The 57671-nt window shown below is 41.4% G+C and carries 50 protein-coding genes and 1 tRNA gene (2 of these 51 only partly in view); 16 read left to right on the top strand and 35 right to left on the bottom strand.

Annotated features, from left to right (window positions below; genetic code table 11):
- From flgE to CXF80_RS07865, 6 genes are all read right to left on the bottom strand, one after another.
- Positions 1 to 826, bottom strand: the 5' portion of a protein-coding gene (flgE, locus tag CXF80_RS07840) for a flagellar hook protein FlgE (RefSeq protein ID WP_101032353.1). It extends 551 nt beyond the left edge of the window; the window shows 826 of its 1377 coding nt (coding positions 1–826); its start codon is at positions 824 to 826; the stop codon falls past the left edge of the window.
- A 60-nt stretch (positions 827 to 886) separates the two neighbouring features.
- Positions 887 to 1672: a flagellar hook assembly protein FlgD gene (gene flgD, locus CXF80_RS07845; RefSeq protein ID WP_101032354.1), complete on the bottom strand. Its 786-nt coding sequence runs from the start codon at positions 1670 to 1672 to the stop codon at positions 887 to 889.
- 23 nt (positions 1673 to 1695) lie between these two features.
- Complete coding sequence (gene flgC, locus CXF80_RS07850) at positions 1696 to 2112, bottom strand: flagellar basal body rod protein FlgC (protein WP_101032355.1); 417 nt, start codon at positions 2110 to 2112, stop codon at positions 1696 to 1698.
- Between the two features lie 2 nt (positions 2113 to 2114).
- Positions 2115 to 2513, bottom strand: a complete 399-nt coding sequence (gene flgB, locus CXF80_RS07855) for a flagellar basal body rod protein FlgB (RefSeq protein WP_101032356.1) — start codon at positions 2511 to 2513, stop codon at positions 2115 to 2117.
- 136 nt (positions 2514 to 2649) lie between these two features.
- Positions 2650 to 3483 carry a CheR family methyltransferase gene (locus tag CXF80_RS07860; protein ID WP_101032357.1) on the bottom strand — a complete coding sequence of 278 codons (834 nt, stop codon included), beginning with the start codon at positions 3481 to 3483 and terminating at the stop codon, positions 2650 to 2652.
- 60 nt (positions 3484 to 3543) lie between these two features.
- Positions 3544 to 4464, bottom strand: a complete 921-nt coding sequence (locus tag CXF80_RS07865) for a chemotaxis protein CheV (RefSeq protein WP_101032358.1) — start codon at positions 4462 to 4464, stop codon at positions 3544 to 3546.
- 609 nt (positions 4465 to 5073) lie between these two features.
- On the opposite strand from CXF80_RS07865, the gene flgA reads away from it, so the two are divergent.
- From flgA to CXF80_RS07880, 3 genes are all read left to right on the top strand, one after another.
- The gene (gene flgA / locus CXF80_RS07870) at positions 5074 to 5781 is read left to right on the top strand and encodes a flagellar basal body P-ring formation chaperone FlgA (RefSeq protein ID WP_101032359.1); all 708 of its coding nucleotides are present in this window, start codon (positions 5074 to 5076) and stop codon (positions 5779 to 5781) included.
- A 74-nt stretch (positions 5782 to 5855) separates the two neighbouring features.
- Positions 5856 to 6185: a flagellar biosynthesis anti-sigma factor FlgM gene (flgM, locus tag CXF80_RS07875; protein WP_101032360.1), complete on the top strand. Its 330-nt coding sequence runs from the start codon at positions 5856 to 5858 to the stop codon at positions 6183 to 6185.
- Positions 6186 to 6286: 101 nt separating this feature from the next.
- Entirely contained in the window at positions 6287 to 6748 is a 462-nt protein-coding gene (locus CXF80_RS07880; RefSeq protein ID WP_101032361.1) for a flagella synthesis protein FlgN, read from the top strand.
- A 535-nt stretch (positions 6749 to 7283) separates the two neighbouring features.
- Here the strand turns inward: CXF80_RS07880 and CXF80_RS07885 are convergent.
- Both CXF80_RS07885 and CXF80_RS07890 read right to left on the bottom strand, forming a co-directional pair.
- The gene (locus CXF80_RS07885) at positions 7284 to 7841 is read right to left on the bottom strand and encodes a chalcone isomerase family protein (RefSeq protein WP_101032362.1); all 558 of its coding nucleotides are present in this window, start codon (positions 7839 to 7841) and stop codon (positions 7284 to 7286) included.
- Between the two features lie 138 nt (positions 7842 to 7979).
- Complete coding sequence (locus tag CXF80_RS07890) at positions 7980 to 8459, bottom strand: DUF2947 domain-containing protein (RefSeq protein WP_101032363.1); 480 nt, start codon at positions 8457 to 8459, stop codon at positions 7980 to 7982.
- A gap of 23 nt (positions 8460 to 8482) precedes the next feature.
- On the opposite strand from CXF80_RS07890, the gene CXF80_RS07895 reads away from it, so the two are divergent.
- Positions 8483 to 8689, top strand: coding sequence for a hypothetical protein (locus CXF80_RS07895; RefSeq protein ID WP_101032364.1), 207 nt, complete (start codon positions 8483 to 8485; stop codon positions 8687 to 8689).
- Positions 8690 to 9158: 469 nt separating this feature from the next.
- Here the strand turns inward: CXF80_RS07895 and CXF80_RS07900 are convergent, their stop codons facing one another.
- The 7 genes from CXF80_RS07900 to CXF80_RS07925 form a co-directional block, all read right to left on the bottom strand.
- Positions 9159 to 9698 carry a restriction endonuclease gene (locus CXF80_RS07900; protein ID WP_101032365.1) on the bottom strand — a complete coding sequence of 180 codons (540 nt, stop codon included), beginning with the start codon at positions 9696 to 9698 and terminating at the stop codon, positions 9159 to 9161.
- A gap of 326 nt (positions 9699 to 10024) precedes the next feature.
- The gene (locus tag CXF80_RS07905) at positions 10025 to 10666 is read right to left on the bottom strand and encodes a hypothetical protein (protein WP_101032366.1); all 642 of its coding nucleotides are present in this window, start codon (positions 10664 to 10666) and stop codon (positions 10025 to 10027) included.
- 24 nt (positions 10667 to 10690) lie between these two features.
- Entirely contained in the window at positions 10691 to 11308 is a 618-nt protein-coding gene (locus tag CXF80_RS07910; RefSeq protein WP_101032367.1) for a DUF6988 family protein, read from the bottom strand.
- Between the two features lie 2574 nt (positions 11309 to 13882).
- Positions 13883 to 15370 carry an SIR2 family NAD-dependent protein deacylase gene (locus tag CXF80_RS07915; RefSeq protein WP_101032368.1) on the bottom strand — a complete coding sequence of 496 codons (1488 nt, stop codon included), beginning with the start codon at positions 15368 to 15370 and terminating at the stop codon, positions 13883 to 13885.
- Between the two features lie 505 nt (positions 15371 to 15875).
- On the bottom strand, positions 15876 to 16127 hold the full coding sequence (locus tag CXF80_RS20080) for a hypothetical protein (RefSeq protein ID WP_157822197.1): 252 nt from the start codon (positions 16125 to 16127) through the stop codon (positions 15876 to 15878).
- Between the two features lie 218 nt (positions 16128 to 16345).
- Positions 16346 to 16421 (bottom strand) — tRNA-Arg (locus CXF80_RS07920).
- A 234-nt stretch (positions 16422 to 16655) separates the two neighbouring features.
- Positions 16656 to 17864 (bottom strand): flagellar assembly protein FlgT, encoded by a 1209-nt coding sequence (locus CXF80_RS07925; protein WP_101032369.1) that lies wholly within the window; start codon positions 17862 to 17864, stop codon positions 16656 to 16658.
- 270 nt (positions 17865 to 18134) lie between these two features.
- Here CXF80_RS07925 and CXF80_RS07930 point away from each other — a divergent pair, with 270 nt between their 5' ends.
- Entirely contained in the window at positions 18135 to 18845 is a 711-nt protein-coding gene (locus CXF80_RS07930; protein WP_101032370.1) for a FlgO family outer membrane protein, read from the top strand.
- Complete coding sequence (locus tag CXF80_RS07935; protein WP_101032371.1) at positions 18842 to 19288, top strand: LPP20 family lipoprotein; 447 nt, start codon at positions 18842 to 18844, stop codon at positions 19286 to 19288. Before CXF80_RS07930 ends, CXF80_RS07935 begins: the two co-directional genes overlap by 4 nt.
- A 271-nt stretch (positions 19289 to 19559) precedes the next feature.
- Here the strand turns inward: CXF80_RS07935 and CXF80_RS07940 are convergent, their stop codons facing one another.
- Together CXF80_RS07940 and CXF80_RS07945 are read right to left on the bottom strand one after the other, a co-directional pair.
- Positions 19560 to 20507 (bottom strand): hypothetical protein, encoded by a 948-nt coding sequence (locus tag CXF80_RS07940; RefSeq protein WP_101034714.1) that lies wholly within the window; start codon positions 20505 to 20507, stop codon positions 19560 to 19562.
- A gap of 106 nt (positions 20508 to 20613) precedes the next feature.
- Positions 20614 to 21264 carry a TetR/AcrR family transcriptional regulator gene (locus CXF80_RS07945; protein WP_101032372.1) on the bottom strand — a complete coding sequence of 217 codons (651 nt, stop codon included), beginning with the start codon at positions 21262 to 21264 and terminating at the stop codon, positions 20614 to 20616.
- A gap of 241 nt (positions 21265 to 21505) precedes the next feature.
- On the opposite strand from CXF80_RS07945, the gene CXF80_RS07950 reads away from it, so the two are divergent.
- From CXF80_RS07950 to CXF80_RS07960, 3 genes are all read left to right on the top strand, one after another.
- Positions 21506 to 22627: an efflux RND transporter periplasmic adaptor subunit gene (locus CXF80_RS07950; RefSeq protein ID WP_101032373.1), complete on the top strand. Its 1122-nt coding sequence runs from the start codon at positions 21506 to 21508 to the stop codon at positions 22625 to 22627.
- Positions 22624 to 25701, top strand: coding sequence for an efflux RND transporter permease subunit (locus tag CXF80_RS07955; protein ID WP_101032374.1), 3078 nt, complete (start codon positions 22624 to 22626; stop codon positions 25699 to 25701). The genes CXF80_RS07950 and CXF80_RS07955 overlap by 4 nt, the downstream gene beginning before the upstream one ends.
- Positions 25702 to 25843: 142 nt before the next feature.
- Positions 25844 to 27850: a methyl-accepting chemotaxis protein gene (locus CXF80_RS07960; protein ID WP_101032375.1), complete on the top strand. Its 2007-nt coding sequence runs from the start codon at positions 25844 to 25846 to the stop codon at positions 27848 to 27850.
- Positions 27851 to 28318: 468 nt separating this feature from the next.
- Here the strand turns inward: CXF80_RS07960 and cydX are convergent, their stop codons facing one another.
- From cydX to purL, 4 genes are all read right to left on the bottom strand, one after another.
- Complete coding sequence (gene cydX / locus CXF80_RS07970; RefSeq protein WP_101032376.1) at positions 28319 to 28429, bottom strand: cytochrome bd-I oxidase subunit CydX; 111 nt, start codon at positions 28427 to 28429, stop codon at positions 28319 to 28321.
- A 17-nt stretch (positions 28430 to 28446) separates the two neighbouring features.
- A complete protein-coding gene (cydB, locus tag CXF80_RS07975) occupies positions 28447 to 29586 on the bottom strand; it encodes a cytochrome d ubiquinol oxidase subunit II (RefSeq protein ID WP_101032377.1) in 1140 nt (379 codons plus the stop codon).
- Positions 29587 to 29601: 15 nt separating this feature from the next.
- On the bottom strand, positions 29602 to 31158 hold the full coding sequence (locus CXF80_RS07980) for a cytochrome ubiquinol oxidase subunit I (RefSeq protein WP_101032378.1): 1557 nt from the start codon (positions 31156 to 31158) through the stop codon (positions 29602 to 29604).
- 1502 nt (positions 31159 to 32660) lie between these two features.
- Positions 32661 to 36542, bottom strand: coding sequence for a phosphoribosylformylglycinamidine synthase (gene purL / locus CXF80_RS07985; RefSeq protein WP_101034715.1), 3882 nt, complete (start codon positions 36540 to 36542; stop codon positions 32661 to 32663).
- 358 nt (positions 36543 to 36900) lie between these two features.
- Here purL and mltF point away from each other — a divergent pair, with 358 nt between their 5' ends.
- Positions 36901 to 38331: a membrane-bound lytic murein transglycosylase MltF gene (gene mltF, locus CXF80_RS07990; RefSeq protein WP_101032379.1), complete on the top strand. Its 1431-nt coding sequence runs from the start codon at positions 36901 to 36903 to the stop codon at positions 38329 to 38331.
- Positions 38332 to 38636: 305 nt separating this feature from the next.
- Here mltF and tadA read toward each other — a convergent pair whose 3' ends face one another.
- The 3 genes from tadA to guaB all read right to left on the bottom strand — a co-directional run bounded on the left by tadA (position 38637) and on the right by guaB (position 42467).
- On the bottom strand, positions 38637 to 39146 hold the full coding sequence (gene tadA, locus CXF80_RS07995) for a tRNA adenosine(34) deaminase TadA (RefSeq protein ID WP_443019085.1): 510 nt from the start codon (positions 39144 to 39146) through the stop codon (positions 38637 to 38639).
- A 167-nt stretch (positions 39147 to 39313) separates the two neighbouring features.
- The gene (gene guaA / locus CXF80_RS08000; RefSeq protein WP_101032381.1) at positions 39314 to 40891 is read right to left on the bottom strand and encodes a glutamine-hydrolyzing GMP synthase; all 1578 of its coding nucleotides are present in this window, start codon (positions 40889 to 40891) and stop codon (positions 39314 to 39316) included.
- A 103-nt stretch (positions 40892 to 40994) separates the two neighbouring features.
- Positions 40995 to 42467 carry an IMP dehydrogenase gene (gene guaB, locus CXF80_RS08005; RefSeq protein WP_101032382.1) on the bottom strand — a complete coding sequence of 491 codons (1473 nt, stop codon included), beginning with the start codon at positions 42465 to 42467 and terminating at the stop codon, positions 40995 to 40997.
- Positions 42468 to 42585: 118 nt separating this feature from the next.
- Here guaB and xseA point away from each other — a divergent pair, with 118 nt between their 5' ends.
- Entirely contained in the window at positions 42586 to 43914 is a 1329-nt protein-coding gene (gene xseA / locus CXF80_RS08010) for an exodeoxyribonuclease VII large subunit (protein ID WP_101032383.1), read from the top strand.
- A gap of 217 nt (positions 43915 to 44131) precedes the next feature.
- Here xseA and CXF80_RS08015 read toward each other — a convergent pair whose 3' ends face one another.
- Positions 44132 to 44809 (bottom strand): OmpA family protein, encoded by a 678-nt coding sequence (locus tag CXF80_RS08015; protein WP_101032384.1) that lies wholly within the window; start codon positions 44807 to 44809, stop codon positions 44132 to 44134.
- 123 nt (positions 44810 to 44932) lie between these two features.
- On the bottom strand, positions 44933 to 45814 hold the full coding sequence (locus tag CXF80_RS08020; protein ID WP_101032385.1) for a choice-of-anchor H family protein: 882 nt from the start codon (positions 45812 to 45814) through the stop codon (positions 44933 to 44935).
- A 341-nt stretch (positions 45815 to 46155) separates the two neighbouring features.
- On the opposite strand from CXF80_RS08020, the gene CXF80_RS08025 reads away from it, so the two are divergent.
- From CXF80_RS08025 to CXF80_RS08040, 4 genes are all read left to right on the top strand, one after another.
- A complete protein-coding gene (locus tag CXF80_RS08025; protein WP_232772061.1) occupies positions 46156 to 46509 on the top strand; it encodes a PepSY domain-containing protein in 354 nt (117 codons plus the stop codon).
- Between the two features lie 3 nt (positions 46510 to 46512).
- Complete coding sequence (locus CXF80_RS08030; protein WP_101032386.1) at positions 46513 to 47196, top strand: response regulator transcription factor; 684 nt, start codon at positions 46513 to 46515, stop codon at positions 47194 to 47196.
- The gene (locus tag CXF80_RS08035) at positions 47189 to 48517 is read left to right on the top strand and encodes an ATP-binding protein (protein WP_101032387.1); all 1329 of its coding nucleotides are present in this window, start codon (positions 47189 to 47191) and stop codon (positions 48515 to 48517) included. The genes CXF80_RS08030 and CXF80_RS08035 overlap by 8 nt, the downstream gene beginning before the upstream one ends.
- A gap of 128 nt (positions 48518 to 48645) precedes the next feature.
- A complete protein-coding gene (locus CXF80_RS08040; RefSeq protein WP_232772062.1) occupies positions 48646 to 50151 on the top strand; it encodes a DUF3300 domain-containing protein in 1506 nt (501 codons plus the stop codon).
- A gap of 95 nt (positions 50152 to 50246) precedes the next feature.
- On the opposite strand, the gene CXF80_RS08045 is transcribed toward CXF80_RS08040, so the two are convergent.
- The 7 genes from CXF80_RS08045 to CXF80_RS08075 form a co-directional block, all read right to left on the bottom strand.
- Positions 50247 to 51629, bottom strand: coding sequence for a sensor histidine kinase (locus tag CXF80_RS08045; protein ID WP_443019012.1), 1383 nt, complete (start codon positions 51627 to 51629; stop codon positions 50247 to 50249).
- A gap of 93 nt (positions 51630 to 51722) precedes the next feature.
- Positions 51723 to 52382: a response regulator gene (locus CXF80_RS08050; RefSeq protein WP_101032389.1), complete on the bottom strand. Its 660-nt coding sequence runs from the start codon at positions 52380 to 52382 to the stop codon at positions 51723 to 51725.
- A 16-nt stretch (positions 52383 to 52398) separates the two neighbouring features.
- Entirely contained in the window at positions 52399 to 53274 is an 876-nt protein-coding gene (locus tag CXF80_RS08055; RefSeq protein ID WP_198554818.1) for an FAD:protein FMN transferase, read from the bottom strand.
- A 77-nt stretch (positions 53275 to 53351) separates the two neighbouring features.
- Positions 53352 to 54659 carry a DUF3570 domain-containing protein gene (locus tag CXF80_RS08060; RefSeq protein ID WP_101032390.1) on the bottom strand — a complete coding sequence of 436 codons (1308 nt, stop codon included), beginning with the start codon at positions 54657 to 54659 and terminating at the stop codon, positions 53352 to 53354.
- Complete coding sequence (locus tag CXF80_RS08065) at positions 54650 to 54889, bottom strand: DUF4266 domain-containing protein (protein WP_164839513.1); 240 nt, start codon at positions 54887 to 54889, stop codon at positions 54650 to 54652. The genes CXF80_RS08060 and CXF80_RS08065 overlap by 10 nt, the downstream gene beginning before the upstream one ends.
- Positions 54890 to 54893: 4 nt before the next feature.
- Positions 54894 to 55406, bottom strand: a complete 513-nt coding sequence (locus CXF80_RS08070) for a TlpA disulfide reductase family protein (RefSeq protein WP_232772063.1) — start codon at positions 55404 to 55406, stop codon at positions 54894 to 54896.
- Positions 55407 to 55620: 214 nt separating this feature from the next.
- The gene (locus CXF80_RS08075; RefSeq protein WP_101032392.1) at positions 55621 to 56187 is read right to left on the bottom strand and encodes a cytochrome b/b6 domain-containing protein; all 567 of its coding nucleotides are present in this window, start codon (positions 56185 to 56187) and stop codon (positions 55621 to 55623) included.
- A 137-nt stretch (positions 56188 to 56324) separates the two neighbouring features.
- On the opposite strand from CXF80_RS08075, the gene CXF80_RS08080 reads away from it, so the two are divergent.
- Positions 56325 to 56726: a hypothetical protein gene (locus CXF80_RS08080; protein WP_101032393.1), complete on the top strand. Its 402-nt coding sequence runs from the start codon at positions 56325 to 56327 to the stop codon at positions 56724 to 56726.
- A gap of 16 nt (positions 56727 to 56742) precedes the next feature.
- On the opposite strand, the gene CXF80_RS08085 is transcribed toward CXF80_RS08080, so the two are convergent.
- On the bottom strand, positions 56743 to 56952 hold the full coding sequence (locus CXF80_RS08085; RefSeq protein WP_101032394.1) for a DUF3565 domain-containing protein: 210 nt from the start codon (positions 56950 to 56952) through the stop codon (positions 56743 to 56745).
- Between the two features lie 175 nt (positions 56953 to 57127).
- Positions 57128 to 57671, bottom strand: the end of a protein-coding gene (der, locus tag CXF80_RS08090; RefSeq protein ID WP_101032395.1) for a ribosome biogenesis GTPase Der. The gene runs 923 nt beyond the window's last position; only the last 544 of its 1467 coding nucleotides appear in the window; its start codon lies beyond the right edge, outside the window — the gene reads right to left on this strand; its stop codon occupies positions 57128 to 57130.

Here is a 57671-nt window from a genome sequence, read left to right on the forward strand (position 1 = left end):
GCACTGCACCCGACCATGTTCCTCCTAATCCATCGGGATCAGCAGCTTCTGCCAATGCACTATTATCTTTGGTGCCATCATCATCAGTATCTGTTTCATAACTGCCAGCAACAGTCGTGTCAACAGGCTTTCCATCGACAGCATAAAAGGCCACCCAATTACTTTCGCCAGTATATGAACCCTGCTCAGGCTTAATAAAGTAACTGGTCATAATATGTGACTCACCTAGCGAATCATAAATCGTCACCGAGGTGGAATTATTAAAGGTGTCAGAATCTTTAGGATTAAACTTAGCGGGATCTAATGCATTCTCTCCCACATTAAGATTCATCTGTATTTCAACGTTTGACGATTTTACAGGGCTACCGGCTGTATCTGGGATCTCAATGGGTTTGGTGGTGGTTAAGCTCACCGACGTTGAATTACCATCTGCATCAACGGGAAAACCTTGTAAAAAGTTACCTGCTGAGTCAACCATGTAATTGCCTGAATCAACTTTAAATGCACCGGCACGGGTAAATGACTGATCTTTAGTCTCTAATTCTGACGAGGTAACAAAGAAACCCCCACCACTTATCGCCATATCTAGCGAGTTACTGGTGAATTGCAAGCTACCTTGATGAAACTGTTGCGCAACTTGAGAGGTGGTGGCACCGCCGCCCACTGCGGTTTTTCCGTTGGAAAAAATAGAATTAGCATACACGTCAGCAAACTCTGCTCGAGACTCTTTAAAGCCAATAGTATTCACGTTCGCGATGTTATTCGCGGTTGTATTTAAGTCTTTTTGCGCGGCAGCAATACCACTCAGTGCGATATTAAATGACATGTTTCACCTCTCACAATTAATTCATTTATGATGACAGCCAACTGTTTGTTGATGGCCGTATTATGTTTCAGATACTGCGAGTACGTCAGATAACTTAATTCCACCTACTCCACGCAAATTCAAAATAGCGCCTGTCGCCACAGTGCCCAATGACACACTGGTAACATGGGCATAAGTCGATACGGCTAAATCTTCCGACGTTCCATCCACTTTACCGCTAGCCTTAATGGCGTAATTACCGGCTTCTGCAGGTTGGCCATCTGAATCTAAACCATCCCACGTCACGTCAACATTGCCGCCTTTACTGCCATCAATATTAAAGCTCTTAATCAACTGACCCGACTCATCTTCAATTCTGACCGAAATAGATTCGATGCTTGATGGCGTACTGATCACCCCTTTAATTTCTGAGTTTTCAGTAGAAATAGCCCCGGTATCAGAAGGAATAAGCACTTTACGGCCCACTAAACCAGAAGCTTGCAATGCTTGGCTAGAACTCATCACAGTATTGAGGTTAAGAATTTCATCATTAAGATTTGAAATACCATCGACTGTGGAAAATGATGCCATTTGGGCAATCATTTGATCATTATCAACCGGTTTAAAGGGATCTTGCATCGACAACTGTTGACTGAGTAAAGCAAAGAAATCATCTTGCTTTAACATCTGATCTTTTGTTTCAGGTATCGCACTTTCTTCAGGTAAGCGAATTCCGTCAAGAAAAGGATTACCTGTGGTCGTGGTGGTCGTATTTGCCTGCACAGAATTTTTGGTTGTAGCACTTGTGTTTGAAGCACTACTGGACTGTTGCGGTAAAGACTGACTGTAAGAGTTAACGAGGCTCATTGTTACCTCCTTGAATAATCATACTATTTACCCATCCTTAACGTCTGTTGCAACATAGACTTAGTTGCATCAGCCACCTGAACGTTCATTTGATAAGAGCGTGATGCAGAAATCATATCGGCCATTTCTTCCATCACATTGACATTAGGTTTGTAAATAAAACCATCACCATCCGCCATTGGATGGTCTGGCGAGTATTCTTTTAATAATGGTTTGTTACTTTCGACAATGCCTTTAACGCTGACACCAGGCGAACTGTCTTGCTGGCTATTGGCTTTTAGCATTTCGGCCTCAAAAACAGGATGACGTGCACGATAGGTTTTATCGACACTGCTTGACACCGAATCAGCATTGGCAATATTACTGGCGGTAGTATTCAAACGCACTGACTGCGCTGACATACCCGAACCAGACACATTGAAAATATTAAATAAACTCATGATTAGTCACCTCTCAATGCTTTACGCATGCCATTAAATTTGCCCTCAAGAAAGCCTAATGACATTTGATATTCGAGCGAATTTTGCATAAATGCTGCTTGTTCTTTCTGGGTATCGACGGTATTACCATCGCCAGTATCGGCTTGATTTGGCATTCGATATTGAACATGTTGTTGACTTAACGCCGTTAAATCAAAATGTTTGTCTGTGGTTTGACTCATACTCAAGCCTTGTTGATGCGAGCTTGCCGATTTCATGGCGGAAGCAAAATTAACATCTTGAGCTTTATAATGAGGAGTATTGGCATTGGCGATATTACTTGAAATTACTTCTGCTCTTTGAGCTCGAATGCCCAAAGAATATTGGTGAACACCTAATGCATTATCGAAATTAATCGCCATAAAATTGCCTCCATCAGCTAACTGCTAGTAATAAAGCAAGGGTTATGCCAACAATTTAATTTTTAAACGAATAAAAGACAAAAACAAACATGCCGACGAATGCCGGCATGATAAATAGCTTAACTTGTTATTTTATCTATATTTTCTTTTGGTAATAAATACCAGGATTACAGCGAACCATATTAAACTCATCACTTAAGCCTGCTAGAGATTCTGACGCACCCAAGAATAAAATACCTTTAGGATTAAGTGCGGCAGCAAATTGCCGCAAAATTTTAGTCTTTGCCTCTGGCCCAAAATAAATCAATACATTACGGCAAAAAATAATATCGTACTTACCTAATAAGCTATAACTTTCAAGTAAATTATGTGCTCTAAAGTTAACTAAACGCTTAACATTATCTTTCACTGTCATGTTGCCCGACGGTAAAGCATCAAAAAACTGACGCTTACGCTCTTCAGACAAACCACGAGCCAGCGCTAAACCATCATATTCAGCATTCTTACAGCGCTCTAGCATTGATGGTGACAAGTCCGTTGCCTGAATCGTCGCGCCGCCCGGTAAAGCACCGGGTTTACGCTGTTGATATTCCAACACTGTCATCGACAAAGAGTAAGGTTCTTGCCCAGAAGAACATGCTGCTGACCATATTTTTAACGGTCTGCCAAGCTTACTGTATTCAGGCAGTAGAGTATTGTTCAGTAATTCAAACGGATAACGGTCTCGAAACCATAAGGTTTCATTGGTGGTCATTGCATCTATCACTTCAGCACGCAGCTGACGTTCTATCGGTTTCATCGACTTTTTAACCACCTCAGACAAAGAAGGTAAATTATGCTTCCCCATCAACGGCGCTAAACGACTGCGGACTAAATATTGTTTATTCTCACCTAACACAATACCGCTATGCTGCTCTAAAAACAGCCTAAATTGATTGTACTCTGCTTCAGCAAGTGATTTATCTGTCACATTAACTTCCTAATATGTGGCCAATGAGCTAAGCCTCTAATATTGTTCAATATTAGAGGCTTATAAACTCAAATGTTTGTTAACCGCTGAGGCTAATTCATCGGGGTTAAACTTAGCAATAAAATCGTTAGCACCTACTTTTTCTACCATTGCTTGGTTAAACACACCACTTAATGATGTGTGTAGAACTACTTTTATGTTCTTTAATTTTGGATCATCACGAATTTCAGCAGTTAAAGTATAACCGTCCATTTCTGGCATTTCGATATCTGAAATAATCAGCGGGATCTCAACTGAGACATCATCCATTTCAGCGGCAATATTTTTCAGCATGATCAACGCTTCTTTACCATCTTTAGCGGTATCGATTTGCAGATTTAACGACTCTAACGAACGAATAATTTGTTTGCGTGCCACCGTAGAATCATCAATAACCATAATATGATAATGCTGTTCTTTATCGATAGTTAACGTCTCGCTGACTTCTTTACTGATAGAGGTCTTAACAGGTGAAATTTCATCAAGAATTTTTTCAACATCCAAAATTTCAACCAGCTCACCTTCAATCTCAGTCACAGCCGTTAAATATGAAGAACGTCCTGAACCTTGGGGCGGCGGCAAAATAGATTCCCAATTCATATTGATGATACGCTCAACAGAACTGACCAAAAATCCTTGAACACTGCGGTTATATTCGGAAATGATAACAAAGCAATTTTCAGTTGATGTCAGTGGACGCCCACCGGTTGCAGCACTTAAATCGATAATAGAAATTGTTTCCCCACGAATATGCGCAACACCTTTAACATAGGGGTTTAACTTAGGTAGCCTTGTCAGTGGAGGACATTGTAATACCTCTTTTACTTTAAATACGTTAATACCAAAGCGTTGACGACCGTTCAGCTTAAACAGTAACAGCTCTAATCTGTTTTGTCCGACAAGCTGAGTGCGTTTATTTACTGATTCTAAAATGCTCGACATAACACAGCCTTGTAGTTAACTGTTACTCAAAAGGATAAAATTGTTGGTTAACATTATAGTGAACCTTGGTTTAATATAATACGCTTGCTAGCTATTTTAACCTCAACTCTGGATAAGAGAGGGGATAAATCGTTAAAAATGGGTTTATTTCAAGTCTGCAATATTAAACAGGCCATGTGCTTTGCTAATAAAGGTGCACTCACATGTTAACAATAGTGTTAGTTGCCGCGCCAATAGCGGGCCTATTGTGAGTCGATACAGGGTGAATAGCCGAACAAAGGGCCATTTGATAACCGTTACTGTCTCTAATTTACCCCCAATTTACCCCCAATTGAGGTTTTCATCAGACGAACGAGACACATTCTGGGCAAACCATCAGCAGCCTAGCAAATACTTATCAAATTATTGAATTAAAAGTGGGCATGCAACTTGCTTTAACTTTTACTAAGTTAACACTTACAGTGAACTGACACTTTTTTGACGAAAGGGAAATGTTATTATCATGCCCTCACCTCATTTTTAGCTTATTGCGTATGCAGAGATTACTCGCATATTTTTCGTTCTCCAAAGTATAGGTGCATTCTGGCAACACAAGCTAGGATCTTCATTATGAAAGTATTTTTTTTATGTTTTTTGTGCTCAATGACGCTTTCTTTGCCAGCATTTGCTAGCGAAGAAATACTAACACCTACTCTATCGACCATTTATACGTTAGCTAAAGAGGTAGTCGCAAAAAAAATTGATGCCGACGCCAATGCTAAGGTGCAAATTACCCCACAAAATCTTGAAGGTCGTCTTAGTCCACCGCGCTGCTATCCACCGATTAATGCCGAACTCGCCAGTGACAGAGACATTAGTCGAAATAACATGGTCAAACTAAGTTGTATCAGCCCAGACTATGACTATCCATGGCAAATGTATCTCTCTGTTCGAGTTGAAATACAATACCCTGTCGTGGTGGCTAACCAGCTACTGTCTCCAGACCAAATTATTGCTCCACATCACTTAAACATCATGTATGTTGACCAATATAGTTTAAGAGGCCACTTTTTTTCTGATACCCACACATTAATCGGTTCGCGAGTGAAACGTCGCGTGGCAAAAGACTCGCCGGTATTGAGTAATAACCTGTGTTTTGTGTGCAAAGGTGACTCGGTTTCCATCTACGCTAGAACCGCTAATGTTCAAATAAAAACCCTTGGTGAAGCACTGCGTGACGGCAATCTTGATGACGTCATCAGGGTAAAAAACAGTAACACGAGTAAACAATTTGATGCTGTGGTGGTTGGGGTTGGCGAAGTTGAAGTAAGAATGTAAACTAGGACTAAAGTTTTTTCCTACAGTGCCGATAATCTGTTTGAAGAACCTAATACATTACGCTGGAGCCTCCAATGGCAATTGACATTAAGCATAACACTGCGGCTAATACCCAAATGCGCACTGCACGTGACACGCAGTCTGCTAAGCAACCTAATACTGCTGTGGCTCAAAAATCCGCGGCACCGGTTAAAGCCGATTCCGTTAGCATCACCGCTCAAGCTCACCAGCTTCAGAGCGCGCAAGCAAAAATGGAAGCGACACCTGAAGTTGACCAAAAAAAGGTCGCAGAAATTAAGCTCGCTATCTCTGAAGGACGCTATAAAGTCGACCCAGAAAAGCTTGCTGCGAATATTGCCAGCTTTGAAGCAGAGCTAAGCAGTCTATCGTTTGACAAAGAGTAGCCGTTAAACGTTACTCTTTAATTTGTTTTAACGACACACACATAATAGGTGCTAACTTGCATCATAGATAAGTGTCAGTTAACAAAACCAATGAGTAATTTATGACAGAGCTAAATAAACAACCAAGCGAACAACCAAACGATGAGCTAAGTGCACTGTTAGATACCCAAAATCAGACCTTAGCACAGCTGAAACTGCTTATTGTTGAAGAAAAAGCCGCATTAACAAACCAAGATGCCGACAAACTACTGACGCTTTCCAAAGACAAAACCCAGTGCTTAATCAATATGAAAGCGACTGACGAAAAACTGGCTCAACACCCCCAGCACGCCCTGCTTACCACAGCTCCTGAACTGGTACAAAAAGTCGCCCAGGCCAAATCTATTCTCGCAGAATGCAAAGACATTAATAGCCAGAATGCCAGCTTAATTGAACACAATATCGCCAGCCTAAATCGATTTGCCCAAGCATTGCAAGCCAGCCGTAATGCATCAAGTTTAACCTACAATGACAAAGGCAAAACCTCCACCATTTCAACACTTGGTAATGATTTTACAGCCTAATAAAACCTAGAGAGCAACAGCCTAGAGCGCTGCGCTGCTAGGACGCTTCGCGGCTAGAGACTATAAAATCTGAGCAACAGCCTAGAGCGCTTCGCTGCTAGGACGCTTCGCGGCTAGAGGCTATAAAATCTGAGCGACAGCCTAGAGCACTACGCGGCTAGAGACTATAAAATCTGAGCCGCATCCGATAACAAGCGAATAAACGGAAAAAATAAAGCGGAAGGCATAGAGGCTATAAAATCTTAGCAGCGAAGCTGTTCTTAGCAGGACGTAGTCCGCCCTAGAACCTAGCAGGACGTAGTCCGCCCTAGAACCTAACAGGACGTAGTCCGCCCTAGAACCCAGCAGGACGTAGTCCGCCCTAGAACCTAGCAGGACGTAGTCCGCCCTAGAACCTAGCAGGACGTAGTCCGCCCTAGCAGCGAAGCGACCCTAGCAGGACGTAGTCCGCCCTAGAACCTAGCAGGACGTAGTCCGCTCTAGCAGCGAAGCGATACTAGCAGGACGTAGTCCGCCCTAGAACCTAGCAGATGAGTTACTGAGCTAGCATTGCTTGGCGTAAACTTTGTTGCGCAGACTCTTCACCTAACCAAATTTTAAGTAATACCTGACGAAAAGCCTCTCCAGCAATATCACCTTGAACTTGACCATTTTTAATGCTGCGCACGCCCTTGCCTTTTTGGGTCACAAAAGTAAATTGATCCCCTTCGACAACGTCGTAAGCAAATTGTTGAGTGAAATGTTCAATATCTTTGGCAATAAAATGGGTGTCATTGTCGGTAGCAGTCTCAAAACCTTTCGTAATGCCGTCACGCATTCTCTCTGAGGTGGCCATCGAAGAAGTAATTGTTAATTGGATTACAGCTATAGGCTGAGCGAGCACATCTTCAAGCGTATAAACTTTGGTAGGTAAGTACAAACTGCCTACATAAATATCCATAAAAAATTTACTGCGCACGCCCGCACCATTTAATATTAATGGTTGCTCTGCAACATTCATTTGCTCAGCAACATCAACATCGGCAATCATTCTTGCTTGCACCAACAACGGCAGCGTCAACACTAAACAGCCAATTAAAGCTAATAACTTCATCTAAACTCTCTAAAAAAACAGCAATATAAATAACCACTGTATAAACCATTACAACATAAACGACTGCAATATCAGTCATTCATCCCATTAATTTGCTAAATCATTAGCTTAAGTACGCTTAGATTAACGACTCATAAACTAACCACGAACGCCTAACTTATATTGGCCATTTTGTTGAAACATCAACGCTTGCTTGTGCTTTGGCGCCATTAAAATAGGACCATCATCAAAAAATAAAAAGCTCTTCCAATTACGCACAAACACACACCAGCGCGTTTCAATGATTTGGTACTTTTCATAGCAAAAATACACAACCGTATCATCAGGCCATTGAATATGTTTAGTAATAGCTTCAGGCATCGCAATATCATCAGAGTCCCACGCCGATTGCCAATGATCCGTTGCAGTCCAAGCATCTTGCTTTGCTGGCCAATCACCTTTCTCGAATAGTTCCGCACGACTGCTCTTATTGCTTATCCACTTATCCCACACTTCCATGGCACTTTTATCGGTCAATGGCTTAATCAAGGCCTTATCATCATCTGACACAGGCAAATCTTTATGGTTAAAAATCCACTTACGCTTATAAAGATCAAACGGAATATATGAATGTGACAAACAATTGCTCCTAGCAACTAAAAATGAAACGCAATTATAGCGCTAAAGCCGATCAGACTGCGATAGCAACAGACATAAATGATCTGCCAATAAATAAAAAAGTCATCAGAAATGCAATTGAAACATCATCGAAAAAAGTGCGCGAAGAAGTGCGCGAAGAAAGAATTCAAAAGAGCAGCCAAAGTAGCTTTTGGTATGACTTAGCCGAACGAGCAGAGCTCTGTTGCTAAACGTCACGGTACTGAACCTCAGACCGTGCTTTCAAAATAGTTATCGCCATTGACGATTTAAGACGCACCCTAGCAAGCTGGACCGTTATGGGTGGCGGCAACTTTTTAGTACTTTATCAAACAACCCCCCTGTGTCAGGAAAGTTGTTAGGTCATAGCTGACTGTCGCGAGACAGCGATTTAAACAAGAACCATCATCACAGCCAGTACCTATGCTCATTTAGACATTGAGCAAGTAAGAGCTGAATTAGGGATTACCACGGCACATTTATTAGGCACTTCAGCATGAGTCGAAAGTTGATGGGCTTGTAAGGGAGATAGAACAGCTCTCTGATGAGGAGAGAAGAGAGCTGTTTGGAATGCTTAGAATTAACGATAGAAGTTAGAAAAAAATTTCAGCTTCTTTCCAATGCTGTATGACACTTCAAGTATATAAGTTCAGGCTTATGTAGATTTAAATATCTGTATATCTAAGATCCAAGATCCAAGATCCAAGATACTAAGATATCACGATCGATGAGTTCACAATTTACACTCATAGCAAACTCTATGGCATTTTGAGTAAAATAATTGTTTGTAACTACCATTGAGTCCGTACAATTATAATAACCTTTAGCCGCACAAGCATCACTAATTGCTCTCCTAGAAATCTTCTGAGCATGTCTTTTTACTTGTATGGTATACCGTCTTCCGTTACGGCAAGCAATTATATCTGCTCCAAAATCACCGGAGCCTTTTGTAACTTCGACGCTTGTGTAATTTTTTTGACTTAAAAGCCATGCAACGTAATGTTCGAATTCTAGGCCATCCATACTGTCGATCTTTTCAAGCCTAATAGCTTTATTTATTTCTGTCGTATATCGATCTTTTTCTTGCTCCAAAAATATAGCGATATTGATAAGCCCAAGCACCATAGCCACTAAGACAAATGTTGGTGTGCTAGGTTGAGTTCCAATAAAAAAGTGAAGTCCAATGTATGAAACAAAAAGTTGAGCTATATAAGAAATCATTAAGTAGATACTCCATAATTTTGGACTAGAACAGGCTATGTACTCATAAGTATGTAGAACAAAAATAGAAGTGATCCTCTGATTTTTCAAGGTTACATTGAATGTCTGTTTGAGAGCCTGAGACGTTGACTACTCTCATGGTAATCCTCCCATTAACCTGTAAGGCCATAATCATGATTTTTATGGGAAAAACGGTATCAGCATCCCCACTGCTCGCTTGCTGGATCTGATCTTGAAGAGTCTAGGGTTGATAATTTCGTAAGGGAGATAGAACAGCTCTCTGAGGAAGAAAAGAGAGAGCTGTATGAAAGAGCTCAGAAAAATTATTAACTAGATTGACTACATTCGGTAAAGGTTTCTATGTTTTCTTGTAGATTTACAGAGAAGTCTTCATTGCTAAATTTTTGTTTTAGTAGATGTTTGGTGCTACTTAGAATAACAAGTTGGTTTAAGAAAAATAAACCGAAAAGTACCAAGCCTAGTCCAATTGTACATAAAAATATAAGGTCGCTTTTCATATCTGAGTGTAATAGACCGAAAATAGCAGTATAAATGCCTACAAAAGCAAGTAGTGAATATAAAGAGAATAGCTTTGTGGCTTCAAATAGCCTACTTTTCCAAGATACATACTTTTCTTTGAACACAAATGATTTTCCATCATTAGATATTTTTATGTATTGTCCTTGCTGGCTAAAGGAGTATAAGTATTTAAAAGCATTCGGGGTATTGATGAACCACTTTATCTCCAAAAGAGACAACTCTCGTTTAACTAGACAGCCCAAAGCTACACAGGCTGTTGAATAGTTAAGGGGTTCATTTATTTCTATGAGTTCCTTAATTTCCTTGAATATTTCATATTTTTTTAGTTTCCCAGTGCTCTTTTGTGCAAAGAGGTGGGATAAGGTCAAGGCAATTCCGAAAATTGCACCGACACCAGTAATCAGCTTTAAGATTATTTCAAATTCCATTTTATACTCCAAAGTGTTCGGTATTTACGGGGCGTAATTAAAGCAATCCTGATATTTTTTAAAAGAAGCCATGGCATTAGCAATAATCAGCGGGTTCTGAGTCTGATGAGACCAAAAGTACCCTGCGACACCGCTGAGTTGGTTAGAGTTTTTAAGGACATTTTCCAAAAGTATGACTGGGTAGCCCTGCTTCTTACGGCTTATGACGTGTATGCCCCCATGAATGTAAGAACTGAGCGACTTGTATGAATTATCTTTGAATTCAAGTAGCGGTTGAAGTGCGTTTTGTGGTGCTTTCCCTTCCATTGCCTTCATCATTTCACCGACCATAGGTATTGAATTAGCCGCTTGAGCAGACTCATTTGTAAGCTCTGAAAGTAACTTATCGACCATAATATCCGATGCTGCAAAAATCATCCAATGAGCCCTAACCAGAGCCTCATATTGAAGCCTTAATAGACCTAATGCTGATGTAAAGGCATTTGAGTGCATCAGAATTTTAATACTCAGAGCATGCTCCATAACAACTGCGCAGAGAATACGAGCGCCTTCCGTTCGTTTTGATTGTTGTGCTTCAGGATGAACTAGCAGCCCATTAACAAAATTTTCGAACTCAGCAGAGCGAGAGAGAAGCGGATCCATGCTTAACCTAATTATTCATAAACGATTCATTTAAGTTTACTAAATATTTACAGAGGGAGCTACGAGAACAGGTAGTCAATATCGATTAAAAACAACACCTACTCTCATTTCGATATTGAATATGAATAGACAAGAGCTAGGGATCAACATTGCGTATTTATTAGACACTTTTAAGCATGAATCGAAAGTTGATAGGCTTGTAAGGGAGATAGAACAGCTCTCTGAGGACGAGAAGAGAGCTGCTTGATAAATAAAACTAAACAGATAATAGAATTGCTATCTAAGGGAGCAAATTTTTAGGATCTAATAATTATAGATTTATTAGTCTCGACTTGATCTGACATTCAACTTGAAAAAGTGAGAGTTACCTGTTTTGATAAAGGTGTCGAATCTTATCGGTGTTCACTTACAGCTATTGCAGCAAGTGAGCTGGACAGTTACTCTAGTGTTATAAAATCAATGTGTTATGGTATATTAGTTAAGCTGAGTCATGAGTTATATGATAAAAATCCTCGTGACTTTTTACAATGAGTGGCTCAGTTAACTCGCTGTTTAGTTGTTTAAAGTCAGGTTGTGGATAATATTTAGAGCTATAAATAAGGTTGGTAAGACTTTCCAATTCATCAAAAGGTATTCTAAATAACGATATCTGTGTTTTTAGATAATTCAAGACCATTTGAATAAGTATCAAGGTATTCTATTATTATGTGTTTTAAAATCTAGCATACCAATAAATGGCTTTATATAATAAAACTTAATGTTTTAAATTATTGATAGCTTCTATGTAATAATTTTGTTTTTCTAAATCGCATTCACAAAAGCAAGCATTAAACATTTTAGACCGAATGTATAAGGATTTATGATAACGAAACTATTAATTAATTCTCTTCTAAAGGTTTTACTTTAGCTCTGATATATGAAACTTGTATTCTTTCTACATGTTCTTTTCGTGCAAGAAAGCCAAATAATCATCAATCTCTTTATTATCAATTTGTTTGTGAAATATTTAAGTTCAAAGTATATAAAATCAATGTTTTGAGAGTGATATCATCAAAATCCCTAGTTCAATACCAATGCTTTCCTTAGAATTTGATTGTGTCTCCATCTAAAAGATCATATATAAGCTTGTTCCCTTCCATCGAGTATATTGAATGCCGCATAGAATATAATACGTTCTATTTGGCAGTTCATATCAAGATCTTTCAGGGTATCTAAAGGTACAATTCTCTAAGTTTATCATGTGCCCTTTCAAAGTCACCATTGTAATAACTAGCATTTTCAATAATTGCATTTACAGCCTTTAAGTGAATGTTTGAGAATGCAACTATATTTTCATTTAGAATATTTATAAAATTATTTAGTGAGCAAATACCTAAGAATAAATGTTTCTATAATTTATATATTTTACTTTGTATCGATTGATGCAGAAAATCATCTAGGTAATACATTGATTTCAAAAGTTATTCTGACACTTATCAAAGATACTTAAACTTAGAGTGTTGTCCTTATACTAGGTGACTCTAATAAGTCAGTAAGTAAATCAGACATGAAGTAGTTGAATTCAAATACTGAATCAAAAACCTGTTTCTTTCTCTTCCTTAGCTTTCGCTCTGCAAATCTTCCTATAATAGATTGCAGTTTTATACCATTATTGTTTTCTTCAATTAGTGATTTATTTTGTAATTTTTAAGTATACTATCACTTATTATTGATTTTTATGCTCTTATCTTTAGAGTGAGAGTTTAGTTTTTGAAATTTTCTATATCATTCCATCTGAAATAAAGAAAGTTTTTCAAAAGTTTTCTTTCATTATCATGCAACATGTTATACGAATACAGTATAGACCCATATAATGATTTTTCTATCGATATGTATATCCGTTGCGTTATCGAATAAACTTAAATCTTCTTCGATATAGTAAAGAAGTCTTTAATTCATCATGTAATGTATATAGACTTTGGATGGTAAAATATTTGAAGTTATAATTATTATAGCCAATGGGTTTTATCAAGCAGTTTATCAATTATTTCATCTCTAACGAATTTCTTTAATTTTGAGGATAACTCACTTTAACTAGTCTACTAACGAATAGTTCGAAGGCTTCATCTAAAGTCATTTGTCTTAATGTATAGGTATTTCACCATCAATTTTAAGAAACTCTCTTGAAGTGACTATTATACTAGAGAATCCAGACATAAACTCAATAAGTTTAATATTATTTCACTATCTTCTAATTGAAGTAATGTTTCAAAATTATCCAATATTATTAATCTTGATTTATTGTCAAAATTGTCTGTTAAATGATCTTCAATATCCCTAACCTGTTCTAGATTAAAAGTTGAAGCTATGCGGAATTTAAATTGATCATAATTTAATAGATGTTCACAATCAATGAATGTAATACCTCCATTAAACCTTCCTCTTTCAGATGATTTAATTGCTAATATTTTGATATAGTTGTTTTACCTAAACCTCCAGTTCCTTTGATTGTAATGAATCCATTATCATTTTCTAGTTTTGACATTTCATGACTTAAATATACTAAATCTTCAGTTCTTCCAATGAACGTTTTAATTATGTTTTATTTATATTTCTTGGCAATTTAGTTTCGTATTTAACTATACTATTGTCGAGTTTATTTGTAGGTAATTCATTTTGTGGTAGTATAATATTTTCACCATTCACTATCAAACAAGAATCTTGATAATGTTTTATATTATTTTTTTTGAAAATTTGAAATATAAAACAAGATAGTTCTTTTTTAAAATCAATATTTTCAAGGAATGGTAATATTAAAGCTGGAAATTTTATGCCTTCAACTTTACTTTTTTCAATAGGTTTGTCGGTAAATATGAACACACATTTTTTATCACCTAGGTCTGCATTTTTCTGCAAGTCAATAAAATCAATCTTGCTAGTGCATGCATCGTCATCCTCAATAATTAAACGGTCTTTTATGACTCTGCTAGCAATAAAAACATAATCAAATCCTGATAGTTTTTGTAGGTTCTGTTCTGTTAGCGGAAAACAGTGAATCGTGTACGGTATTTTCTTCAACTCTTTAATAATAGGTTGGAAGTCAGTATTTTCACCAAAAGGGTTTGCAGATAAAAATGCAACTTTAGATTCTTGCTTTACGCTGATGTTGGGTATGTTTTCTATAGTTGCTAGCTCATTGGCAACAGCAGATGTACTTGTATATGTTGCCATTTCATTAATTTTATCAACAAGTTGGCTTCCATAATCCTCAAAAGTTATAATATTTATAGCTATGCCTTTCAGCTTTTCTTGTATTGAACTTTTATTTGATTCTTTGATTAGTGCAAAGTGTGGCTTGCTAGCACCAGAAAACAATTGGTTCTGTTTGTTTATTTCTGCTAATAACTCAGCATCTTCTAAACTACATCCTATAAAAAGTAAACTTCGGGTGGCGACTATATTTTTTAACGTTTGAATTGCTGATTGGTATTCTTCGTTTGTTTGATCTGATGTCGAATATAACTTTGAGTAACTTTTTGGAGTTAAAATAAGTTTAGCCGTATCATCAATGCTACCATGTAAATGCCAAACTATTGGTTTTTCTTTTTTATTTAGAATGGTTGGTAAATTAGCGTGCGCATCATTTCTTAATAATGAAACTTGAGCTGAACTTCCAGGGTAAGCCCATAATAGTATTTTATCATAATTAAGCGTTATTATCTGGTTGCTTAGCTTCCATATGGATTTTGGTAGTTCTGCACTTTCTACGTCTAAACAAGATAATTCTATATCAAACTGTTCCTGAATAAAATCATGCCACATTCCTTTATGGATTAGACCTTCATAAGCATATTTTGCTGCTTGTTGATAATCATTTAGGTTTAGAAATGTGGTGATTAATGTGGAGTTATTTGTCTCTTTTTCTTCTAATAATTTTTCTGCTGCACTTTCTAATAATCCCTTCCAGCTTGGAAATACCTGTTCACCATGTTTATTTCGTATTGACATTGAAACACCTGCACCAACTAAGGGTAAGATGCTTTTGCTGGTCAGAGCTGTGATTAAGGATGGAGTTAAGGACATTATTATAAACCTAGAATATTTGTTAAAAAGGTTGAATAAAGAAATAGCGGATAATTTTAGGTGGTTAAAACTATAATTACCTTTAATCTACTTCTGGACATACTCTATTTTGAAGTACAACAGAATTTTATTTTGTACTAATTAGCTGCATTGGATGAATCCATGTAGTGTTCCGCTATGTTGTTGCTAGCGGCTTGGAGGTATACAGCGTATAGCTGTGATGGTGGGTTCATAACTCGTCCTTAAGTTTATGTTGCATATCTATTTATAGAGTCGATACTACTCTTTTAAATGAGCGATTAATAGCCAGTTAAAACCAAAATACCCTTAGTATTTTTCTATAAGAGATGATCAATATCAATTTTGTTTGCAAATGGGTTTGCCTGAATCAGCATCTAACAGCTGTTAGCTTCATTATTCACTTCATTATTTCGCAAATTTGTAGGCTTTTTCGCTTGTGAGGTTCAAAACGGTGTTCCTCAGGGTGAGGAGCACCTTTTTCGATTTAGATTAGTTTTTGCAGTTTTTTGCTTAGTTCAAGCATGACTTGGGTTCTGGCTTGTACTTTAGCTTCTAACTCCAGAGGTAACGCTTGAAGTATTATGCCACCGTAACCACCAACCTCAATAGGCCCATAATCTTCGTCCCAACGTTCACCAGTATCCATATTTATTGCATAGTGATCGTCCTGAGTGACATCAATTGCGTGATCTTTGGCAAATCTTACCCATGAGTATTGCTCGATTGAGTATTCCAAGTTTTACTTTTAACAAGCAAACAATGAGAAACAGCGATTAAGGTCTATGATGGGGTTCAAACTATCGAAAAGTGGAATTTTGAAGAAGGCTCGAAAAAAAGTTCACAATAAAAGGGTTTTCTATGGCGGCACCTAGGCGGCACAACTTTTCCGGTTTCTCGTAAGTTATTGATAACTTATTGATAACTTATTGAAAATTAGGGATAAAAGAGGCTATATGGTCTCCCCACAGGGACTCGAACCCCGATCGGCCGCTTAGGAGGCGGCTGCTCTATCCTGTTGAGCTATAGAGAGACCCAGTGATTATACTGAGTTTAGAGTCGAATTAAACCTTTTAAATTTAATTGCTTGATTAATAACCAACTAATGCTTAACCATCTCTTTTGTTCTGGTCTATTTATTAAGCATCTATTTATCAAACATCTATTTATTAACGAGCTATTTATTAACAAGCTATGTCTTAACTATCGATTTATTAAAAGTCTCTTTATTAAAAGTCACTTCTCTTAGACTTTAATGCTTAATGGCCTAATTCTTAATCGCAATGTCATTCAATTGAATGTTATCTGCACTGTCTATGCCCTCAAGCATTGCCGTTGAACTGTCTTCGGTAACTTGTTCGATGACCACAGTGGCACGACTTTTAGTGGCGATGGCGCGCATGGAATTAAATCTATCTGGGATATTTTTTTGCAGTACGATTTGGAATTTATCACCCATTTTAACGCCGTTTTTTCGGCCTAAATTAATGATGATGCGGTCCCCTTGCCTTGCGACAATTTGGCCTAATAATGGCCGACAGTTTAATTGTTTATCCAGTGATATCACGCTTTGTTGAAAAATATCACTGATAGCCTGACCATAAGATGAACGCCAAAAACGTTGGTTAGCAGGTGATACTGTTTCTTGTCTTTCAAACTCCCAAGGCGCTGATGTTGCGAAAGATTCTGTCCATACCTTTTCACCACTGATGCCATGGTAAAGGGTTAATTTAAAAATAAATTGCCTTAGCGGATCATCATCGATCAACCCCATATAACTGCTTTGCACGGGCTCGGTGGATATATCAATAATTTCGGGTTGCAACACATATTGGCTGTCGGTGATTTCGCCTAACCAACTGGGTATGCGATAACCTTTAAAGTTAACCAACTGATTGGTGTTATCAATTTTTTCATCGGCATGTAATCGTACAAAACTGTATCGCGATTGCGCGTTGATAACCTTGCCTAATTGTTCGGTGATCCGTTGTTCAAAGTGTGCTAATTGCCCATAACGTAACTGTTCGCGCTCTTGCAAATAGGATTGCGGCAACATAATGGCGGCTTTGAGGGATTGGCTTTTACATTGTCCATCGAATGCTTGTTCACTGAGATCAAGCTGTAAAACCACTGTAATCATGTGTTCACTGATCATTTCACTCATTAATTCAACGTTATTAGCCGATCCCATACGCTGAATTTGAAAGCTATCTTGAGTGAGTCGACCTTGATTGACTTGTTGTTCGCTGGAAAAGTTAACCCCAGCTTTTAAACTGGCATAGTTTAATGCCTGACTGATGGCCTCTTCGCGAGCTTTATCAATATCGCCATTAACGATTTTAGCCTTGCCGGTAACTTCCATTTGCTCTGCCAATACCGACGGAGAAACACACAAGGCACTCACCCATAGCATGGCTATTGCAGCAAGATGACTGAAGCTTTTAGTTCGGTTAACAGGGCGGTGTCGGATCAACATACAATGTCCTAATGTCAAAAAATCGTCAATTTTGCACAATTGTGTAAATTAAGCTTACTCTATGTTTATTTAAAGCAAGAATTATGCCGACTACCTATGTTAGTGGGTATTCTCTATGTTGTTCAATTACAGTAAAGCTTTTAGCGCATTTGCCGATATAAGGTTACAAATAATAAAGAGTAAACAATTGACCTTAGTTATCGATAACAAAGGCGATTAAATGACTCATTTATATTAAGACTTGCAGCATGATTTGTTAGAGGAATTATTATGATTAACAGGCTTTTTATCCCCACCGTCATGCTGGCGTCGTTGTCGTTAGCGGCATGCACCCAAACGCCTAATGCTGCCAGTAACCTTGCCTTTAGTAACAATGGTAGCTATATCAAAGTGGCCGATGAAGATGAGGTTTATCGGGATAAGCTCACTTATGATATTCAAGCCGCGGGATTATCACCTAAAGGCCAGGTGAATGTATGGGCAGAAAAACTGGTCAACGAATTAGTGTTACAAAATGACGTATTACGCCCTGATCAACCACTGTTAATTACCACGCCGGTAATGACCAGCGATTTAAATGCAACCAATGAGTTAGCATTACAGTTACAGCAAGGATTACTCGCAGCGTTTCACGCCCATGAATTTAATTTAGTCGATTTAAACGTGGCGACTAATTTACGCGCAACCGAACAAGGCGAGTTTATGCTGAGCCGAAATTGGGAGCTATTGCGAACAGATTTGCCCGTGTCACACGTATTAGTGTCAACCATGACCCTAACACCTGAAGGGATTGTATTTAACGCCCGGGTGGTAAATATAACCAATAATAGGGTCCTTTCTGCGGTGCAGTCATTTGTGACGGCATCGAGCTTGTCGGGTTATTTGCAGCCTTCTGAAATAATCGAGTCGCGCGATGGTTTGCTGTATCGCCACCAAAAACGAGGCGACAGTCGTTACACCGTATTAGGAGATAAGCAATGAAATCTATGATGTTAGTTATGTTATTGCTGCTAACGGGCTGTATGAGCCATGGTAAAAATGTTCAGTTGGAAAACCCCGCGCCGGCTTCGTTTCCAACCTTAACCGCTATTGGGTATGCACCACTAGCAACGCAGCCCAGCAAGGAGCCATCACACCGTATTTTAATGGCGATGCAGGCATCAAAAATTGCCGCCTACCGTGAGTTAGCGGAACAAGTTTATGGCCAACAAATATCTGCTAGCAGTAACGTTAGTGAGTGGTTATTAACTGATGACATGGTTAAGTCCAGTGTTAGCGGCATTATCCGCGGCGCAAAGGTGGTAAAGACCTACCCTGCAGGTGAATTTTATGTCACTGAACTAGAACTGGATTTTAAACAAGTATGGCAATTGTACGCGCAACAAAATCGCCCTACACGCATGAAAAATGTGACTTACTTTTAAGGTTCTGCTTCAAGGTTAAGATGCAAGATTTAGACTTTGGACTTTGGACTTTAGCGTTAAGCGTTATTAGTTATTAGTTATTAGTTATGATAGGTAACTAGTGATTGTTAATTGACAGACATTAAGCCAAAGTCGTCTACAAAATATTGATAAAAATGCCGCTGATATCCGATATCAGCGGCATTTTTTGTTTTTATGTTTGAGTCTACTTTGCGAGGTTTTTAACACCACAATGAAGATTTAATCTGTCTTTTAGCGAGTGTGGTTGTAATTAAAATTTAACCCCGAACACTAAGCCGAATGCCGCTTGATTCTCTATATCGTCAGTAAGATCAGGATTGCTTAATTCCATTTCACCACCAAAATAATAACCAGCATAAACATTAAGGCTGACATTGTTGGTAGCTTGCCATCCGGTGCGCAAAAATCCGACCCACTCAGTCACTTCGATAGTTTGGTCATCATCGGCAATTAAAAAACGCTCGGTGCGACGTGAACTGCCAACACCAAAACTTAAGTCACGATTGTATTGATAACTTAACTCCAAACCTGCTGGGCCACTAAAACCGGCTTGGAACGGGTTAGCAAGTACCCACTTATCGCTTATCTGCCAGCGAACCGCTAAATAAGGAATGGTACGCACTTCTGAAATATCATTTAAATACGCAACCCCAAGGCCGAGCATATTGCCAGAGTCGAAACGATACATTCCCGATGCGACCACACCGTAACTTTGCGCATTTGACGCTGAGGCGGTGTCGGCATAAGCATATTGCAGTTTAGGCGCGACTAAAAACATCCAATGATTATCAGGACGATAAGATAATGATAAACCGCCACTGTACTGATTTATGCTTGACCAAGGTTGAGCACTGCTGCGTAGCTGGGTATTTTGGTTTATGCGCCAATCATAATCGAGGTTATCGTAGCCAAGGTTGGCACCGATAGACCACTGACGATTGAGTGGCATGCTTGCCGAAAAGCTGGTTTTCCATGCATCTCGTTGTAATTCATTTGGGTTGGTATTATCGGCCCCAACATTAGCGGTGGCGGTTGATGTACGAGCCACGGTGAATGAAAACGGTGAACGATCTGGTGCGGCAATCGCTTGCTGACTTAACAGCAGGCCAGATGTACACATTATTGATAATAATGATAATTTTAGTGATTTAGACCCGATTACCTTAACAACATCTAGCTTAGCGTTATAACGTGTCATATCAATCTGCTTCCCTTCAAATAATAAGATAAACTCAATATTACTTTGGCTTAGTTGCTGTACTGATACTGTGATCTGGCCAATTAAGTTCAATTTTGAGTTGAGTTTATTTTAAGCCGACTTTATGAGCCCGTAAAAACATGTCGGCTGTGTCGTGTAAGTACTGCTGTCTAGTTAGCAGTAGGTCGCCTATTTCTAGGCCTAACTCCAAGCGTAATTTTAGTTCGCCAAATAACATCAAACACAATCTTACCGCGCTTTCATGGGGGTTTTCAAACAGATATACCCCATGCTCATTGACTTTTATTAAATAGTTTCTGATCAAGCCTAATATATGCTTTGGGCCCGCGTCATAAAATAGTTTAGACACTTCAGGATGCGTATCGGATTGAGCTACGCAGGTTTTAAATACGGTCATGGCTTCATTGCTGACAATCATCTCACCAAATTGCAGCGCAAACAGCAAAATAACTCGTTGAGGTTGGCTTGCATCAATTAAAGCATTGTTAGTGAGTTGATGCACAACACATTTAGACTCAATCGCGGAAACGAATAAATCATCTTTGCAACCAAAGTGAGAATACACGGTTTGCTTTGACACTCCGGCATGCTTTGCCACTTCATCCATGCTGGTATGAGGAAAACCCTGATGACAAAAAAGTGTAATGGCAGACTCGAGTATCTGAGCCCGCTTTTGCTCACTGCAGCTCAAATGAATCTGTCCGTCGTTATTAAGCGATATAAGATCTTTTGTCATGATTTTTCCGTAAGTTAGCCATTAAGCCATATCGTGTGTCTGCGTACTGCTCACTATTTAGTGTCATAGTAACCAAAAATAGACTGGACAGTCTAGTTTTATAAAATTAGACTACCGAGTCTAGTTAACATTTAAATTACATCTTGCGGTTGTTGTTAATGCATTCACTTATTGATATTAACCTCTGCTCAGAAGACAAATCAACATTGACACAATCTGTTGCTTTTCAAGGAATAAACTTATGTACGCGTCAAAGACATTCACCCCATTTATTCGATACTGGGCGCTAGGTTTAAGCTTAATAGTGTTAAGCGGTTGTGGCTCTGAGGTAAAAGAACATTCGCAAACAATTGAGTATCAAACGGTATTGTCACAGACCTTAGTGCTAAATGACCATTATCAGCACATGCAAACCTATACCGGTACCATTCGCTCGGCAAATACCACCGGGATTGGTTTTGAGCTGGCGGGTAAGCTCAATAATATCCTGGTCGACAGCGGCGATACGGTGACAAAAGGCCAAACATTAGCGCAGCTTGATACCGATTTATTAACCGCAGAAAAACAACAGCTACAAGCCAGTTTATTACAAACCCAAGCGGATATAGATTTAGCCAAAAATACCTTAGTACGCACTCAAAAGTTGAAGCTACAAAACTATGTTTCTGAGCAGCAACTCGATGAAACCCAGCAACAAGTTATTAGCTTACAAGCCAACCAGAAACGTATAGAAGCAAGCTTAAGAGCCACTACGTTGAAACTTGAAAAATCAACATTACTTGCCCCGTTCAGTGGCAAAATCAGTCAACGTTTTCATAATGTCGGCGAAGTTATTGCATTAGGCAGTCCGGTTTTTACCTTAATCGGTAACAGTCAGCCGTTAGCTTATATTGGTGTGCCGATTGATATTGCTCAGCAATTAACCACCCAACAAATGGTGGATGTCCGTGTAGGCAAACAAACCTTTAGCGCTGAAATTGCGGGGATCAGTGCCGAAGTCAATACCATTAGCCGCACGGTTCAGTTACGGATCCTTTTGCCTGATTCAGCCAGAGTGATCAATGGCGAAATAGCCTATCTCGCTTATCAACAAGATGTGCAACAACCCGGTTACTGGGTGCCCATGTCGGCATTAACTGATGGCGTGCGCGGGTTATGGAACGTATTTTTATTAGCCAAAGCAGAGCAAGATTACTATCTGATTGAACGCCGGGATGTAGACATTATCTATACCAATGAACAACAAGCGTATATTCAGGGCGCCATTCAGGCAACGGATATGATTGTGTCGCAAGGATTGCATAAATTGGTGGTAAGCCAAAAAGTCACCCTTGCTCAAACTGAGCACGAGGGGGCGTTATGATTAAGGCATTTTTAGAAAATGGCCGCCTAACAAGCTTATTTATTGCGTTATTAATTGTGGCTGGGTTAGGTGCTATTTCAAGCTTGCCACGCACCGAAGATCCGCATATAACCAATCGCTTTTCATCGGTTATTACTCAGTACCCAGGGGCGTCCGCTGAACGAGTAGAAGCATTAGTCACCGAAGTCATCGAAAATCAATTACGCCGTTTAGAAGATTTAAAGCTCGTCCAGTCGACTTCTCGCCCAGGGATTTCGGTGATTCAATTAGAATTAAAAGACACTGTCACCGAGACCGATCCGGTGTGGTCTCGAGCACGGGATCTTATCGCCGACAGTAAATCCTTGCTGCCTGTAGAAGCACAAAATAGTGTGCTAGATGATCAACTCGGTTATGCCAATACTGCTATTTTAGGGCTTGTTTGGGCAGATAATAGCCCGGTAAGAGCCGATATTTTGAATCGTTACGCCAAAGAATTACAAAGCCGGTTAAGGCTGCTCAGCGGCACTGACTTTGTCAAACTTTATGGCGCACCTGAAGAAGAAATTTTAGTTGAGTTAGATGGCAATAAAATCAGTCAATTGCATCTTACTCCTGCCGCAATTGCCGCAATTTTAAATAATGCTGATAGCAAAATTTCAGCCGGTGAAATCAACAATAGTCAATTTAGAGCCTTAGTTGAGGTTTCTGGCGAATTAGACTCACAAAACCGTATCCGTCAAGTGCCATTAAAAGTAGACGATTACGGTCAAATTATTCGCTTAGGTGATGTGGCCAACATTACTCGCCAAGCCAAAACCCCCGCGTCGAGTATCGCGTTAATCGACAGCCGACAAGGCGTATTAGTGTCTGCGCGCATGTTGAATAATAATCGAGTCGATGTGTGGCAACAGCACGTGAGCAAGGCCATAGATGCGTTTTCAACTAACTTGCCGGCTAATATTAAGGTGCAATGGCTGTTTGACCAACAAAGCTATACCAGTGACCGATTAGGCGGTTTGGTGATTAACCTGTTACAGGGATTTGTGATTATTTTAGCAGTATTGATGCTCACATTAGGACTTCGCAATGCAATGATTGTGGCTATATCACTGCCACTAACGGCACTCTTTACCCTCACCTGTATGAAATATACCGGACTGCCTATTCACCAAATGTCGGTGACAGGTTTGGTGGTTGCGCTGGGCATTATGGTCGATAATGCGATTGTGATTGTTGATGCGATAGCCCAACGTCGTCAACAAGGTATGAGTAAACTTGAAGCTGTGTCTAAAACGCTACACCATTTATGGCTACCCTTGGCGGGTTCGACCATTACCACCATGCTAGCCTTTGCACCTATTGTATTAATGCCAGGGGCTGCGGGTGAGTTTGTGGGTGGTATTGCGATCTCAGTGATGTTTGCGTTGCTGGGTTCATACATTATTTCTCATACCATTATTGCAGGACTTGCGGGTCGATTCAGTCGCAGTGAAAAACCAACGGCTTGGTATCAGCAAGGCATGGCGTTTCCGCGGATAAGCCGTGCGTATATCGCCAGTTTACAGTTTGCGTTAACTCGGCCAATACTCACCGCCATCGTTATTGGTATATTGCCTATGGCGGGCTTTTTTGCCGCAGGGAAAATGACTGAACAATTCTTCCCACCCTCTGATCGCGATATGTTTCAAATAGAAGTCTATTTGGCGCCTCATGTCAGTATCGAGAACACCCTCGAACAGGTCAAACAGATTGATAACAAACTGCAACAAATTGAAGAAATTATAGAGGCCACTTGGGTTGTTGGCGGCAATACACCCTCTTTTTATTACAACTTAACTCAGCGGCAACAAGGGGCAACCAATTACGCCCAAGCAATGATTAAAGTGACCGATTTTGCCGCGGCAAATCGATTGATTTTACAATTGCAAAAAGAGTTAGATGCGCAATTTCCACAAGCACAAATATTAGTCCTTAAACTTGAACAAGGCCCGCCCTTTAACGCCCCTGTTGAACTGCGTATTTACGGCCCTAATCTTGATACCTTGAAAATATTGGGTGAAGAAGTGCGCGGGATCTTCGCCGCGACCCCCGATGTCATTCACACCCGCGCAACGCTCAGTTCAGGTGCGCCAAAAGTGTGGTTACAGGTCAATGAAGACGCCAGTTTAATGAGCGGGTTAAGCCTGACCGATATTGCCAATCAAATTCAAATGGCGACCACAGGTATTATTGGTGGCAGTATTTTAGAACAAACGGAATCGCTGCCAATTCGCGTTCGTTTAGGTGATAACAGCCGTGAACAAGCGACTCGCTTAGCTGAAATAAATCTGGTTTCCCCTTCGGGCTCAGGTATACCGTTATCCGCTTTATCTTATAACGAAATCAACGTTAGTCGGGGGGCAATACCGCGCAGAAACGGCGAACGAGTCAATACCATCGAGGCTTATATCACCAGTGGTGTATTGCCAGCTCAGGTATTAATCGACGTCAAAGATGCTATCGATAAGTTAACCATTCCGACGGGATATCATATTGAAATAGGTGGTGAAAGCGCCAAACGTAATGAAGCTGTGGGTAATTTATTATCCAACATTGTGGTGGTGGTGACCTTGTTACTCACCACGGTCGTGCTGTCATTTAACTCGTTTAGATTAACGGCAATCATTCTACTGAGTGCATTTCAATCGGCCGGTTTAGGATTACTGTCTGTGTATGTATTTGGTTATCCGTTTGGTTTTACCGTGATAATCGGGTTACTAGGGGTAATGGGCTTAGCCATTAATGCGGCGATTGTTATTTTGGCTGAACTGGAAGATGTTCCTCAAGCCCGAAATGGACACATACCGTTAATCATTAGTACCGTGAGCACTTGTGGGCGTCATATTGGCTCCACGACCATCACCACCATAGGCGGTTTTTTACCGTTAATCATTGCCGGTGGTGGATTTTGGCCACCGTTTGCCATTGCGATTGCCGGCGGCACATTATTGGCCACCATGCTGTCACTGATTTGGGTACCGGTAATGTATACCTTATTAATGAAGCCCAAAAAACAGTATATATTTCATGACCAAAATCGTGTAACGGAATAAGTTTATTTATAAAATATTAATATCTATCCGTGTCACACTTTATGCTAAATACTCGATAATCAGTACACTTTCAATGTAAATTACGTTGCAGGGATCATATCTATTCTAGATTAATCATCAATATAATTATAAGAAAGAGTATATGAATTATAAAAACTGGCCTATATCAAAACAAATAGCCTCTCTTGTCATATTGTTATCTATCATTATCTTTAGCGCCATGTCTTGGTTTTCCTATCTATCGGCAACCACTGTATTGCATGATAAAGCGATTCAAGCCATCAAGTCGCAAATGCAGAGTAATGCTCATTTAATTGAACTGCAGTACAACAGTATGCAGTCCTTAGCCAGACGAAATGCCGATATTCTTCGCACCTTATATCCAGGAACATTCTCAATAGAAGATCGCAGCGTTGAAGTGTTAGGGGTTAAGACTCCTGTACTGGCCCATGATAATGAGCAAGTTAATAATTCAAACAATAACGTCGATCGCTTTTCGAAACTTACCGGCGGAGTTGCCACGATATTTGCTCGCGATAATGATGATTTTGTTCGCGTGTCAACATCGCTGAAAAAAACAGACGGTAAGCGTGCATTAGGCACTTATTTGGGTGTCAATCACCCAGGTTATCAGGGGTTGATTAACGGTGAAGAATTTGAAGGTTATGCCAAGCTTTTTGGCAAAGACTACATGACCATTTATCGTCCGTTAAAAGATGACAGCGGTAAAGTCAACGCTATCCTTTTTATCGGTTTTGATATCACCCAATCGGTTGAACAAATTCAAAGCTCGCTTAAACAGCTGACACTTGAAGAATCAGGTTCTTATGCCATTATCCGTAATGCCGATAATTACGTGATCTCTCATCGTGAATTAAACACCCAAGCGCCTTTCGATGAAGCATTGTTTGATGGTCTATCACTTGAAAAGGCCCTTACGGATAGAGGCAGCTGGGTTTACACCTCGTTGTCTGATCAACAGATGTATTCTCATTCAGTCAATATTCCCGGTTGGAATTGGACTTTGGTCGGTTTTGTTCCCGAAAAACAATTAAGTAATGAAAGCGTAGCAATGTTAAAAACCAACGCAATATTGGCGTTACTTGGGATAGTGTTTATTTCCATTTTATTGTTTACTGTGATTAATCGTGCCATGAAGCCATTAAAGCTCCTACAGGGCCAAATCGCTAAATTAGGCCAAGGCGATCTTTCGCAAAGTTTTGTCCAATGCCCCGAAGACAGTCGCAATGAAGTTGACCAAATCACTATAAGTGTCACCAAAATGGCGGCTAATTTAGCTGAATTAATTGAGTTATTAAAACAGTCTGTCATCAGCTTAGAAACCCAAGCAAACCTTAGTCAAGAAACGTCAAAATTGAATGGTAATGAGGCAAAGGCACTGTTAAACCAAACAGAGCAAATTGCGACCGCTATCGAAGAGATGTCTTCTTCGATTAAAGATGTGGCACAAAATGCCAGTCAAGGAGCCCAACAAGCGCAAGAAATTGATAGCGCATCCGCTCAAGGACATGCTCAGTTAACCCAAGAGGTTACCGCGCTTCAATCCTTGAGTGAGCAACTCATTCAAAGTCAAAAAAATATTGAAAGTGTCAGCAATGAGAGCCAAGCCATTAGTCTAGTGACAGAGGTCATTAATGGTATTGCAGAACAAACCAACTTACTCGCCTTGAATGCCGCGATTGAAGCCGCCAGAGCGGGTGAACAAGGCCGTGGTTTTGCGGTTGTTGCTGATGAAGTACGCTCTCTGGCACAAAGAACGCAGCGTTCAATTAGTGAAATAAGCTCGACTATCAGCACATTACAACAGCAAGTAAAATACACCGCCACACAAATGAACCAATGCCAGCAATTGGGGGCATCGTCAGCTGAACAAGCTAATACTGTTAATAACCAACTCAGTCAGATTAATCAGAATATCGGCGAAATGGCGATATTTTCATCCAGTATAGCCAGTGCCACCAAACAGCAAAGCACAGTGGCAGATGAGGTGTCTCACAACTTACATACCATCGCTACGCTGGCACAAAATAGTGATGAACGAGCCACAAAAGCGGTGAGTGATGCAGAGCAATTAACCGCGCTTGCGGTCAGTATCAAACAACAGATAGCGGTATTTAATCTCAGTTAGGGATCGTAAATTAATAAAATACAGCCATTTGCACATATTGACTTGCTATAGGTGCGCTACTGACGCATAAAATCGTCATGTTATATGCTCAGAGTTCAAGTATGAGATTACAGACTTGAACTCTGAGTCATTCAACGGCGTTTATTTATCTCTCATCCCGTTTATTCTCCAGCCCTTTCCCCCGCTATCATCGCTTAACTGACTTGCTTTAGACACATTATTGACGACCAAACTGTCATTGATAACAGGAATGACTCTGGCTATCTCATGGTAAAGCCCAGGCATGTGTTAACCATAGTGACCCATCAACCGTCTATCTACGTTTGGTTTTGGTTTTGTTTTTGGTTTTGGTTTTGGTTTTGGTTTTGGTTTTGGTTTTGGTTTTGGTTTTGGTTTTGGTTTTGGTTTTGCGCCCAATAAAAAACCGCTTTGTTACCAAAGCGGTTTTTTTATCGAACGATATAACCTTTAGAGTTCGTTATTACGATCCATATTTTCAGTATTTTCTAGCCATAACGCATTGATAATACCGAATGCACACGCTAACAACACCCCTAAAATCCACGCAAAATACCACATAGACGTTGCTCCTTAATTTAGTAAAGTGAGTTTTTATTGTTTTCAATAAACTCACGATTTAAGCGGCCGAACATCTTGTAATAAGTCCAGATAGTATAACTTAATACTGTCGGTACGAAGATAGCCGCGGCAACTGTCATCACTTTAAGTGACATTTTGCTGGCGGTAGCATCCCACATGGTTAAGCTGACATTAGGTTCTAATGATGAAGGCATAACAAACGGGAACATCGCGGCACCACAAGTGACAATCACACCAGCAATAGCAAGTGAACTAAACAAGAATGCAAATCCACTGCGATTAAAACGACTGGCTAAAATCACTAATAATGGCATGAGTAACCCTAATACCGGGAATAACATCGAAATAGGATACTTGTCATAGTTAGTTAACCAAGCACCCGCTTCAATGGCGACTGTTTTGGTGGTTGGATTTGACGGACCAGCAAGATCAAGGGTTGAGGTAAGCACATATCCATCAATACCGTTGACTAACCAAACGCCTGCGGCAGCAAAGAACACAAATAATAAACCTGCGCAAACTTGCGAAGCCTTAACACTGCGCACTCTTAATTCGCCATCTGTCTTCATTTGTAACCATGAAGCCCCTTGCATCATAAACATAGTGACACACACAAGGCCGGCCAATAAACCAAACGGATTTAATAAACCAAAGAAACCGCCATGATAAGTTGCACGTAAAAACTCATCAAAGTTAAAAGGCACACCTTGCAGCAAGTTACCAAATGCCACGCCAATGATTAGCGGTGGCACAAAACCGCCCACAAACAAAGCCCAATCCCATGTCTTACGCCATCTTGGGTCTTCAATTTTAGAACGATAATCAAAGCCAATTGGGCGCAGATATAATGCAAATAACACTAGCATCATCGCCACATAAAAGCCTGAAAATGATACGGCGTACACCATAGGCCAAGCGGCAAATAATGCGCCGGCGGCAGTGATTAACCATACTTGGTTACCGTCCCAGTGCGGTGCGATAGTGTTAATCATAATACGGCGATCAGTATCGTCTTTACCAATAATCGGTAATAACGCACCTACGCCCATGTCAAAGCCATCGGTCACGGCGAAACCAATAAATAACACACCGATTAATGCCCACCAGATAAATCTTAATACTTCATAATCAAACATAATTAGGTCCTCCGCTTAGGCATCTTGGGTTTCGAAATGGTAACGACCCGTCTTTAAGCTACTTGGGCCAAGACGAGCAAACTTAAGCATCAAGTAAGCCTCTATCACCAACATAATGGTGTAGAACACCGTAATCGAAATAATACTAAACCACAGATCCGTCGTCGTTAAACTTGACGCCGACATAAAGGTGGGTAGTACTTCAGAAATGGTCCAAGGTTGACGACCAAATTCTGACACAAACCAACCACATTCAATGGCAACCCAAGGAAGTGGCAAACTGTAAAGCGCAGCACGCAGTAGCCATTTTTTCTCGGCAACTCTATGACGTGTGCTTTCCCAGAAGGCGGCAGCAAACACTAATAACATAATCACCCCAGCGCCAACCATGATACGGAAGGTCCAAAACATCGGCGCCACAGTAGGAATAGAGTCATAAGACGCTGCTATAATTTGCTCTTCGGTAGCATCAACCACTTTATCGGTATAACGCTTAAGTAAGAAGCCATAACCTAAATCAACTTTAGTTGCTTCAAATTGCGCTCTAACCTCTGCCGATTTATCGCCTGCACGTAGTTTTTCAAGCAGTGCATACGCCACCATACCGTTACGAATACGCACTTCGTGATCGCTTACAAGCTCCTTAATACCCGTCACTTCTGTATCTAAAGAGCGAGTGGCAATAATGCCCATCGCATAGGGGATTTTAATGGCGTAATCGGTTTCCATGGTCTCTTGATTAGGCAATCCTACCAAGGTAAAGGCTGCTGGTGCAGGCTCGGTTTCCCACTCAGCTTCAATCGCTGCCAATTTTACCCGCTGTACTTCACCCACTTCATAGCCTGACTCATCGCCTAACACGATGACCGATAAAATAGATGCCATACCAAAGCTTGCTGCAATAGCAAACGAGCGACGAGCAAAAGGTAAATCACGGCCTTTCAATATGTAGTATGCGCTAATAGATAACACAAACATGGCACCGGCAACATAACCAGATGCGACAGTGTGGACAAACTTAACTTGTGCAACAGGGTTAAACACCAGAGCGGCAAAATCGGTCATTTCCATTCGCATGGTTTCATAATTAAACACCGAACCCACAGGGTTTTGCATCCAACCATTGGCGATCAATATCCATAAGGCTGACATATTAGAGGCGATGGCAACGAGCCAAGTGACTGCTAAATGCTGGCGCTTGCTGAAACGATCCCAACCAAAAAAGAACATCCCGACTAACGTCGACTCAAGGAAGAATGCCATTAAACCTTCAATGGCAAGTGGGGCACCAAAGATATCCCCAACATAATGAGAGTAATATGACCAGTTAGTGCCAAACTGAAACTCCATTGCGAGTCCCGTCGCCACACCTATTGCAAAGTTAATCCCAAACAATTTTCCCCAAAATTTAGTCATGTCTTTATAGACTTGCTTATTGGTCATCACATACAGTGATTCCATAATGGCAAGGATAAAGGCTAAACCTAGAGTGAGTGGAACAAATAGAAAATGATACATGGCTGTAAACGCAAATTGATAACGCGATAGCTCAACGACCTCTTCGATAATCATTGGCGACTCCTTACTTCAGTACGACCAAATACGACACAGCAACACCCGGCTGCCATAATGATGATGTATACCTGAAAACGGTATTATTGAAGCAGTAGACAACTCACCAAAGTGTTCAAAATGATAAATTAACCTGTTTGCCTATGTTTTCAAGCCCAATCTTTAACGCCGTATATCTTACGGCATATGCTTTAGATTGATCACCTTTTTTACTCAATAATGTGACAAGCATAAGATTTTCCGCATGAATTTTTTTTTGACTCAAAAAATCAGTTCGTTAGCGAAAATACCACTCTTATTTTCAATCCATTTTTTGTCAGATTGATCCCACTTTTAAACAAACTTGCCGCATTAAATTTGATGGTATTAGCGCATCTATTCCTCTCCTCTATTTGAGATATTGACAAAAACCGCTTAATTGCTAGGAAGGTAAAATACACTTATTGATAAAATGACAAAACGCATCACTCATGCGCATTGTTAATTCAAAGTAATTAAATGAACAATTATTTAATATTGAATCAAATAATTTAATATCAAATAATAATATAAAAACAAAATAATCATAATTAACAAAATTTGAGAAAGCAAAGCTAACATAAAAACATAATATTAAAACATGTTGATTAGATTAACTAATGACAAATATCATTTTTATTAGTTTGAGAGCAAATTGAAGCAACTGTATAATTTAGACACAGTTAAGAAAACGAACCGTGGTTGTACGATGAGTCGTCGTCTTAATTCCAGTGACCTAACCTAAAGAGAATGTGCTATGACTCAGTTTTACCAACATATTGCCAAGTTATACAAACGTGTTTTTGTTGAAATGTATACGGCTCATGAAATGAAATAAGCTTAACTATTTAATTTGATGTTTTGTTAACGCAAAATATTATCTGCTCGTTGAAGTTGTTTTTTTAGCCACCTTGGCAACAGCAGCTTATTAACCCCATCCTTAGTGATGGGGTTTTTATTGGCTAAAATCAGAGAGGCTCATTGTCGAGGATCGCAGTGGGAGTAGCGTTGACTAGGCAAATAATCTGTTTGAAAACATCATGACTTGCGGTAACTGATCCTGCGTTGTATACCCAAACCACTTCAATATGCTCGTTTCAGCGCTCCCGTAGGATAACTGAACCAGGCAGTGATTGAAGAGAATGGTGACGCCTTACCGAGAGCGTCGCTTCGCGACTGATAGATTCTAGGAACTCGCAAGCTCGCCAGAGGGCGGTGCTTCGCTCCTTCTAGGTGCTAGGTGCTAGGTTTTAGGCCCTAGGATCTAGAAGCGTAGCGTCCTAGCAGCCGAAGGTCGCCCTAGAACCTAGCAGCGAAGCGACCCTAGACCGCTCTATCCGTGAGCGCAGCGTTCGCTTGTTATCGTTTCCTAGCAGCCGCAGGCGCTCTATTCCTAGACCCTTGATCCCCACATTTTACCTTTCAGCGCTTTCGAGTGAAAGAGTTCATGAGCTTAATATGATGAGTATAATAATCACTACTGCTTAACCAATTTTCGCTCTAGCATTACGGAACATGCGCATCCACGGGCTGTCTTCACCCCAGTTATCAGGGTGCCATGAGTTGGCAACGGTTCTAAACACGCGTTCAGGGTGCGGCATCATAATCGTCACACGGCCATCAGTAGTACAAATACCGGTTAAGCCATTGGCTGAACCATTAGGGTTTTCTGGGTACTGAGTAGCAATTTGACCATGACCATCAACATAACGTAATGCAATGGTGCCCGATGCTTCAGCATTGGCTAACGCTTGGGCATTAGCAAATTCAACTAAGCCTTCACCATGGGATACCGCGATAGGCATACGAGAACCTACCATGCCATCAAAAAATACCGATGGATTTTGTTGCACTTCAACCAAACTGAATCGTGCTTCAAAACGCTCCGAGCGGTTACGTACAAAACGCGGCCAATGTTCACTGCCTGGAATGATTTCTTTCAAGTTAGATAACATCTGACAACCATTACACACACCAAGGGCAATGCTTGAGTCACGCTCGAAGAAACGACTAAACTCATCACGAGCGCGATCATTGAACAAAATTGATTTTGCCCAACCTTCACCAGCACCTAACACGTCACCATAAGAGAACCCACCACAAGCCACAAGGCCTTGGAACTCTTCAAGGCTAATACGCCCAGATAAGATGTCTGACATATGCACGTCACGCGTCTCAAAACCGGCACGGTCAAAAGCGGCTGCCATTTCAACATGAGAGTTAACACCCTGCTCACGTAAAATAGCCATTTTAGGGGCAGCGCCTTTAAGAATATAAGGTGCTGCAACATCTTCACTTGGATTAAAGCCTAATTTAACCGTTAATCCTGGCGCATCAGCTTGTTGTTTAAGTTCATACTCTTCACGGGCGCATTCTGGGTTATCACGCAGTGCTTGCATACGGTAGGTGGTTTCTGACCACAAGGTACGCAGCGCCGTACGGCTATCAGCAAATATCACTCGCTCACCATCGTGAATGCTAATCTTGTCTGCCGCTTGTAAACCACCAATGTGATGACACGTTACGCCTTTAGCTTCAAATTGCGCGGCAATGGCTTTGGCATCAGTTGCGCTGACTTGAATAACCGCACCAAGTTCTTCGTTAAATAAACGTTCTAAATCAGTACCATTCAAGCTGGCTAAATCAATCACTAAGCCGGTATTACCCGCAAATGCCATTTCCACTAAGGTGGTAAATAAGCCGCCATCACTACGATCGTGATAAGCCATCACAGCTTGCTCAGCCACTAATTGCTGTATCACTTCAAAGAAGCCCGCTAAGTTGGCGGTGTTATCTAATGTGGGTGCAATATCACCTAGCTCACTGTAAACCTGTGCTAAACAAGAACCCCCTAGACGGTTTTGGCCATTGCTTAAGTCGAGCATTAATAATGCACTGTCACCTTTATCACTGCGAAGCTGTGGCGTTACCGTTTTACGAATGTCTTGCACCACACCAAAAGCGGTGATGACTAACGACATAGGTGATGTAACGGATTTGTGAGTACCATTATCTTCCCATGCGGTTTTCATTGACATAGAGTCTTTACCGACAGGAATCGTAATACCGAGTTCGGGACAAAGGTCTTCACCAATCGCTTTAACCGCTTGGTATAAACCTGCATCTTCGCCTGGGTGACCCGCTGGCGACATCCAATTAGCTGAAAGCTTAATGCGCTTGAATGAGCCGATATCAGTACCGGCAATGTTCATAATCGATTCGGCAACGGCCATGCGGGCAGAGGCGTCAAAGTCGAGTAAGGCAAGTGGCGTACGCTCACCCATCGACATCGCTTCGCCGCAGTAACTGTCATAACTTGATGCCGTTACCGCGCAATCGGCAACGGGCACTTGCCATGGGCCAACCATTTGGTCGCGGTTAACTAAGCCTGTCACAGAGCGGTCACCGATGGTGATAAGGAAGGTTTTATCTGCAACGGTTGGCAAGGTTAAAATGCGCTTAACCGCGTCTTTTAGCTCAATCTTAGTTTGATCTAACGCAGGTGATATTGCTTTTGTAGACACTACATCACGGCTCATTTTAGGCGCTTTACCTAATAACACTTCAAGCGGTAAATCAATCGGCTTGTTGTTAAAGTGACTGTCGGCAAGCGTTAAATGCATCTCTGCAGTCGCTTCACCAACTACCGCAAATGGGGCGCGTTCACGGGCACAAATATCAGCAAACTGTTGTAAGTTCTCTGGCGCGACCGATAATACATAACGCTCTTGTGATTCATTACACCAAATTTCAAGCGGGCTCATGCCTGGCTCGTCAGAAGGAACATTACGTAAATTGAATACCCCGCCTCGATCGGCGTCATTAACTAACTCAGGGAACGCATTTGATAATCCACCCGCGCCCACGTCGTGAATAAATTGAATCGGGTTGGTGTCACCTAACTGCCAGCAACGATCAATCACTTCCTGACAACGACGCTCCATTTCTGGATTTTCACGTTGTACAGAAGCAAAATCTAAATCTTCGTTAGACTGACCTGATGCCATAGAAGATGCGGCGCCGCCGCCCAAACCTATGTTCATTGCCGGTCCGCCAAGCACAATTAGCTTAGCGCCAATGGTGATTTCGCCCTTTTGAACATGATCTTCACGGATATTACCTAAGCCACCGGCAATCATAATCGGCTTGTGATAACCGCGCACTTCAACCCCATTGTGGCTAGAGACTAATTGCTCGTAAGTACGGAAATAACCGTTAATAGCAGGACGACCAAATTCATTATTAAATGCCGCGCCACCTAGTGGGCCTTCAAGCATAATTTCAAGTGGGGTGACGATACGATCTGGCTTACCGTAATCCCCTTCCCATGGGTGCACAAAACCAGGGATTTTTAAGTTAGATACCGTAAATCCAGATAAGCCTGCTTTAGGTTTAGAGCCTCGGCCGGTAGCGCCTTCATCGCGGATTTCACCACCTGAACCGGTAGCAGCACCTGGATATGGACTAATGGCAGTAGGATGATTGTGAGTTTCAACTTTCATCAATATATGCATTGGTTCAGTGTGATAGTTGTAAACACCATCGGGATCAGGGAAAAAACGACCCGCAACCGAACCCGTCATCACCGCGGCATTATCTTTGTAGGCTGATAATACATAATCTGGGGTCACTTCAAAGGTGTTCTTAATCATTTTGAACAAGGATTTTGGCTGTACTTCGCCATCGATGGTCCAATCAGCATTAAAAATTTTATGACGACAATGTTCTGAGTTTGCTTGAGCAAACATCATTAACTCGATGTCATTCGGGTTACGCTTTAACCGAACAAAATTTTCAATTAAATAGTCAATTTCATCATCAGCTAGTGCCAGGCCTAAGTTAATGTTTGCCTCTACAAGTGCGCGGCGGCCTTCAGCAAGAATATTGACACTGCTAAATTTTGCCGGTTGTGTATGGGAAAATAACACTTCTGCGGCTTCAAACGCAGGCAGCATGACTTCAACCATGCGGTCATGCAATAAGCCTTGCAGCTGTTTTTGTTGCTCTAGGGTTAACGTTGGTGATTCAACATAATAAGCAATACCACGCTCAAGACGGTTAACTTTGCCTAAACCACAATTATGGGCAATATCGGTTGCTTTAGATGACCAAGGAGAAATAGTACCAGGACGGGGAGTAACAAATAACAGGGTACCTTGTGGAGCATGGGACTCAATTGCCGGCCCGTAGGTAAGAATGGTTTCTAACTGTAGACGCTCATTTTCATCTAGTGGTTCACTCAAATTGGCTAAATGAACATATTCAGCATAAATTTGAGATACTGGAAGCGCTGCAGTTTGGCACGCCCCCATGAGTTTTTGAACTCTAAATGCAGATAGTGCTGGGGCTCCGCGAATGATCTCAATCACGTCTATTCACCTTATAATATAATAGCAGGGTCAGAATTGGCGCTATTATAGGGAATTGCACACTACAAATCACCTTTAAGCACCGGTGAAAACAGTGTTTCCTGATAGGGAAAATATCCCATTCAAGTAATGCTAAAATGAATAACATAAACACTTTACCTTTTAACAAAAAACAACCACCAAATGCTGCTTATTTGCTCAACTATAGGCGTTTAGGAAAACACCTGATAAAGTAAGCAAAAAAGACGCTATCTCCCCTACATATTTAAAGGCTATTCAATCGGTATTACATTTGTTTCTTACGTATTACTCTCGTGACATTAACGAAACAACTTAAGATAACCAATTAATAAATATGATCAAAACCTTACTCATCATTTTACTTTGCGGGATACTATCTGCCTGTCAACCTGTTGATATTCATAAAGTTGATATTGCAGCACCTGCACCTAAGCGTACCGTATTAAAGGTAGGGACACTCTATGGCCCACAGATTTATCTTAATTCAGAACTGGGTGAAAGCGGATTCGATTTTGAAATGGCGCAGCGTTTTGCTGATTATTTAGCCCTCCCCCTAGAGATGATCCCGTACACCAATCGCAAACAATTATTTGCCGCATTAAAAGAAAATAAAATTGATATTATCGCTGCTGGTATTGCTAAAACGCCAAACCGCGGTCAACAATTTAAACTCGGACCTAGCTTATATAAAGTCAATCAAGTATTGGTTTATAAGGAAGGCACCCCGGAGCCTAAGGACATTAGCACTCTGTCGGGTGAAATTACCGTCATGGCTAACTCATCTTCAGTCAATACCTTAACCAAACTACAGAAAGACTATCCGGAGTTGATGTGGAACCAAGTCAACAACAAAGATAATGAAGAGCTGTTTGCATTAATTGCCAACGGTGAACTGATCTACACCATTTCAGATTCAAATAGTTTATTGATCAACCAGCGATTTTTACCCGAATTACGCGCAGGAATGATTTTAGAAGAAAAAGTCGAAGTGGTGTGGCTATTGCCGCCGAAAAACAGCGATCGTTTAATGAGTCAATTACTGGCTTTTTGGCATAAAGAAAGACGTGCTGGGACGCTTGAGCATTTAAACGAAAAATATTTTGGCCATGTAAAACGTTTTGACTATGTCGATACCCGTGCTTTTATCCGCGCAATTGACAATATTCTCCCCGAATACCGCAGTTTTTTCGAACAGTATTCCGGCGAGTTAGATTGGCGTAAATTAGCGGCTGCCAGTTATCAAGAATCACACTGGAACCCTAGAGCTCGTTCTCCTACTGGGGTTAGAGGTATGATGATGCTGACCCAACCTACAGCCGCTTATGTCGGTGTTGATGATCGCTTAGATGCAGAGCAAAGCATACGTGGTGGCGCATTTTATTTAAAAGATATGATAGAGAGATTGCCAGACACTATTCCTGAGGCTCAACGAATTTGGTTCGCAATGGCTTCTTATAATATCGGTTTAGGCCATGTTGAAGATGCGCGGCGATTAACAGAGTCAATGGGAATGGATCCCAGTGCATGGCGTGATGTTAAAAAAGTATTACCTTTGCTACAACAATCTAAATATTACAAGCAGACGCGCTATGGCTATGCTCGCGGCAGTGAAGCGGTTCATTATGTCGACAGTATCCGTCGCTACTATGACACCTTAGTCTGGGTCGATAATCAAACTAAAAAGTTAGAGACTATTGAAGTTACTGAACAAATTAACGTCATTGCTGAAGAAGTCTCAACCGATGTTCATGTATCGGCAGAGTGATAAATGTGCGCAACCGTTTTTCGTCATAATCCTGACGGATAATCGTCACCAATATAGGGTATTATAGGCAGAATATATCGTTAGAAAGCATACTGCTAAAATGTGTTATTTATCAGTACCTCGGTGAAGTTAGCCAATATTAAGGGATCACGGTTATGAGAAGAAGAGCTATAAGCAATACCATGTCACGTCGTCGAGTCATGCTTAAAGTACACAAAAACCGCATTCGAAATCGCATTCGCGCCCATTTTTTACTGACACAAATTGAAGAATAATGCCATATTAGCCCCATAAAAGCATGCCACTCAATCAGTCGACTTTCTCGCTAACTGTTTGAGTGCTTTTTTTTCTGCACGGCGGCGCTTAAAAAATGCACTTAATTGCTGCGCACATTGATCTGCTAGCACGCCAGAAGTAACGTCAAGTTGATGATTAAAGGCTGGATGTGCGAATAAATCGATCACGCTGCCTGCTGCACCCGTTTTTAAATCATCTGCACCATAGACTATCCGCGCAATTCGACTGTGGATCATCGCACCGGCGCACATAGTACAAGGCTCTAACGTGACATATAAAGTGGTGTCGAGCATACGATAGTTCTCTAACACCTTGCCTGCTTGGCGAATACATTCCATCTCGGCATGAGCCGTTGGATCATGATTTACAATACTTAAATTACAGCCACTGGCAATTAACACATCGTCTTTAACCAACACGGCACCAACAGGTACTTCGCCTTCTCGCTCAGCTTGCTCGGCAAGTTGCATCGCTAAACGCATCCACTTTTCATCAATGGCTTGCTGAACCTCATTCACTGGATCATTATCAACATCAGGGGGTGGGCAAGTATCGTTTGAAACGTGTGCCTCTGGGGTATCTGTCACTCTATTAACCTAGGTAATTGTCATGTTAAGTATTCTAGCAAATAAAAAAGACGCCGCAGCGTCTTTTTTTACGTCAAACTAAGTGTAACCCTACTGGGCTATTCCCATTCAATCGTGGCAGGTGGCTTACCTGAAATATCATAAACAACGCGTGAAATACCGTCGACTTCATTGATAATTCGGTTTGAAACATGACCTAAGAAATCATAGGGTAAATGTGCCCAATGCGCGGTCATAAAGTCGATGGTTTCGACGGCGCGAAGCGATACCACCCAATCATATTTACGGCAATCACCCATTACGCCAACAGAACGAACCGGTAAAAATACGGTAAAAGCTTGGCTGACTTTGTTATATAAATCCGCTTTATGCAATTCTTCAATGAAGATGGCATCTGCACTGCGCAATAAATCACAATACTCTTTTTTCACTTCACCCAATACGCGCACGCCTAAACCAGGCCCAGGGAATGGATGGCGATAAAGCATATTATAAGGCAGGCCTAATTCTAAACCAATTTTACGCACTTCATCTTTAAATAATTCACGTAATGGTTCAACTAAGCCCATCTTCATATCATCTGGTAATCCGCCCACATTGTGGTGCGACTTAATCACATGCGCTTTACCGGTTGCACTGCCCGCTGATTCAATCACATCAGGGTAAATAGTGCCTTGAGCTAACCATTTAGCATTAGCGCATTTCTTTGATTCTTCGTCGAAGATTTCAACAAACACCCGACCAATAATTTTACGCTTAGCCTCAGGATCTGCTTCACCGGCCATCGCATCTAAGAAACGATTTTCAGCATCTATATGAACGATATTAAGTCCAAAGTGATCGCCAAACATGTCTAATACTTGGTCAGCTTCATTTAACCGTAATAAGCCGTTATCAACAAACACACACGTTAGCTTGTCGCCAATAGCACGATGTAATAGCATCGCCACTACTGATGAATCAACGCCGCCAGACAGACCAAGAATAACTTCATCATCACCAATTTGCTTTTTTAAACGCTCAATAGCATCTTCAATAATTGATGAGGGTTTCCAATTGGCTTTACAACCACAAATGTCTAAAGCGAAATGCTCTAGCATGCGTTGGCCTTGGCGAGTATGAGTGACTTCAGGGTGGAACTGCACACCGTAAAAACCTTTCTCTTCATTGGCCATAGCAGCAAAAGGACACGTTGCCGTGGTCGCAACTGCGACAAACCCTTCCGGGATCACCGACACTTTGTCACCATGACTCATCCACACATCAAGTAATGGCTTGCCTTCAGCACTGACGGCATCTTCAATGCTTTTGAATAAAGTTGATGTGGTTTGCAGCTCAATTTGGGCATAGCCAAACTCGCCTTCACCAATACCTTTAATCACTTTACCGCCAAGCTGTTCTGACATAGTTTGCATGCCGTAACAAATACCTAATACCGGTACACCTGCAGTAAATACATATTCAGGGGCGCGAGGTGAATTATCTGCAATGACGCTTTCAGGACCACCCGCTAAAATAATACCATTTGGGGCAAACTCACGAATTTGCGCTTCGCTCACATCCCAGGCCCATAACTCACAATACACACCAATTTCACGGATACGACGCGCAATAAGCTGAGTGTACTGAGAACCAAAATCGAGGATTAGAATCTTATGATCGTGAATATTACTCATGGGTAACCTTTACATATTGATTAAGTGTAATACCCCACATCAAATCGATGTGGGCAAATTAACGTTAATAACAGGAGGGCGACAGTTGTTACCCTCACAGAAATTATGAACCAGAACGATAGTTTGGTGCTTCTTTGGTAATGGTTACGTCATGCACATGCGACTCACCCATTCCTGCAGACGTCACTTTCACAAACTGTGCTTTTTCATTTAACTCTTTAATGGTGGCGCAACCCGTTAAGCCCATGCATGAGCGTAAGCCGCCCATGTGCTGATGGATAATTTCTTTCAACTTACCTTTGTACGGTACGCGACCTTCAATACCTTCAGGGACTAATTTGTCAGCAGCGTTATCGCTTTGGAAGTAACGGTCAGATGAACCTTGAGTCTGGCCCATTGCACCAAGTGATCCCATGCCACGGTAAGACTTGTAAGCACGGCCTTGGTAAAGTTCAGTTTCACCCGGCGCCTCATCAGTACCGGCAAACATCGAACCGGCCATGATGCATGATGCACCCGCGGCTAATGCTTTAGCTAAGTCACCAGAGAAACGAATGCCGCCATCTGCGATCACTGGAATACCTAATGCCAGTACTGCTTCTGCAGCATCTGATACGGCGGTAATTTGCGGTACGCCGACACCCGTCACAATACGAGTAGTACAAATTGAGCCAGGGCCGATACCCACTTTAACCGCGTTAACACCCGCTTCAACTAACGCTAGTGCGCCTGAAGCTGTTGCTACGTTGCCGCCCACAATTTGTAAATCAGGGTATTTGGCTCGAGTGTCGCGAATACGTTGTAATACGCCTTCTGAGTGACCATGTGATGAGTCTATCAATAACACATCAACACCGGCTTTAACGAGGGCATCGACACGCTCTTCATTACCAGGGCCTGCACCAACCGCAGCACCGACACGTAAACGACCTAATTCGTCTTTACATGCGTTTGGCTTGCGCTCAGCTTTTTCAAAATCTTTAACGGTGACTAAGCCTTTGAGTTTAAAGTTGTTGTCTACCACTAAGACTTTTTCAATGCGATGAGAATGCATTAATTTTTGCACTTCATCTAACTTAGTGCCTTCAGTCACAGTAACCAAACGATCTTTGGGGGTCATCATGTCAGCGACGGTTTTGCTCCAATCGGTGACAAAACGTACATCACGGCCAGTAATAATACCCACAAGTTCGTGCGCTTCATTGACCACTGGGTAACCGGCAAAACCATTACGTTCAGTTAATAAACGTAAATTAGTTAAGCTGGTTGTAGGCGTGACGGTGACGGGATCTTGAACAATACCGGCTTCATAACTTTTAACTTTACGAACTTCTTCGGCTTGTTGCTCAATACTCATGTTTTTATGAATAAACCCTAAACCACCTTCTTGCGCCATCGCGATAGCAAGGCGAGATTCAGTCACAGTGTCCATAGCAGCAGACACAAGTGGAATATTTAATTCGATTTTAGTCGTTAAACGAGTTTTAAGAACCGCGGTATTTGGGAGTACGGTCGAGTGGGCAGGCACTAACAAAACATCATCAAAAGTGAGTGCATCTTTCAGTAAACGTAGCATGGCAACATCCGCCTAGTTAAGTAGGATTTGAGGTAAATATTGCGGCGAGATTATACCTTGCATATTGCAGTTGGTAAATGGAAAATAGATTTTTATTAACGTTAGAATGAGAATATTCATGAGTGCCACAAAAAACAATGTTTATAGCGTGTCGCAATTGAATAGCGAAGTTAAGCATATTCTTGAAGGTCAAGTCGGTAAAATATGGTTAAACGGTGAAATATCAAACTTTTCGTCACCCAGCTCTGGCCATTGGTACCTCACCTTAAAAGACGCTCATTCACAAATTCGCTGTGCGATGTTTAAAGGCCGTAATCAATCGGTACGCTTTAAACCTATTAATGGCCAGCAAATATTGGTTAAAGGTGCTATCAGTGTTTACGAGCCCCGTGGCGACTATCAATTACTGCTTGAGTCCATGCAGCCAGCAGGTGATGGATTACTGGCACAAGAATTTGAAGCATTAAAGCTAAAATTAGCCGCTGAAGGCTTATTTGCATTAGAAACTAAACGCCCTATCCCAGACAATATTCAACGTATTGGTGTTATTACGTCGGCAACGGGGGCTGCACTGCGGGATATTTTACATGTATTAGCACGTCGAGATCCCTCTATCGAAGTGATTGTTTACCCCACTCAGGTACAGGGCGCAGCAGCTTATCAATTAATTTGCCAAGCTATTGTCACCGCTAATCAACGCATGGAAGTCGATGTGTTGTTACTGGCTCGTGGAGGAGGGTCATTAGAAGATTTATGGTGTTTTAATCACCAAGATCTTGCCCATGCAATATACAACAGTGCACTGCCGGTCATCAGCGCTGTAGGACACGAAATTGATACCACTATCAGCGATTATGTTGCCGATGTTCGCGCACCGACCCCCTCTGCTGGCGCTGAGCTATTATCAAAAGATAAAGGCAATAAGGCTGAAAAGTTGGCGCTATTATTATCGCGTTTACAACAGGGCATGAAACATTACCAATTGCAGCAGTATGGGCGATTAACTCAGCTATCACATCAACTGCAACGCCATGAACCTCAACGCAAACTGCAGCAATTTGAACAACGTTTTGATGAAATGCAAATGCGCCTAGAAAACGCCTTACAGCATAAACTCAGTCGCTTAACCTTACGCCACCAGCAATTACATAATCGCTTACAGCAGCGCTCGCCCATTAATACCCTAAAGATGGAAACTAATCGATTGTCATACCTCAATACACGCTTAATGGATGCGATACAGCACAAATTGACCCAATCAGAGCAAAAGCTGTCTAATACCGCACATCAGCTTGATACCGTGAGTCCGTTAGCGACATTAAGTCGTGGCTATTCGATTACCAAAGACAATAATGGCAAAGTATTATTTGATGGCGCTAGTGTAAAATCTGGTGATGAAATTCAGACCCAACTTGCCCGAGGTCACATCGCCTCGGTAGTTAAATAACCTCAACTCGGGATAAGTGACGGTTATCAAAGAGTGAGGTGGTTACTTACGCTACGTCAATTGCCAACGCTAGCCAAAACATAGCACCACGGCTCAGCCTAACGTCAGCCATAATCATAAAAAAGGGCACTAAGTGATTATCTCACTTAGTGCCCTTTTTGTATTCAGTGATACAAACCAAATACTTATTATTCATCGACTGACTACTGACTAATGGTTATTTACCCATTGGCGTGAGTACAATTTCAACGCGACGATTTTGCGAGCGACCTTGCTCGGAAGCATTACTCGCAATCGGGCTTGATTCGCCCATGCCAGTAGATGACACTCGTGAGCCACTGACTTTTTGGCTGGTAAGATACTGCGCAACTTCGCTTGCTCGTACTTGTGATAAACGTAAGTTGTAAGAATCAGAACCCGAACTGTCGGTATAACCAATCACATTTAAGCGGGTGTCATCGTATTCTTTTGCCACTAATACCACACTGTTTAATACTGATTTAGCCCGTCCACTTAATACCGTTTGATCAACTCCAAAGGTCACTTCATTTGGCATATTCAGTACAATCGTGTCACCGTTGCGGGTCACACTGACGCCAGTGGATTTTAACTGTTTACGCAACTCAGCTTCTTGCACATCCATGTAATATCCAACACCACCACCAACAGCAGCACCAGATGCTGCACCAATCAAAGCACCTTTACCGCGGTCGCTTTTGCTTGATGACAGAACACCAATGGCAGCGCCTGAAAGGGCGCCAATCATGGCACCATTAGTAGCTTTAGAATTTTCTGATTCACCTGTATAGGGATTAGGTAATTGGCAACCTGACAACAACAGCACCGAACCAATTAATGAACTGCATAACAATGATGCATTTAACTTTACTAACATACACACTCCTAAATACTTATCCCTGATGAATAAGCAAAAACTGCCAAAATCAAAAAATGATGAAATTAAAAAAGATGACGTAATAATATAGTTATTATAACTTACATAAGCCTAAACATGACGTTATTTTTTATTAATCAAACGTTGACGCAACCTCGCAAATCCCGCGAGCAAGCCTACACTTAACCAAGATAACGCCCCACCTGAATGTTCAGTTTCGATATACACCTCTTCGACATAAACCAGATCACGATCGCTGCTTTCAAGTGGCAGAGCGTATAGTGCATTGGATTCATCACTGCTGATTGTTGCAACAGGATCGGCATAACCTAATTCATATAAATCGATCAATACATCGTAATGATCAGTTTTATAACCATTGGCCAATGTCGTAAGCACTTCGTAATCATCATTGCTAGCGTCTGCATTTAAGGTGAAGACATCAGTCGAGTAATAATGGATCCACGGTCCACCATCTTGGCTTAAATATAATTCGGCAAATACATCGGCCTGAATGTCACCCGAGCTGCTATTAATGTCTGCATCAAAAGTCACACTAAATGTTTGATAAAAGCCATCGTAATCGTAGTCATCATATAAGCGAGAATCGGCACCATAGAATGAAAAATCGTAGTAAACAACTTGGTTTTGCAGAGCTAATGCCCGCTGTTGTTGGTTTGCTGCAGTGGCAGCGACTTTTTGATTTTTGGCCATCACCTGTTCACGGGTGACTTTTTTAGTCACATTATCGGCGCTGCTTAGCAACTTAGCTTGCTCATGCAACGCATCCACCCTAGCCAATTTATCGGCTTCAGATTCTGGTGTTTGGAGATTAATGACTCTTGCCTGACTGTATGTACCCAAACCTTGTTCAGATAACCGCTCAGCGCCATGCACTGCTGGCGAACTTAACCAAAGCGCACTGGCAACACACAAACTTAGCCCCCATTTCACTTGGGTATTCAGTGTCGATACGTTAGCTGTTTTCGCAGTATTATGTTTCATGTTCATTCCTCACAGTCTTGATATTAAGGCCATTAAAACCTACTCAAAATGAACATAAGCTGAACATAAGCTGATCATAACAACGAGGCTGACTACCTTGAAAAACACCGACCGATTAACGCCCCTACCATAAACCGATACAGCTAAGGCTCGGCATAACCTAAAAACCATTCAGTTAATGTTCATCTGCTGGAACGTATACTGCACTGGCAAATTATCCAAAAATTTAACTTTATCTATACTTGTAGAGGCTTTTCTCAATTAGGTTACGTTAAGTAGATGTTTCTATATCGAAAGGGATCTTTTACACTGGCAACAACGAGGTTATTAGGGATCACAATATGCAGCGTATGCTCAACGTAAATGCCATCATGTTAAGCCTGATGTTAGCGATACTGTCACTGACGTGTTCAGTCTCGTCTTACGCTTCTGTTTTATCTTATTCCACAGGCGTTAACCTCTCCCCCGGCTTCAACAATAGTCGTCAGAACAATAATCAAAATAATAATCTGGTGGTCACTAGCGCCCAAAAAGCGGTACAGATAGCTCAACGTCGCTATTCGGGTAAAGTGTTAAAAGTACAGTCAGCTAACGTCAATGGACACCCAGGTTATCGGATTAAATTACTCACCAATGATGGGGTGATTTTTTATGTGTCAGTGGATGCTACTAATGGCGCGGTCACAAGGAACTAACCCATGAGATTATTACTCGTCGAAGACGATGTAGCCTTGCAAGATAACATCAAACGCCATCTTATCGAGGCGCAATATACCGTTGATGTCGCCAGTGATGGTGAGGAAGGTTTATTTCAGGCTCAAGAATATCAATATGATGTGGCGATTATCGACGTAGGCTTACCCAAGCTCGATGGCTTATCATTAATCAGCCTGTTACGTCAGCAAAACATCAGCTACCCGATTATCATTTTAACCGCTCGAGACAGTTGGCAAGATAAAGTGGTTGGTTTAGATGCCGGCGCAGATGATTACTTAAGTAAACCCTTTCAGCTAGAAGAACTTGTCGCCCGTGTTAATGCCTTAATTAGACGTTCGGCAGGTAAAGCCAGCCCAGTAATCCACAACGGGCCATTTAGTATTAATACCCGCAGTTTTGAAATTAAAAAGCACTTGCAAGTGATTAATTTAAGTGGCTCAGAATATAAGTTGTTTGAATATCTGATGTTACATCCGGGATCTGTTCATTCAAAAAGCAGTTTAATCGAACATATTTATGACCAAGATTTTGATTTAGACTCCAACGTAATTGAAGTATTCATTCGTCGGTTACGTAAAAAACTCGACCCAGACAATCAATACCAATTGATTGAAACCCTGCGTGGTCAAGGCTATCGTCTGCGCCAATTAGACCAAGATGCATAACCTACTGAGTTCGCTTAAAGTTCGCATTGTTGTCAGTGCCTTATTGCTGATTTTGGTGTTGCTGCCCATTATTGGCATTACCCTTAACAATGCCTTTGAAACCCAGGTAAATGTTGCCGCCAAAAACCAGTTAAAGGCGTATGTTTACTCTGTTTTAGCCATGGCAGAAGTGGAAGATAATGAGTTACAAATGCCGTCACATTTACTTGAAAATCAGTTCAATGTGATTGGTTCTGGCCTTTATGCGTTGATCACCACCAAAGACAATCAATTACTGTGGACTTCCAATTCATTTCTCGGTCTCAACACACCCATGAACTTGCCTAAACCCGCGACGGGCAGAAGCACGTTCGACTCGATAATGATTAATGATAAACCTCTGTTGATATATAGTTTTAGCGTCAGTTTTGCCACTAGCGAACAGCCCTTTACCATGACGCTGCACATTATAAAAAACAAACAAGAATACCTGCAACAAATCCAAAAGTTCTCCAATACCTTGTGGACTTGGTTGCTGATCTTAACCGCCTTATTGGTCATAGTGCAGCTAAGTTGGTTATTGTGGACTCTACAGCCTTTAGGTCAGTTTAGCCAAGAACTCACTGCAGTAGAACAAGGCACGTCGATGCAGCTGAGCACAAACTACCCTGTGGAACTGCAAAAAGTAGCCAAACAATTAAACACCTTATTACAAACCGAACAAAATCAACGTAAACGCTACCGTAATGCCTTAGCGGATTTAGCCCACAGTTTAAAAACACCTTTAGCGGTCATTCAAACCCAAGCCGATTTAAGCGAAGCATCGACCGAACAAATTAATCGCATCAACCAGATTATTGCCTATCAACTCAGGCGGGCACAAAGTGCCGCTGGTAGCGGTTGGCATTTAGGGATAAGTGTTGACAGCATTGCCGTCAGGTTAGTCAGAACGTTAACTAAGATTTACCAACATCGAAATCTTACCATCGAGTATCATCCAAACAAACAAGCCCGTTTTAAAGGCGATGAAGCAGACTTAACCGAAATGCTTGGCAATGTGCTCGACAATGCCTGTAAAGCCGCTAAAACAAGGGTAACACTCACCCTTAAACAGCAAGACAATCAGCTGTGGATGACAATTGAAGATGATGGTGAGGGTATTCCTGAAGAAAAACAGCAACATATTTTTGAGCGTGGGATCCGTGCAGACACTTATGCTCAAGGTCACGGGATCGGACTGGCCATCGTCAGAGATCTTGTCGACAGTTACCATGGCAACTTAACCGTCGGTCAATCAGCGTCATTACAGGGGGCCAAGTTCGAGTTTACCTTTGAACAGTAAAAATCTGCTTTAGGCAGCGCGGTAAATTAACTACCCACTCTGTGAATTTCAATTATCCGCTTTCAGCTTATGTTCATCTTCAAGCCGTTATTATCGAGTTAACAGTCATCAATGACACTGGAGATAACATGAAAAAAGCCATTCACGCACCCGCTCAGGCGCTACTTGCCTTAGTGTTGGTCTTTATGCCATTAACGAGTGTGCAAGCGGCGCAGCCAACCAATACATACACTTACCCCGCCGAAGAGGGTGTGGTCAGTGATGCAGAGTTGGCTCAAATGCTCGCGCCCATTGCGCTATATCCAGACAGCTTATTAACCCACATCTTAATTGCGTCAACCTATCCGTTAGAAATAGTGCAAGCTAAGCGTTGGTCATCAAACCAAGGTAATCGCGACACTAACCAAATCATGACCGACGTAGAGTCGCAAGACTGGGACCCAAGCGTAAAAGCCTTGGTGGCATTTCCAAATGTATTACAGCGTTTAAATGATGATTTAGCTTGGACACAAAACATAGGCGATGCCTTTTTACAAGATGAAGGTCGCATGTTAGACACCATTCAATCCTTAAGACAGCAAGCTGATGAAGCCAATAACTTGGCCGACCTTGAGCAAGTGAAAGTCTCGCGGGTTGAGCGCCGGATCATTATTGAATCGGCTCGCCCAGAAATTGTGTATGTGCCTTATTACGATAGCCGTATTGTTTACGGCAACTGGCGCTGGAACCGTTACCCACCCGTTTATTGGCATGCGCCTGCATATGTGAATTATCGCCCTAACCACAGTGCCATTTTTTGGGACAGCGGAGTGCACATTAATTTTAACTTCTTTTTTAGTAGTTTTCATTGGCATGACCGCCGCGTGATTGCGGTACCAGTACGTCCACATTATCGTTACTATACGCCACGTAAAATAACCTACAGCCATGGTGCACAGCATTGGCAACATAAGCCTAAGCATCGCAAAGGCGTCGCCTATCGCAGCAAAGTGATCAGCAAACGTTACAATGGCCATTATGAAAAACGTAACCAGAAAGTAAGTTATTCTCAAGAGCCTAAACGCCAGCGAGCCAATGAGTCTCGTCATTACTCAACTAAGGTTAACGATAAGCGTAAACCGGTAAACCATAGCAGCAAACAGGACAAGCGCGGCCATAACTCAGCGGTAAGAGGCGTTAACCGTAATGAGCCACTTGAACACAGAAGTACTCAGCTAAAGCGCGAATTAAGTCAGCAGCGCCATCCGACGGCACAGGGTAAATCGTTTGATCGCAAAGGAGAGCCAACAAAATCCCACTACAGCCGTCAACGCGACGTGACTCAAACAGGCCGTAAATATAATGCGAAACCCGTGGCTAATGTGACAAATAAACCACGCACTCAAGCATTACAACAAGCTCAACGTAATACCCAAGTTGAAAAAGCGCGTCAGCCACAAGTTAACGCCATGCGCCATCAGCAAAAGCAAGCTAAACAAACACGCAGAAGCGAACCGCAAAACCAGCAAGTTCGCTCAACAACGAGATCGGCGCCTCAACACGCTTCACGCTCGAAGAGTCAGCAACGAGATAATTCATCATCACGCCATGCAAGCCAATCAAGAGACAGTAAACACTCAAGAGAAAGACAGTAAGTCAATAACACACTCGCGAAAAAACAGCATGAGTAGTATCCCCCTCTCATGTTGTTTTTTTTGATTGAAAATCAGTGCGGCAGAGGAGACTCAAGTTAAACCTGAGCGTGAGCGTGAGCGTGAGGTAATACAATGCACACCTTTAGTCCATGAGGTTCTAGCCGATTAAAGGTTAGCTCGCCATGATGCAAGCTGATAATGTGCTGGCAAATAGACAAGCCTAAACCGGCTCCTTGTGAGGCATTTTCATCAACACGATAAAATCGGTTTTTTGCTAAATTGATTTCTTCATCAGACATACCGCGACCTTGATCCATCACACAAATCATCGTCTGTTTATCATCTTCAGAAACCTTAATGGTAATTAATGATTCTAGAGGGCTGTATTTGCAGGCGTTTTCGATAATGTTTTTCAGTACCAATTCGAGGTAAAATTGATCGGCATTAATGGTCATCTCAGGGGGAATAACGATATGCCATTCGTAATCAGCAATCACGTGTAATAGCTGATTAATCACGTTCTCCATAATATTTTGCAGCTTACAATCGGTTATATTTAACGCCTCAATGGCATCAACACGTGACAACAGCAACAGTTGCTCCACGGTATGGCTTATATGATTAACGCCTTCGCTCATGGCCTGAATATAAGGCAAAGCCTCTTGTTGCAGTGCATCATCTGCCCCCGTTAACACATCACGTAATCCATCACTGTGCAATTTAATAATCGCCAAAGGGGTTTTTAATTCGTGGGCAGCATCTGCGCTAAAACGGCGTTCACGGATCATGGTGTCAGCAATGCGTAATAAGTAGCTGTTTAATGCATATTGCGTTGAAATTAATTCCTTCGGTAATTTGATATCAATGGGGGTTAGATCTTGTACCGCACGATTATCTAAATGGCGCTCTAATAACTTAACCGGTTTAAATAAATAATAGGTTAGCAGCAACATAAAAAACATTATGATGGGGGTAATGATTAATGGCGATCGCCAAGTGTTACTGATGATTAATGATACTAACTCTTGGCGAACATCATCCCGTTGCGCTGTAACTATCCATACTTGATTAGGTTTAGAGAACAGACTGTAAACATGCCATTTATCGCTTTGAATAATTTTGATGGCATAACCTGGGGTAAAGTCTGTCAGTAGCTGTTTACCTGAACTATCAGAATAAGCCAGCAACGCCCCCGTTGCAGACAGTAATTGAAATGAGAGCTTATGTTCATAGGATAATGTTTCAGGGTTAGTTTGATCTGCAAAGGTTTCGATATTGGAATCATCGACATGAAACAAGATTGGCACTGAGATCAGTTGTGCCAGTTGCTCTTCGGTCAGCTGATCCACATAAAACTGTTCCAGCATTTTGGCTGTTTGAACCATTTGCGCGTCAAATAATTCTTCCACTTCATAGATAGAATCTCGCGTGCTTAATAGACTCGAAAATGTGACGGTTAATATAATACCTACCAACATAAGCAAGCTTGATAATAGTCGCAGCGAAAACATAATATCCTTATAATATTGACATAATCTTATTATTTTTAATGGTTTAGCTTAACGTGTAAATTATACAATTTCCATTAAAATGTAACCAATACCGCGCACGGTTTTAATCAATTCAGTGGCCATTTTTTTACGTAGATGATGAATATGGACTTCAATCGAGTTGCTGCCCACCTCATCCCAGCCATACGTTAATTGTTCGAGTTGACTGCGAGTTAACACTCTCCCAGCTGACTGAGCAAACTCTAACAAGAGTTGATATTCACGCCGAGACAATGAAATTAATTGATCACGAAAATGCACGTCACAGCGGGTAAAATCAATCGCTAACGCCCCATAACTGAATTGGTTATGATCTAAACCATGCTGACGACGAATGATCGCTTTGAGCCTGGCAATTAATTCCCTTACATCAAAGGGCTTACTTAAATAATCATCAGCGCCAATGTCTAAACACATCAAGCGTGTGTCAAAATCCGTGTTGGCGGTCAACACAATAATCGGTAATGAGATACCGTTTCTACGCCACTGTTTTAATAAATCAGCACCATTGCCATCGGGCAAACCAAGATCCAAAATAATCGCACTAAAATCTTCATTCTCTAACGCTACCTGCGCCTGCTTATAGGACGGTAAATGATCGACTTGAATACCCTCTTTGGCAAGGCCCATCATTAAGCCTTGCGCTAAAAGCTTATTATCCTCAACTAACAATACCCGCATTGATTGTCCTTATTATTTACCGAAACACCTTATAATCGACACCTTGTTGCTGTAAAAAGTCTTCAGCATCAGGTCCTTTTAACATCGACATGGTGGCTAACATTCCCGCCATGACACAATTGGGCGCCAGCACTGTGACAGATAATGGCGCCTGTTCAACCGGGTAACCATTGTTAGGATTAATAATATGTCCATAACGCTTACCAGCAACCTCAATATAGCGACGGGTATGGCCACTGGTGGCTAATGCACCTTGGCGAATGGTTAATAATGCTGCAGCGTTATCAAGCTTCTGCGGATTTTCAATGCCCACTTGCCAGCCATCATCCTTGCTAATAGGGCAAGCAATATCACCACCAAAATTGACTAGCACCGACGTTTTTGGCCAACGTTGAGCCAATAATTGCGCGGTGCGATCGACCGCATATTCTTTGCCAATACCGCCAAAGTCGACACTCATACCTGCAGGCATAAAAACCGTCGTGTCAGTCAATTCAATATGAGCAAAACCGACATGTTGCAAGGCATCATCGATATCAGTTTGGCTAGGCACACGATGGCTGCCGTCAAAGCGCCATAATGCCATTAATGGGCAAGCACTAATATCAAACGCCGCCTCACTTAATTGAAAACATTGCTGGGCGAACGTTAGTAAATGAAGCGTTTCGGCATCAATCGGTGTCGTTTCACCTTGAGCATGGTTTAACTGCCACACCACATTACCCTCAATAAAACGACTAAATTTATGTTCGATACGCTTTGCCTCATCATAAGCAAGATTTAGCATTTGCCTAGCAATGTGCTCGTCATTAACCGCCATTAACAATTCACACGGACTTGCCATGGCGTTAAATGAACCTAAAAAGCCCCAAGGACGAGGCTGTAAGCTCATCACTGTTGGGGCTTTTGACACTTTAGTTAGTGGTTTAAGCAAGTTAAATCACTCTGTTTATTGATGATACTCTCATCTTAAAACGAATAACTCACTTGGGCTATGATTGCTTTTACCGCAGGGAATAAATCGTAATTTTGCAACTGACCAGGTATCTCTGTGCCATTATTTTCAGGATTTTGCTGGTAATACTCAAGACGATAACTTAATTCATGGCCACCCGATAAACGCTGACCAAACTTAAGCCCAATAGTATAAGCCGTCATATCACCAATACGATAATCAGCACTGGCATACTCAGGTATGGCATCGCCGCTCATCAAAAAGGGTTGATAAAACTCAGCCGCTTGCTGCTGGTAATAACGCAAATGCAATTGTCCGTACATGCTTGGACTAAAATAGTATCGATAATGAGTTTCTAAAGTCTGTGACTGAATATCCCAATCATCAGTACTATAACGATATGAAAAATCGACTACACCAGAATCCAAGGCACCTTTAGTGAGTAAAAACACACTGTGCTTAAGACGTGAGTCAGGACGATTCTCGTAGCGGTAAGCTTGGGTTTTACCGTTGATATCGACTTCACTGAGAATTTTATACGGGTCAGTCATGTAACCTGACACACTGGATAAACCGTAGTTAGCCTGCATCAACCAATTACGATTAATAATCTGTGTCACGCCAAACATGATATCGCTAGTTTGTTTGGTATCATCGCCCGCTAAACGAGTTTGATCAAAGGCAGCTTGATAATCGGCATCGTTGCCATAATCACCACGAAACACCATTTCTGACATTGCCACTGGGCGTCCACCGACAGGATCAACCACATCATTAGTAAATGCACCCGATAACGACACCGTGGTGTTATTTTTATTAAAGCTACGCTCAAGGCCACCGTTAATGCCCATCGATAGGTAATCGAACTCTTTGGAGCCATAAACGCCTATATTACCGGTCCAATCTTGATTAATCACTTCTTGCCAATTCGCACTCAGCTGAACACGAGTATCATGAAAAGTATCATCAAGCGGTGTATCACCTGTCGCAACGGTATATTGGCCGTCACCAGATGGACGAGTAAAGGTTTGGCTTTCGCTTTGTGCAACCGCACCTGAGGCGGATGCGCCGGTCAAACTGTCGACCACAATTTTCATGTCCAATAGCGAACTGTCACCAAACGCTTTTTGCACATTACCAATCGCTTCAGCAGCTTGAACTCTATCTTGCTCACCATAATACATAATGGCGGCGTCAACTTTCCAATCATCATTCACAGCACCAGACTCTGCCGAATCTGCAGCGCTGACCTGTTGGCTCAATAAACTACAACTTGCTAACGCCAATGCACTGGCAATACTTTGCTTAGATGTTAGTTGCATCCACAACCTCCGCCCGCTAATGAACGACCACCACTGGTGCCTTCTTTACTAAAATAAATATGATCATCTAACGCGAGATCGAGCTTTTCGCTGTTTAAGGCCATGTCTGCACGGGCTAATTGATCTTTCTCCCAAGGTTGTACACCTAGGCTCGAACACCCTACCAGGCTGCTCACGACAGCGATAACAGCAACTGTCTTGGCTAATTGTTGACACCACGGTTTTGTCATATGATTACTCCTGTAACAACATTTGGATTTCTTGTTCATATGCGGGAATATTCTGTTGATAAAATCCCACGTGGCTTTGCACTAATTCACCTTTGCGATTAAACAAAAAGCTACTTGGCATACCTTGTAATTCAAAGGCGTGCGCAACATCACCCTCTGGATCAAAACGAAGATTAAATTGTGCCGGCAGCTTACTCAAAAACTCATGAGCTAATGCGCTATCAACATCAAGATTAATCGCTACCACCTCTAAACCTTGCTGTTGATATTTAGCCTGCATTGCATTCATCCAAGGAAATGATTTACGGCATGGGCCACACCATGATGCCCAAAAATCGACATAAACCACTTTGCCAGCAAACTCTTGCAAACTAACGCTTGCGCCTTGTTGATTCAATACATTGTGTTCTAATGAGGGAGCCGCTTGAGTTTGGGTGTTAACACCTAACCCTACGGCTAAACTTAACGCTATAAACTTGATTTTACGAAAATGAGAAAATAACCCAATTGACATCATATTTTTACCTAATGAACAGATTGCCCACAACATAGGCCACCAATCTTAAGATTTACTTAAGCAATGGCAACATATCTTAAGGGCAGCTTTTGTGGCTTCTTTCTATTAGGTTATGCTTATTGACGTAGAACAACTGCAGGTCATAAGCTCCGCCTTGATAACATCACCACAAACTGCTGCAACATGGATCGTTAACGATCAACAGGCACTAACACTAGCCACCAATCATTTTAGACACTAGGCCTTTATCGTTTCCCGACTCAGCCACTAAAATCCCCGCTAAATGTAAACCAATAAAAGGGACGAAATACCAAAGTGCTAGCTTGTGAATTGTTTCAACCTGATCTTCTATCGCTTCAGGGCCAAACTTGAGCAACAGACCGAGTATCACAGATAGCGCAACACCTGCATAAAATACCCAATAAACCCATGCTTGAAACTTTTGTTTTGTGGTCGCTTGGCGCGAGAAAGGTGATGGATAGTGCAGACCAAATTTAGCCATATAAACAAAACGAGCCAGCAAAAATACGCCCACTGCATAACCAAAGTAAATATGCCATTGGAACATCACTCCGCGAATACTTTTAGCAATGATCACCGATTGTTTATCCGTAATAATAAGATCTATTTTGGCTAGGCCTTGATGAATAATGGCGGCCATGTGGTTTTTCTCCATCCAGCCAAGCCTCAATAATATGGTTAACAACATGACCATCATAGTCAAGGCCAGTCCCCAATGGAGTAAACGGTGTAGCAGTGGATAAGTAGTCTGTGTTTGCATGGAAAACCTCGATAGGATTATGATGATGGCGCCATTATAACGTCCAAATCTTAACAATCACTTATGAATGGCATTAATCGAAAGATAAACTAAAACATGTCATTATTGCGATAAAAGAACATTGAAGGGAGTCACACATGACGCATATTTTTAACCAAAGCCGACAAGCGGCATTATTCCTTGCAGGTCTTGGAACCTCATTAGGTGGACTTTATACTTTGTTTCCTCAATGGGCCGTCGAAAATCTTAACCAACTAACCTATGTGGTCGACAATACGATATTTATTCAGCATTGGGGATTTATGGTATTAATGCTCGGATGCAGTTTTTTTATTGCCATGGTCCGGTCAACTTGGATAAAACCACTGTTTTGCATTGCGCTAATTGAAAAGCTGTTTTTTATTAGCCTAGTATTGAGCAATGCCAATCAATCTTTTGTCGATGGCTTTTGGCTATCAATGGTAATGGACAGTATTATATGTGCTTACATAGCCGCTTATTTATGGTTTTGCCGAGCCACGGCTGATTTAACGTCTTAAGCTAAGCAAACTTAATTTAGCCGATACTATCTGGCGGTGCCGCGACATCGCATTTTTTGCAACTGAGAACCATACCCAATTTCTGTTGCCGACCGGCAACAGTTGTTACCCACAGGCGAACGGTCCACGGTGGATTATGGCGTACATGTTGAAAATGGCCGCAGCCTAATTCTGCCACCCAATGATGCTCTTCATCCAAATGATAACCGATAATTTTTTGCTGCATATTGGTTAGCCCAATGGTTAATGTATTACATTGCGACACAATGGATTATATTTCTGCTGGCTCAATAAATAGCCAATATCATGTCGATAACACCCACAAAAAAGCCTGAACGAGTCAGGCTTTTTGAGCAATAAATAACTTAACTACATGCTAGATTACTTAACCTTAGCGCGGGTTATTTAGTACGATCGCGAATATGGCTCATTGCACGCTTACGACGACGCTCTTGACCTACGGTTAATTTCACCGTTTTACCTTCAAACGGGTTAGCACCCTCATGGAAACGTAACTGAATGGGTGTACCGACAACTTTTAATGACCGACGGAAGTAATTCATCATATAACGCTTATACGAATCAGGTAGCTTCTTAACTTGGTTACCGTGGATAACAACAATCGGTGGATTATAACCGCCAGCGTGAGCATATTTCAGTTTCACACGACGACCATTAACCAATGGTGGCTGATGATCATCTTGTGACATTTGCATAACACGGGTCAACATTGAAGTACTCACACGACGTGTCGCACTGTCGTATGCTTCTTCAATTGACTCATATAAATGGCCAACACCGGTGCCATGTAACGCCGAAATAAAGTGGATACGCGCAAAATCGATAAAGCCTAAACGGCGATCAAGTTCACTTTTAACACGGTCTTTGATTTTTTGATCAATACCATCCCACTTGTTTATGGCAATAACCAATGCACGACCTGCG

Origin of the sequence: Shewanella sp. Actino-trap-3 (genome assembly GCF_002836275.1) — a bacterium.
In the GTDB taxonomy this organism is placed as follows: domain Bacteria; phylum Pseudomonadota; class Gammaproteobacteria; order Enterobacterales; family Shewanellaceae; genus Shewanella; species Shewanella psychromarinicola.

Excerpts from the sequence above, each read along its gene's own strand:
- flgD (WP_101032354.1), bottom strand. The coding sequence starts at position 1,672 with ATGAGCCTCGTTAACTCTTACAGTCAGTCTTTACCGCAACAGTCCAGT.
- flgC (WP_101032355.1), bottom strand. The coding sequence starts at position 2,112 with ATGAGTTTATTTAATATTTTCAATGTGTCTGGTTCGGGTATGTCAGCG.
- flgB (WP_101032356.1), bottom strand. The coding sequence starts at position 2,513 with ATGGCGATTAATTTCGATAATGCATTAGGTGTTCACCAATATTCTTTG.
- CXF80_RS07865 (WP_101032358.1), bottom strand. The coding sequence starts at position 4,464 with ATGTCGAGCATTTTAGAATCAGTAAATAAACGCACTCAGCTTGTCGGA.
- flgA (WP_101032359.1), top strand. The coding sequence starts at position 5,074 with ATGAAAGTATTTTTTTTATGTTTTTTGTGCTCAATGACGCTTTCTTTG.
- flgM (WP_101032360.1), top strand. The coding sequence starts at position 5,856 with ATGGCAATTGACATTAAGCATAACACTGCGGCTAATACCCAAATGCGC.
- CXF80_RS07880 (WP_101032361.1), top strand. The coding sequence starts at position 6,287 with ATGACAGAGCTAAATAAACAACCAAGCGAACAACCAAACGATGAGCTA.
- CXF80_RS07885 (WP_101032362.1), bottom strand. The coding sequence starts at position 7,841 with ATGAAGTTATTAGCTTTAATTGGCTGTTTAGTGTTGACGCTGCCGTTG.
- CXF80_RS07895 (WP_101032364.1), top strand. The coding sequence starts at position 8,483 with ATGAAACGCAATTATAGCGCTAAAGCCGATCAGACTGCGATAGCAACA.
- CXF80_RS07900 (WP_101032365.1), bottom strand. The coding sequence starts at position 9,698 with ATGATTTCTTATATAGCTCAACTTTTTGTTTCATACATTGGACTTCAC.
- CXF80_RS07905 (WP_101032366.1), bottom strand. The coding sequence starts at position 10,666 with ATGGAATTTGAAATAATCTTAAAGCTGATTACTGGTGTCGGTGCAATT.
- CXF80_RS07910 (WP_101032367.1), bottom strand. The coding sequence starts at position 11,308 with ATGGATCCGCTTCTCTCTCGCTCTGCTGAGTTCGAAAATTTTGTTAAT.
- CXF80_RS07915 (WP_101032368.1), bottom strand. The coding sequence starts at position 15,370 with ATGTCCTTAACTCCATCCTTAATCACAGCTCTGACCAGCAAAAGCATC.
- CXF80_RS07925 (WP_101032369.1), bottom strand. The coding sequence starts at position 17,864 with ATGTTGATCCGACACCGCCCTGTTAACCGAACTAAAAGCTTCAGTCAT.
- CXF80_RS07930 (WP_101032370.1), top strand. The coding sequence starts at position 18,135 with ATGATTAACAGGCTTTTTATCCCCACCGTCATGCTGGCGTCGTTGTCG.
- CXF80_RS07935 (WP_101032371.1), top strand. The coding sequence starts at position 18,842 with ATGAAATCTATGATGTTAGTTATGTTATTGCTGCTAACGGGCTGTATG.
- CXF80_RS07940 (WP_101034714.1), bottom strand. The coding sequence starts at position 20,507 with ATGACACGTTATAACGCTAAGCTAGATGTTGTTAAGGTAATCGGGTCT.
- CXF80_RS07945 (WP_101032372.1), bottom strand. The coding sequence starts at position 21,264 with ATGACAAAAGATCTTATATCGCTTAATAACGACGGACAGATTCATTTG.
- CXF80_RS07950 (WP_101032373.1), top strand. The coding sequence starts at position 21,506 with ATGTACGCGTCAAAGACATTCACCCCATTTATTCGATACTGGGCGCTA.
- CXF80_RS07955 (WP_101032374.1), top strand. The coding sequence starts at position 22,624 with ATGATTAAGGCATTTTTAGAAAATGGCCGCCTAACAAGCTTATTTATT.
- CXF80_RS07960 (WP_101032375.1), top strand. The coding sequence starts at position 25,844 with ATGAATTATAAAAACTGGCCTATATCAAAACAAATAGCCTCTCTTGTC.
- cydX (WP_101032376.1), bottom strand. The coding sequence starts at position 28,429 with ATGTGGTATTTTGCGTGGATTTTAGGGGTGTTGTTAGCGTGTGCATTC.
- cydB (WP_101032377.1), bottom strand. The coding sequence starts at position 29,586 with ATGTTTGATTATGAAGTATTAAGATTTATCTGGTGGGCATTAATCGGT.
- CXF80_RS07980 (WP_101032378.1), bottom strand. The coding sequence starts at position 31,158 with ATGATTATCGAAGAGGTCGTTGAGCTATCGCGTTATCAATTTGCGTTT.
- mltF (WP_101032379.1), top strand. The coding sequence starts at position 36,901 with ATGATCAAAACCTTACTCATCATTTTACTTTGCGGGATACTATCTGCC.
- guaA (WP_101032381.1), bottom strand. The coding sequence starts at position 40,891 with ATGAGTAATATTCACGATCATAAGATTCTAATCCTCGATTTTGGTTCT.
- guaB (WP_101032382.1), bottom strand. The coding sequence starts at position 42,467 with ATGCTACGTTTACTGAAAGATGCACTCACTTTTGATGATGTTTTGTTA.
- xseA (WP_101032383.1), top strand. The coding sequence starts at position 42,586 with ATGAGTGCCACAAAAAACAATGTTTATAGCGTGTCGCAATTGAATAGC.
- CXF80_RS08015 (WP_101032384.1), bottom strand. The coding sequence starts at position 44,809 with ATGTTAGTAAAGTTAAATGCATCATTGTTATGCAGTTCATTAATTGGT.
- CXF80_RS08020 (WP_101032385.1), bottom strand. The coding sequence starts at position 45,814 with ATGAAACATAATACTGCGAAAACAGCTAACGTATCGACACTGAATACC.
- CXF80_RS08025 (WP_232772061.1), top strand. The coding sequence starts at position 46,156 with ATGCAGCGTATGCTCAACGTAAATGCCATCATGTTAAGCCTGATGTTA.
- CXF80_RS08030 (WP_101032386.1), top strand. The coding sequence starts at position 46,513 with ATGAGATTATTACTCGTCGAAGACGATGTAGCCTTGCAAGATAACATC.
- CXF80_RS08035 (WP_101032387.1), top strand. The coding sequence starts at position 47,189 with ATGCATAACCTACTGAGTTCGCTTAAAGTTCGCATTGTTGTCAGTGCC.
- CXF80_RS08040 (WP_232772062.1), top strand. The coding sequence starts at position 48,646 with ATGAAAAAAGCCATTCACGCACCCGCTCAGGCGCTACTTGCCTTAGTG.
- CXF80_RS08045 (WP_443019012.1), bottom strand. The coding sequence starts at position 51,629 with ATGTTGGTAGGTATTATATTAACCGTCACATTTTCGAGTCTATTAAGC.
- CXF80_RS08050 (WP_101032389.1), bottom strand. The coding sequence starts at position 52,382 with ATGCGGGTATTGTTAGTTGAGGATAATAAGCTTTTAGCGCAAGGCTTA.
- CXF80_RS08055 (WP_198554818.1), bottom strand. The coding sequence starts at position 53,274 with ATGAGCTTACAGCCTCGTCCTTGGGGCTTTTTAGGTTCATTTAACGCC.
- CXF80_RS08060 (WP_101032390.1), bottom strand. The coding sequence starts at position 54,659 with ATGCAACTAACATCTAAGCAAAGTATTGCCAGTGCATTGGCGTTAGCA.
- CXF80_RS08065 (WP_164839513.1), bottom strand. The coding sequence starts at position 54,889 with ATGACAAAACCGTGGTGTCAACAATTAGCCAAGACAGTTGCTGTTATC.
- CXF80_RS08070 (WP_232772063.1), bottom strand. The coding sequence starts at position 55,406 with ATGATGTCAATTGGGTTATTTTCTCATTTTCGTAAAATCAAGTTTATA.
- CXF80_RS08075 (WP_101032392.1), bottom strand. The coding sequence starts at position 56,187 with ATGCAAACACAGACTACTTATCCACTGCTACACCGTTTACTCCATTGG.
- CXF80_RS08080 (WP_101032393.1), top strand. The coding sequence starts at position 56,325 with ATGACGCATATTTTTAACCAAAGCCGACAAGCGGCATTATTCCTTGCA.
- CXF80_RS08085 (WP_101032394.1), bottom strand. The coding sequence starts at position 56,952 with ATGCAGCAAAAAATTATCGGTTATCATTTGGATGAAGAGCATCATTGG.